The sequence below is a fragment of the Helicobacter pylori genome (assembly GCF_014496485.1).
Taxonomy (GTDB): Bacteria; Campylobacterota; Campylobacteria; order Campylobacterales; family Helicobacteraceae; genus Helicobacter; species Helicobacter pylori_DD.
In genome coordinates this window covers 1-57671 of the sequence record NZ_JACTAX010000008.1, presented here as the reverse complement: position 1 = coordinate 57671, position 57671 = coordinate 1, and the positions used below count along the sequence as shown (strand labels likewise).

The 57671-nt window shown below is 36.3% G+C and carries 46 protein-coding genes and 4 pseudogenes (1 of these 50 running past the window's edge); 36 read left to right on the top strand and 14 right to left on the bottom strand.

The genetic code is table 11. From position 1 onward, the window contains the following. The 3 genes in view from IC572_RS05465 to IC572_RS05455 are tightly spaced (at most 54 nt apart) and all read left to right on the top strand, a layout consistent with a single transcriptional unit that may run on beyond the window. Nucleotides 1–1622: the 3' portion of a type IA DNA topoisomerase gene (locus IC572_RS05465; protein WP_187855316.1), read on the top strand. It extends 439 nt beyond the left edge of the window; 1622 of the gene's 2061 nt are visible here — the last part of the coding sequence; the start codon falls outside the window, past its left edge; its stop codon occupies nucleotides 1620–1622. Nucleotides 1623–1676: 54 nt separating this feature from the next. Further along, nucleotides 1677–2147 carry a hypothetical protein gene (locus IC572_RS05460; protein ID WP_000965788.1) on the top strand — a complete coding sequence of 157 codons (471 nt, stop codon included), beginning with the start codon at nucleotides 1677–1679 and terminating at the stop codon, nucleotides 2145–2147. Then, the gene (locus IC572_RS05455; RefSeq protein WP_000377488.1) at nucleotides 2117–2920 is read left to right on the top strand and encodes a nucleotidyl transferase AbiEii/AbiGii toxin family protein; all 804 of its coding nucleotides are present in this window, start codon (nucleotides 2117–2119) and stop codon (nucleotides 2918–2920) included. The genes IC572_RS05460 and IC572_RS05455 overlap by 31 nt, the downstream gene beginning before the upstream one ends. 73 nt (nucleotides 2921–2993) lie before the next feature. Here the strand turns inward: IC572_RS05455 and IC572_RS05450 are convergent, their stop codons facing one another. The 3 genes from IC572_RS05450 to IC572_RS05440 are packed head-to-tail and all read right to left on the bottom strand — an operon-like array spanning nucleotide 2994 to nucleotide 4729. Next, nucleotides 2994–3659, bottom strand: a complete 666-nt coding sequence (locus IC572_RS05450) for a hypothetical protein (RefSeq protein ID WP_000855664.1) — start codon at nucleotides 3657–3659, stop codon at nucleotides 2994–2996. Beyond that, nucleotides 3637–4014 (bottom strand): hypothetical protein, encoded by a 378-nt coding sequence (locus tag IC572_RS05445; protein WP_187855315.1) that lies wholly within the window; start codon nucleotides 4012–4014, stop codon nucleotides 3637–3639. Before IC572_RS05445 ends, IC572_RS05450 begins: the two co-directional genes overlap by 23 nt. Nucleotides 4015–4051: 37 nt before the next feature. Continuing rightward, the gene (locus tag IC572_RS05440; RefSeq protein ID WP_187855314.1) at nucleotides 4052–4729 is read right to left on the bottom strand and encodes a ParA family protein; all 678 of its coding nucleotides are present in this window, start codon (nucleotides 4727–4729) and stop codon (nucleotides 4052–4054) included. An 806-nt stretch (nucleotides 4730–5535) separates the two neighbouring features. On the opposite strand from IC572_RS05440, the gene IC572_RS05435 reads away from it, so the two are divergent. The 6 genes from IC572_RS05435 to IC572_RS05410 are packed head-to-tail and all read left to right on the top strand — an operon-like array spanning nucleotide 5536 to nucleotide 12536. After that, nucleotides 5536–5706, top strand: coding sequence for a hypothetical protein (locus IC572_RS05435; protein ID WP_180373245.1), 171 nt, complete (start codon nucleotides 5536–5538; stop codon nucleotides 5704–5706). Further along, nucleotides 5703–6746 carry an ArdC family protein gene (locus IC572_RS05430; protein WP_187855313.1) on the top strand — a complete coding sequence of 348 codons (1044 nt, stop codon included), beginning with the start codon at nucleotides 5703–5705 and terminating at the stop codon, nucleotides 6744–6746. The genes IC572_RS05435 and IC572_RS05430 overlap by 4 nt, the downstream gene beginning before the upstream one ends. Beyond that, nucleotides 6746–8572, top strand: a complete 1827-nt coding sequence (locus IC572_RS05425; protein ID WP_187855312.1) for a hypothetical protein — start codon at nucleotides 6746–6748, stop codon at nucleotides 8570–8572. Before IC572_RS05430 ends, IC572_RS05425 begins: the two co-directional genes overlap by 1 nt. Nucleotides 8573–8581: 9 nt before the next feature. Next, the gene (locus tag IC572_RS05420; RefSeq protein ID WP_187855311.1) at nucleotides 8582–10015 is read left to right on the top strand and encodes a hypothetical protein; all 1434 of its coding nucleotides are present in this window, start codon (nucleotides 8582–8584) and stop codon (nucleotides 10013–10015) included. Continuing rightward, the gene (locus tag IC572_RS05415) at nucleotides 10015–11271 is read left to right on the top strand and encodes a type IV secretion system protein (protein ID WP_187855310.1); all 1257 of its coding nucleotides are present in this window, start codon (nucleotides 10015–10017) and stop codon (nucleotides 11269–11271) included. The genes IC572_RS05420 and IC572_RS05415 overlap by 1 nt, the downstream gene beginning before the upstream one ends. Before the next feature lie 11 nt (nucleotides 11272–11282). Next, nucleotides 11283–12536, top strand: coding sequence for a hypothetical protein (locus tag IC572_RS05410; protein ID WP_187855309.1), 1254 nt, complete (start codon nucleotides 11283–11285; stop codon nucleotides 12534–12536). A gap of 3 nt (nucleotides 12537–12539) precedes the next feature. On the opposite strand, the gene IC572_RS05405 is transcribed toward IC572_RS05410, so the two are convergent. Beyond that, nucleotides 12540–13190 (bottom strand): hypothetical protein, encoded by a 651-nt coding sequence (locus IC572_RS05405; RefSeq protein ID WP_187855308.1) that lies wholly within the window; start codon nucleotides 13188–13190, stop codon nucleotides 12540–12542. Between the two features lie 221 nt (nucleotides 13191–13411). Here IC572_RS05405 and IC572_RS05400 point away from each other — a divergent pair. The 4 genes and pseudogenes from IC572_RS05400 to IC572_RS05385 form a co-directional block, all read left to right on the top strand. Continuing rightward, nucleotides 13412–13655, top strand: a pseudogene (locus IC572_RS05400) (CAAX protease); the annotation flags it as partial. A 262-nt stretch (nucleotides 13656–13917) separates the two neighbouring features. Next, nucleotides 13918–14360, top strand: a pseudogene (locus IC572_RS05395) (CAAX protease); the annotation flags it as partial. 131 nt (nucleotides 14361–14491) lie between these two features. Continuing rightward, on the top strand, nucleotides 14492–14743 hold the full coding sequence (locus IC572_RS05390) for a hypothetical protein (protein WP_000006537.1): 252 nt from the start codon (nucleotides 14492–14494) through the stop codon (nucleotides 14741–14743). After that, nucleotides 14715–15518, top strand: a complete 804-nt coding sequence (locus tag IC572_RS05385; RefSeq protein ID WP_187855307.1) for a nucleotidyl transferase AbiEii/AbiGii toxin family protein — start codon at nucleotides 14715–14717, stop codon at nucleotides 15516–15518. The genes IC572_RS05390 and IC572_RS05385 overlap by 29 nt, the downstream gene beginning before the upstream one ends. A 316-nt stretch (nucleotides 15519–15834) precedes the next feature. Here the strand turns inward: IC572_RS05385 and IC572_RS05380 are convergent, their stop codons facing one another. The 4 genes from IC572_RS05380 to IC572_RS05365 form a co-directional block, all read right to left on the bottom strand. Beyond that, nucleotides 15835–16710, bottom strand: coding sequence for a tyrosine-type recombinase/integrase (locus tag IC572_RS05380; protein ID WP_332246592.1), 876 nt, complete (start codon nucleotides 16708–16710; stop codon nucleotides 15835–15837). Nucleotides 16711–17779: 1069 nt separating this feature from the next. Next, entirely contained in the window at nucleotides 17780–19816 is a 2037-nt protein-coding gene (locus IC572_RS05375) for a relaxase/mobilization nuclease domain-containing protein (RefSeq protein ID WP_187855306.1), read from the bottom strand. Nucleotides 19817–21010: 1194 nt separating this feature from the next. After that, nucleotides 21011–21889, bottom strand: coding sequence for a YihY/virulence factor BrkB family protein (locus IC572_RS05370; RefSeq protein ID WP_187855305.1), 879 nt, complete (start codon nucleotides 21887–21889; stop codon nucleotides 21011–21013). Further along, nucleotides 21889–22737, bottom strand: a complete 849-nt coding sequence (locus IC572_RS05365; RefSeq protein ID WP_127972117.1) for a biotin synthase — start codon at nucleotides 22735–22737, stop codon at nucleotides 21889–21891. The genes IC572_RS05370 and IC572_RS05365 overlap by 1 nt, the downstream gene beginning before the upstream one ends. A 115-nt stretch (nucleotides 22738–22852) precedes the next feature. Here IC572_RS05365 and IC572_RS07795 point away from each other — a divergent pair, with 115 nt between their 5' ends. The 4 genes and pseudogenes from IC572_RS07795 to IC572_RS05350 all read left to right on the top strand — a co-directional run bounded on the left by IC572_RS07795 (nucleotide 22853) and on the right by IC572_RS05350 (nucleotide 28354). Then, nucleotides 22853–23005, top strand: coding sequence for a type III restriction endonuclease subunit R (locus IC572_RS07795; protein WP_232263347.1), 153 nt, complete (start codon nucleotides 22853–22855; stop codon nucleotides 23003–23005). Between the two features lie 85 nt (nucleotides 23006–23090). Then, nucleotides 23091–25485 (top strand): annotated as a pseudogene (locus IC572_RS05360) (DEAD/DEAH box helicase family protein). Continuing rightward, the gene (locus IC572_RS05355; RefSeq protein ID WP_187855304.1) at nucleotides 25479–27374 is read left to right on the top strand and encodes a site-specific DNA-methyltransferase; all 1896 of its coding nucleotides are present in this window, start codon (nucleotides 25479–25481) and stop codon (nucleotides 27372–27374) included. The pseudogene IC572_RS05360 and the gene IC572_RS05355 overlap by 7 nt, the downstream one beginning before the upstream one ends. Before the next feature lie 158 nt (nucleotides 27375–27532). Then, complete coding sequence (locus IC572_RS05350; RefSeq protein ID WP_232261147.1) at nucleotides 27533–28354, top strand: DNA/RNA non-specific endonuclease; 822 nt, start codon at nucleotides 27533–27535, stop codon at nucleotides 28352–28354. Between the two features lie 478 nt (nucleotides 28355–28832). Here IC572_RS05350 and IC572_RS05345 read toward each other — a convergent pair whose 3' ends face one another. From IC572_RS05345 to IC572_RS05335, 3 genes are read right to left on the bottom strand one after another with little or no spacing between them, the layout of a single operon-like run. Then, complete coding sequence (locus tag IC572_RS05345; RefSeq protein ID WP_187855302.1) at nucleotides 28833–29660, bottom strand: prephenate dehydrogenase; 828 nt, start codon at nucleotides 29658–29660, stop codon at nucleotides 28833–28835. A gap of 8 nt (nucleotides 29661–29668) precedes the next feature. Continuing rightward, nucleotides 29669–32146 (bottom strand): endopeptidase La, encoded by a 2478-nt coding sequence (lon, locus tag IC572_RS05340; protein ID WP_187855301.1) that lies wholly within the window; start codon nucleotides 32144–32146, stop codon nucleotides 29669–29671. 42 nt (nucleotides 32147–32188) lie between these two features. Then, complete coding sequence (locus tag IC572_RS05335; protein WP_001237316.1) at nucleotides 32189–32851, bottom strand: outer membrane protein assembly factor BamD; 663 nt, start codon at nucleotides 32849–32851, stop codon at nucleotides 32189–32191. A 403-nt stretch (nucleotides 32852–33254) separates the two neighbouring features. Here IC572_RS05335 and fliW point away from each other — a divergent pair, with 403 nt between their 5' ends. Beyond that, entirely contained in the window at nucleotides 33255–33644 is a 390-nt protein-coding gene (gene fliW, locus IC572_RS05325; protein ID WP_001861714.1) for a flagellar assembly protein FliW, read from the top strand. Here fliW and IC572_RS07935 read toward each other — a convergent pair. Further along, a complete protein-coding gene (locus IC572_RS07935) occupies nucleotides 33602–33778 on the bottom strand; it encodes a flavoprotein oxidoreductase (protein WP_310790661.1) in 177 nt (58 codons plus the stop codon). The two genes, fliW and IC572_RS07935, sit on opposite strands and share 43 nt — an antisense overlap. Nucleotides 33779–33825: 47 nt before the next feature. On the opposite strand from IC572_RS07935, the gene fabZ reads away from it, so the two are divergent. From fabZ to mreC, 5 genes are read left to right on the top strand one after another with little or no spacing between them, the layout of a single operon-like run. Beyond that, nucleotides 33826–34305, top strand: coding sequence for a 3-hydroxyacyl-ACP dehydratase FabZ (gene fabZ, locus IC572_RS05320; protein WP_000438070.1), 480 nt, complete (start codon nucleotides 33826–33828; stop codon nucleotides 34303–34305). A gap of 3 nt (nucleotides 34306–34308) precedes the next feature. After that, nucleotides 34309–35121 (top strand): acyl-ACP--UDP-N-acetylglucosamine O-acyltransferase, encoded by an 813-nt coding sequence (gene lpxA, locus IC572_RS05315; protein WP_187855300.1) that lies wholly within the window; start codon nucleotides 34309–34311, stop codon nucleotides 35119–35121. A 1-nt stretch (nucleotide 35122) separates the two neighbouring features. Further along, on the top strand, nucleotides 35123–36463 hold the full coding sequence (gene clpX, locus IC572_RS05310; protein ID WP_003017290.1) for an ATP-dependent protease ATP-binding subunit ClpX: 1341 nt from the start codon (nucleotides 35123–35125) through the stop codon (nucleotides 36461–36463). Nucleotides 36464–36505: 42 nt separating this feature from the next. After that, nucleotides 36506–37549, top strand: coding sequence for a rod shape-determining protein (locus IC572_RS05305; protein ID WP_187855299.1), 1044 nt, complete (start codon nucleotides 36506–36508; stop codon nucleotides 37547–37549). 3 nt (nucleotides 37550–37552) lie between these two features. Next, the gene (gene mreC, locus IC572_RS05300; protein ID WP_187855298.1) at nucleotides 37553–38299 is read left to right on the top strand and encodes a rod shape-determining protein MreC; all 747 of its coding nucleotides are present in this window, start codon (nucleotides 37553–37555) and stop codon (nucleotides 38297–38299) included. A 55-nt stretch (nucleotides 38300–38354) separates the two neighbouring features. On the opposite strand, the gene IC572_RS05295 is transcribed toward mreC, so the two are convergent. Further along, nucleotides 38355–41240, bottom strand: coding sequence for a DEAD/DEAH box helicase family protein (locus IC572_RS05295; protein ID WP_187855297.1), 2886 nt, complete (start codon nucleotides 41238–41240; stop codon nucleotides 38355–38357). Nucleotides 41241–41250: 10 nt separating this feature from the next. After that, the gene (locus tag IC572_RS05290; protein WP_187855327.1) at nucleotides 41251–43722 is read right to left on the bottom strand and encodes a site-specific DNA-methyltransferase; all 2472 of its coding nucleotides are present in this window, start codon (nucleotides 43720–43722) and stop codon (nucleotides 41251–41253) included. Between the two features lie 68 nt (nucleotides 43723–43790). Here IC572_RS05290 and crdR point away from each other — a divergent pair, with 68 nt between their 5' ends. The 13 genes and pseudogenes from crdR to IC572_RS07790 form a co-directional block, all read left to right on the top strand. Then, nucleotides 43791–44432 carry a copper response regulator transcription factor CrdR gene (crdR, locus tag IC572_RS05285; RefSeq protein WP_163563331.1) on the top strand — a complete coding sequence of 214 codons (642 nt, stop codon included), beginning with the start codon at nucleotides 43791–43793 and terminating at the stop codon, nucleotides 44430–44432. Then, a complete protein-coding gene (gene crdS, locus IC572_RS05280) occupies nucleotides 44413–45600 on the top strand; it encodes a copper-sensing histidine kinase CrdS (RefSeq protein ID WP_187855326.1) in 1188 nt (395 codons plus the stop codon). Before crdR ends, crdS begins: the two co-directional genes overlap by 20 nt. A gap of 2 nt (nucleotides 45601–45602) precedes the next feature. Next, nucleotides 45603–46997 carry an NAD(P)H-hydrate dehydratase gene (locus tag IC572_RS05275; RefSeq protein WP_187855296.1) on the top strand — a complete coding sequence of 465 codons (1395 nt, stop codon included), beginning with the start codon at nucleotides 45603–45605 and terminating at the stop codon, nucleotides 46995–46997. Nucleotides 46998–47007: 10 nt separating this feature from the next. Next, nucleotides 47008–48468 carry a replicative DNA helicase gene (locus IC572_RS05270; protein WP_000349728.1) on the top strand — a complete coding sequence of 487 codons (1461 nt, stop codon included), beginning with the start codon at nucleotides 47008–47010 and terminating at the stop codon, nucleotides 48466–48468. Further along, nucleotides 48465–49778, top strand: a complete 1314-nt coding sequence (locus IC572_RS05265) for a ComEC/Rec2 family competence protein (RefSeq protein WP_187855295.1) — start codon at nucleotides 48465–48467, stop codon at nucleotides 49776–49778. Before IC572_RS05270 ends, IC572_RS05265 begins: the two co-directional genes overlap by 4 nt. Before the next feature lie 26 nt (nucleotides 49779–49804). Continuing rightward, nucleotides 49805–50689: a menaquinone biosynthesis prenyltransferase MqnP gene (gene mqnP / locus IC572_RS05260; protein ID WP_187855294.1), complete on the top strand. Its 885-nt coding sequence runs from the start codon at nucleotides 49805–49807 to the stop codon at nucleotides 50687–50689. Beyond that, the gene (locus IC572_RS05255) at nucleotides 50682–51176 is read left to right on the top strand and encodes a hypothetical protein (RefSeq protein ID WP_162973234.1); all 495 of its coding nucleotides are present in this window, start codon (nucleotides 50682–50684) and stop codon (nucleotides 51174–51176) included. Before mqnP ends, IC572_RS05255 begins: the two co-directional genes overlap by 8 nt. Before the next feature lie 12 nt (nucleotides 51177–51188). Further along, nucleotides 51189–51695, top strand: a complete 507-nt coding sequence (locus IC572_RS05250; RefSeq protein WP_000953090.1) for a DUF6115 domain-containing protein — start codon at nucleotides 51189–51191, stop codon at nucleotides 51693–51695. Beyond that, on the top strand, nucleotides 51689–52492 hold the full coding sequence (locus IC572_RS05245) for a phosphatidylserine decarboxylase (RefSeq protein ID WP_039088269.1): 804 nt from the start codon (nucleotides 51689–51691) through the stop codon (nucleotides 52490–52492). The genes IC572_RS05250 and IC572_RS05245 overlap by 7 nt, the downstream gene beginning before the upstream one ends. After that, nucleotides 52482–53492 (top strand): quinolinate synthase NadA, encoded by a 1011-nt coding sequence (gene nadA / locus IC572_RS05240; protein WP_187855293.1) that lies wholly within the window; start codon nucleotides 52482–52484, stop codon nucleotides 53490–53492. Before IC572_RS05245 ends, nadA begins: the two co-directional genes overlap by 11 nt. Continuing rightward, nucleotides 53492–54313 carry a carboxylating nicotinate-nucleotide diphosphorylase gene (gene nadC / locus IC572_RS05235; protein ID WP_187855292.1) on the top strand — a complete coding sequence of 274 codons (822 nt, stop codon included), beginning with the start codon at nucleotides 53492–53494 and terminating at the stop codon, nucleotides 54311–54313. Before nadA ends, nadC begins: the two co-directional genes overlap by 1 nt. Before the next feature lie 24 nt (nucleotides 54314–54337). Next, complete coding sequence (locus tag IC572_RS05230; protein WP_232263346.1) at nucleotides 54338–56776, top strand: N-6 DNA methylase; 2439 nt, start codon at nucleotides 54338–54340, stop codon at nucleotides 56774–56776. Beyond that, a pseudogene (locus IC572_RS07790) lies at nucleotides 56776–57671 on the top strand (type ISP restriction/modification enzyme); the annotation flags it as partial. The gene IC572_RS05230 and the pseudogene IC572_RS07790, both read left to right, overlap by 1 nt.

Here is a 57671-nt window from a genome sequence, read left to right as displayed (position 1 = left end):
CCCCTTATTTAGGCAAAGCTTTAGGGCAAATGAAAGGCTCTAGTGCTGGAAGAGTGCAAACCCCTTGTTTAAAGCTTATTGTGGATAGAGACAGAGAAATTGAAAAATTTAAGGCTTTACCTGAAAATGAGAAAGTAAGCTATCAAATTCAAGCTAAGATTAACGATAGTGCTAACAGAGAAGTAACTATCAAGCATTGTGATGAAAAGGGCGAAGAGATTAAATTCAATGATAAAGAAGAGGCTTTAAAACTCTTTGAAAGTTTGAAAGACAATAGAGCTTGTCTTTTAAAGGATTTAAAAAATTCTGTTGCAGAGACTAAACCTAAAAAGCCCTTTATCACTTCTACTCTTTTAGAGAAAGCGAGTTCTGAGTTAGGTTTAGGTATTAGCGAAGTGCAATCTTTAGCTCAAAGTCTTTTTGAAGCTGGGCTTATTACTTACATTAGAACGGACGCTGAAAGTTTGAGTGTGGAGTTTTTAAATGAGACAGAGAGCTTTTATACACCCATTTATAAAGAAGTGTATCTAAAAAGAGAATATAAAGCTGGTAAGCAAAGCCAAGCAGAAGCACACGAGGCGATTAGGATTACGCACCCCCATACTTATGAAGACTTAGAAAGTGTGGTCTATAATGCTGGCATTACTAATCAAGACGCTTTAAAACTCTATCAACTTATTTTTGAAAGAACTATTGAAAGTCAAGGCAAGAATGCTATTTATGACAAACAAGACTTGCTCTTTAAAATCAAAAATGAGTATTTTAAGTGTAGCGTTAAGAGTTTAAAAAGCGCTGGGTTTTTAGCAATGTTTTCTAAAAAAGAATTAGAGAGCGATGAAAGTAATGATGACAAAGATGATAAAGAAAAAGACCAAAACGCACAATTTAATCTAAAAATTGATGATGTGTTAAGTCTAAATGACTTAGTTTTAGCCACCATTAAAAGAAATGCCCCAAGCCCTTATAAAGAGGCAGGTTTTGTCAAGCTTTTAGAAAATAAAGGTATAGGCAGACCTAGCACCTATGCGAGTTACTTGCCTACGCTTGTAAAAAGAGAATATATCAGCATTAGCCAAGATAAAAAACACATTATTACGCCTACACATAAGGGTAAAAGAGTGGTAGAAGTGTTTGAAAATGCTTATCAATTCATTATTGATTTGACCTATACTAAACAAATGGAAGAAATGCTAGATGAGATTGTAGAAAATAAAAGCTCTTATGTGGATTTTATCAGCAATTTAAATTCTAAATGCCCTAAGATTGAAAAACTAGAAAGAAATGATGATGAGATAAAACCTAGCAGTGAAGGACAAATCACTTATATAGAAAATATTTTAAGAGATTTGCGATTAAATTTAAGCGAAGAGTTTAAAAACTACAAAGAAGACAACAGAGTGGCTAAGGCGTTTTTAGACCGATACATTAAAGAGCATGAGTTTTTTAAGAAAAACAACAAAAAGGCTAGTAGCTCTAATAATGATGAAAATAGACCCGCTACGCCTAAACAAATTAGCTTTGCTGAGATGTTAGCTAAAAAGCATAATGTCAAGCTCCCCAAAGGATTTAAATATAGTATGAAAGTGTGTGGGGATTTTATCAATGAGTATCATAAGAAGTAGTAAGTGAAATTTTGCTAAACTAGAACCTAATTAAAACTAATGAGGGAGTTTAGCATGCTTTATATTCCACCCACTTCAAAAGAAGTCTATGTTAGCTCTATTGTGGCTTTAAATATCCATAGCCCACAAGGCACAGGAGATTGGCATAGTAGCTATGCTTTAATGGAGAATGCGTTTGATGATATAGGGGTTTATATCTATGGTGAAAAACAAGCTCATAATACTAATAAACTACTAGGCAATCTAGGCATTATAGATGGCACAGCAAGGCTCAATAAAATGGGCTATTACCCTAAACATACTCCCACTTATATTGCAGAGCATCCAAGAGCTTGTGTAGATTGTCTCTATGTTTCTGTATTGCAAACTGGAAAGCTAGGGGTTGTTATGCTAGATGAATGGTTTCCTAGTATTGAAGATAAAGAGAGTGTCTATGCTCTTATAGAAGTGATGAAGCCCAAATTAAACAAGCAAGAAAGAGAGAATTTGGATAAATGGATAGCAAGAAACCCCATTATAGAGTGAATTTAAGCGAACAAGCTCTTAATCATGAAAAACTGATGAGAGCCATTGTTAAAAATCTAGCCGACACCCCTATGGTATTAAAAGGCGGAACAGCTTTGTATCTAGGCTATGGCTTAAATCGTTTTTCAGAAGATTTAGACTTTGATTGTCATAAAAAAATCAATCTCTTAGGCAGAGTAAAGAGTGCTATTCCTAATGGCATTATCTTAAATGATATTCATATTAAAAAAGACACTGATAGTGTGGGGCGTTATATGGTGCGTTATGCTACTAAAGACAATAAAGAAGAACAAACTTTAAAATTAGAAATATCTTATAGAGATGCACCAAAAGAGAGCGAAGTCAATGTGATTGAGGGAATGCGAATTGCTAAAATAGAGCGTATTATTGATAACAAACTCTGTGCTTGCTTTGATGGGGAGCATATAAGAACTAAAGCTAGAGATTTATTTGATTTGCATTTTTTAGCCAAGCATTATGAAGAACATTTTAACTTAGATTTAGCAAGTCGCTTAAAAGATTTTAGCAAAGACCCTGATAAATTAGTGAGCGATTATTTAGTAGATGTAAAACTAGATGCTTTATTAAATCAAATTATGGACTTAGAAGAAACAGCCCTAGAATTAGGGGTAATGGCTCAACTAATACATAAAAAACTTGAAAAACAATCTCATTCCCTTAATGCCTTGCAAGAGCAACAAGGCTATAGCAATAATGATAATAGCCTAGACAATTCTAATGAAAACACCTACACACCTAAGCGTAGGCGATAAGTAACCTTATTGAGTGGGTATTTGATAGTTTTTAGTTGTTTTGTCTTGTTAATTTAATTCTATTTAAAACTACTTAAATACCCTTGCTCTCTAAAATCTCTTTAAAACATTGTTGCAATTTTTTAGAAAATGACTCTTTTTCTTTGTCATAGTCTTTTCCTAAGCTGATATAAAGTGCGGTGTCTTTGTCTTTAAAGTCTTTGATTTCTTTTGTAGGTTTATAACTCAAAAATTCTCTAATCTCTTTAGCATAACCTTTTACTAAAACTTGCAATAAGTCAATGTCATAAGAAAATTTATCTTTAAGGACATTTTGAGCGATTTCTATTAAGCACTCATCATAGATTTCTACACTTTCATTAAACACTTCTTCTACATCACTTTCTTTAATACCATTTAAAAATAGATAGTAATTAAAGAGCCTATCTTCTTTTTCTTCATTTAGCCATTCTAAATCATCTTCATATTCTTCTTCATCTATAGGCTTAAAATCACTAGGAATAGTGCTTTCATAATCAATAGGACTAAACTTACACATCAAGCGTGAAATAAGAATTTTAGGGGCATTCTCATTGCTTATCTTAGCAAACACCATATTGGCTAAGATATTAGCTAAGATTAACTTCTCTACTAAACTAGCTTGGCTGATTTCTTGTTCTAGTGTATCCTTAAACTTTAAAGGGGTGTCTTTATAGATTATCTTATGCGTAAAAAATTCATTCAAGTTCATTGTTTTCATTATTGCCCTTTTCTTTGTTTTGTAATCTTTCTAGTTGCTTTAAAAGCTTTTGCTCTTGGGTGTTTTTTCTGTATTTTAAATGCCTAATAAGCGCTTCTTCAATAAAAGTGCTTCGTGTCTCTTTAAATGAGCCAAATTCTAGCAAAAATTCATCAAGTTCTTTTATCACACAAGGACTAAAGGCAATGTTAAAGCTCTTTTTCTTATCTTCATCTAACAAGCTTTTTTTACGCCCCCTTTTTTTAGGGATTTTTACTTCCTTTGTGCTAGGCTCTTGTTTTAGGGGGGTATCTTGGGCTTGTTCTTCTTGTTCTTCAAACTTCTTTTCTAGCTCATCAATTTGTTGTAAATCCATACTTGTATGCTCCTTATTGTGTTTATTTTTGTGCTTTTTAACTCTTCTGAACCGCATGTCTTTTCTCTTTTTCTAAATGGCTTTTTAATTCGTTATAAAAATTAACCCACTCATTGATAGCCTTTTTATCGCTGTATTCTATGACCCCTAAGCCTTCGCTTACACTGCGCTTATAAACAATGCGCTCACTCAAAGAGCTTTCTAAAAGTGTAATCCTATCGCTAGGGTTATTTTCTTTAATAAACTCTATTAAGGCTTGTCTTTCTTTAAGGGTAGGAATAGTAGGCATTCTATTGATGACAATTAAGGCTCTTAGATTTTCATTAAGCTCTTGGAGTTGCTCAATTCTTTCTAGCATATTAGCTAAGACTTCAGTGTCTAATTGGCTAGGAGTTGTTGGCACTAGCACAATATCACTTAAAAGCATAGCTTTTTGGGTTTCTTTGCTGTATTCCCCCTTAGTATCAATAAGGATATTTTCATACTTAGATACCATTTGCTTTAAAGTATCGCTAAAGCCACTACTACGATTAAATAAGCTAAAAGTGGGGCGTTCTTTTTCAGCACGAATTGTAGCAAAAGTTTCCATAGACTTTTGGCTATCTGTATCTAAAACAACCACTTCTTTATTGTCTTTGAGTAATTGCACCGCTAAATTTAAACAAAGCGTGCTTTTACCACTTCCCCCTTTTTCATTAGCAATACAAATGGTCATGCTATTTTCCTTAATTTAGTTATTTTATAAGTATAGCATAATTATATGGATTTTGAATTAACTTTAAAGATTTTAATTATTAAGATTTTCTATAGTAGATGTAATTATCAATTAAATTTAGTAAGGGATAATAAAATTATTTCTATTTGATAAGTATTTAATCTTTAATTTAATATTACAATGTTAAAAGAATTTATACTTATTTAGCTTATATTATAAAACTATTAAGAAATTAAGTTATTAATTAAATTTAAAGCATTTTAAGTGGGTTTTTAGTTTGGTGTTGTTATGTGATAACTAGCACCCCTTTTTTATTTACTTGCACCTTCTATACCGCCAAATAGATCTTACATTAGAGATAATGCGAGAAAATAAGGGCTTTTTAGAATAAAAGCGAATGCTTTTAATAGGCTTAATCAGTAAAATACAAATGAGCATCTAGGTTGTCTAATATTTTTATGTGAAATTTATAGATATGGTTATAAAATTTCTTAAAAAATTTTTTAAAATAGTAAAAAACTATCATTTTATCTTAAAATTAGCTTAAATTTTAACTTTTTTTCATTAAATTTTTAGGCTTATTTACTTTTCATTTACTTTGAGATTAAGTTACGCATTTTAGGGGGTTGTAGAGTTTGAGCCTTAAAAATGTGTGCGCACACATTTGGGTTTTTTGCTTAATTTTAGCTTAAAAAGTGGCATATGTGTACGCACACACTTTGAAATAGTAAATAAGTCAAGACCTTGATTTTTTTGTAATTTTAATGGCATTCTAAAAAGATTTTTTAAAAACAAGGACAGAAAAAATGACACAAGATTTTTTAGAACTTAAAGAGGGAAAATACCCTATGAATGAATGGCAAATGATAGAGTTTATGCAAATGGGAGTAGAGCCTAAAAGCGAACAAGAAGTGAAAATGGAGCTAGAAAATTCATTGGAAAATACCAATAATAGTGGAGAGGAAGATTCAAAATGAAAGCGTGGAATGAAATGGATATTAAAGAGCAAAAAGAAATTTTTGCTCAATTTTTAGCGAGTGAAATTGCACAAAGTCTTAATGCAGGACTAGAGTTTAAAGCCAATAATAGAGCTTATAATGGCAATGTGGGTAATGCTTATAATGGCTTAAACGCTCTTATTTTAGATGCCAAGCAACATGAAAATGGCTATGAGAGTAATGTGTGGGTAGGTTTAGATGATGCCTTAAAACTTGGGGCAAACCCTAAAGAAGTGGAGCATATTAAAAACAACACTAAGAGTAAAAATAATAAGGAGGGCATTTATGATAAGGCAAGTATCGCTTATATTAGAGATTATGAAATACGCTATATTAAAGCAAGAGACAAAGAAGGCAATTTAATCCCCCTTAAAGACAAAGAGGGCAATGCTAGGCGTAATGCTAAGGGCGAAATTATCTATGAATATGAAAAAGTCCCCCAAAGAGACAAGCTTGGCAACATCAAGTATATGCAAGATGGCGTTACACCCTTTTATGAGTTTAAAAAAGAAAAAATAGATATAGAGCCGACTTTAGAAATTAAAAATCTCTACAATGTCAATATTTTTCAAACGCTAGACAAAACTAAGCTTAAAGAATTAGACCCTAAAACTTTAAGAACGCAATACATTAGCCATACTTTCTCTATGGATAATCAAAACTTAGTGATTTATGATTTATCCAAGCATTTAAATGAAAAAGAATATAAGAAAGTGCTAGATTATGTGGAGCAATATGGCGCAACCCATTCTGAAAAAAGCAAGCAATACAACATTTCTCAAAGCTACCAACAAGAACCTAAGGTTGAAATCGCTCCTAGCACAGAAAATAATGTCAAAGAAAACAACGAAATGAATATGGATCAGTTTAACAAAATGCTTGAAATGGCTCAGAATAATCCGCAAATGTTAGCTATGTTACAACAAACTCTTAATAAGGGAGCAGAGCAACAAAAGCATGACAACTATTTTGCTAATGATGAAGCAGTACCCACTCAATCTAAGGGTAGGGGCAGATAATGCAAGATTTTATCAATGGATTTCTTAAAGCTTGGAAAGCGTGGAGTGATGATGGTAAGGACGCTTTTTTAGAGAGTTTTTTAGATGAAGTTAAAAGCTCTCAAAATGACCCCTCTAACTTCTTAGGCATTTTAGAACAAGAAATCAAATCTTTAAGCCAAGAGGGCTTACAAGATGACATGTCTTCTATGCTAGAAGTGATTGAGAGTATGAAAAATGAAATCTCTAATTCAAAAGACAACGAAAATGTGAGCGATTTTATGAATGTCTTGCAAAATGAAATCTCACAAGGACAAAACAACTCTAATGATAATCCAAATGAGTTCGTAGAAAGTTTAGCCCAAGCCATTACTGAGATACAAGAAAATAAAAACGAGTTAGAGCAACAAGAACCAGAAAGAAAAGAGTCTGAGCTTGAAAGTAAGGCATTACAAGATTATGAAGAAAACCAAATCAAAAGAGCCGAAGAAATTAATCTTACAGAGCATGAAAATGAGTTAGCCAAACAAGAGCTAGAAAAATACGCCATAGAGGGCGAAAATAAATCATTAGAACAATATGATGAAAATTTAGAGCTTTTAGAGAGCTTACAAATCATAAGAGATGAAACAAACGAAGTTGCCAACTCTCTAAGAGCTAATGAGACCATTGAATTGCTAAGACCTACAGGTGAGAATACTACCAGCAAAATTGCCTCTCTTGCCTTAGAAGAAAATAACAAGCTTAATGAAAAAGAAACTAACACACAAGAACAAAATACAGAAAAAGAGCAAGAAAAACCTAAGATTGGTAATGACATAGACTTTAAAGACAAATACGCTAATTTACATAGCTTTTTCAAACAAACCGAGCTTGATATTAAACAAAAGCGTATTAAGACTAAGCTTGATTTTAAAGAGAGCTTTTTGAATTACGCTAAAAACCACATGAATGAAGATGAATTGAAAGTCTTATTAGTGGTGAGCCAAAAAGAACCCACCAAGCTCACTAAAGAGCATATTAATTTGATTAAAGATTGCTTAGAACAAGCACATGGCAATAAACATATGCAAGATAAGGGCTTACAATTAAGCGTTAAATCAATCTTGGGACACGAATTAGAAAAAGAACACCACGAAGCGTTAAAAGATTATATGCAAAAAAGTAAAAACAGCTTAGAACCTATGGATAACAGAGTGTATGAAGTGATGCAAAAACACTTAGACAAGCAACAAGAAAAAGCGCTCAAAAATTTAGATAGCACCACTCAAAGTGTGGGAGTGAATGCTATTAAAGAGCAAAATAAGGCTAATGAAAACGCTCAACAAGAAACAAAAAACTCACAAGCACAAGAGACTACTAGCTCACAAGCTTATGAAAGCGTGTCTCAAGCAAACACACAAGATACTATTCAAGCTAATGAGAGTATTAAGCCACAAACTAATAACACAGCTACACAACAAGAAAACACAAAAGAAAGCCAAGTTACACAGCAAAATAGCACTATTCAAGCTCAAAAAGAGCCACACGCTAAAGAAGAACCTAAGAAAGTCTCACACCATGATGAACCATGGCTAGATTATGACCCTAAAAATCATGTGGGATTAAAGGAATTACAAGAGAACCAAGAAAAAACACCAAGTAAGGGGAATGATGAGCCTTGGATAGAGCATGGCAAACGCATGCAAGAAAAAGCTAAAGCCCACTATCAAGCTTGTTTAGAAAAAGAGCGAGCCAAGCAAAATCAACAAAATACCCAAAACACCATAGAGAACCAAAACAAAGAAGTTCCAACCATAGACTATGGCTATACACAAAATACGCCAGCTAAGAGCAGAAGGCGCTAGGAAAGCATTATGGCTTACATTCCTAATCTCACTGCCTTGCCCTTACATGAGATTTTGCTAGACAATGGCTACACTTATAATAAAAACAAGACAAGCAAGAATAACCCTTGCTTAAAACATGAAAACGAAGAGGGAAGTTTAGTCATCTTTAAAAATCAAAATAAAGATGGCTCTATTAGTTACACCTACAAAGAAACCCACACAGATAAAGTCGGTAATATCATCACTTTTTGTAAGGATAGAAACATTAGTGTGGAAGATTTAATCGCTGGAAAGTTAGAAGATTATCTTAACAAGCAAGACAATCTCAAAGCAAGGAATAACACACAAGAGAATAACGAAGAAATTCAAAAAATCATCAATGAGTTTAAAAACCTTAAACCCTATGATTTACAAAACGCTACACTCATTAAAAAGTGTGGCATTGATACAAAGCTATTAGAGCCTTATAAAGAGCATTTAAAAACGGACAATTTTAATAATCTTATCCTTGCTACCTATTTAGCTTTTGAGAATAAAAATCTTAATGTCATACCCATTCATCAGTGTGGGATTAACAAACGCCTAAATACTCCCTTAAGCACAGACAAAGAGGGCAACATAAGAGACAAGCCATTAAAATCTATCGCACAAGGAAGTAAAGGCATAGAAGTCTTGTTCCCTAATAATTTAAGCTTAGTTAAAAATGTCATTGTTACTGAAAATATCTTTGATAGTCTCGCTTATTTAGAATTACAAGATTTAGATCCCAAAGAAAGCGTTTTAATTAGCACTGCAGGGCAATTTAACGCACAAAAATTAGAACTCTTTTTAAAAAGTTTTTTTAAGCAATTAAAAGGGCGACAACAAGGATCGTATAACAATTATCTAAGACAAGAAGAACAATGGCAAGAGCTAGTGAGACAAGGCAAGGCTAATGATGATTTTAAGAGTGTGGTCGTAGAGACCTACACTGACATTATTAAAAACTATCAGAGAGAAAAGAACACTCCCATTTATAATAAAAGAGTGGAAAAAACTAGAGAGTTTAGAAAGCCACAACCTGTCAATCAACCACAAGAGAGCTTTAATGTGGTGTTAGCCTTTGATAATGATGTTAAAGGCAAAAGTTATAGAGAAAAATGCGAGGGTATTCTATATGCTCTCTTACAGCAATTCCCCACTATCTATACGCCTTTTTCAAAGGATTGTAACGATGATTTGAAACTAGCTCACATTATAGAAAATGAGGCGATTAACATTGACATTATGGCGGAGTTTTTAGAAAGTTCTTTAGAGAAATTAAATAACAACGACACACCTATACAAGAAAAGGAAAATATTATGGATAAATTAGAACAAATTGATAGCCTTAAACCTTTTAGTAAAGAGTTTAAGGACATTTTAGAAAATATTAAAGAAAATTTACAGACACAGAGTTATGTTAAAGGGAGGGGGAGATAATGCAAGGTAATAGTATAAGTATTTATGAAACGATTTTATCGCTATTTAGCGACCCAACAAAAAAAATATTTTACAACATAGCAACTCAAACAGCAGAAGTTTTAAAAGCTCAAATGATAATTAATGCTGTTTTGGTAATTTTATTTATGATATGGGCTTATAAGCGAGTGAAAGAGGGCGATATATTTCAGTTTAAAACCGCTATGGGCGTGGTTGTATTCATAGTGTTTATGGGAGTTTTAAATTGGGCAATGGATAATCCAACAACTTACATGAATATGCTTAAAGACACCATTTTCTACCCTTCTAATAAGCTCACTGAGATTATCACAAACAGCATGACATCATTGCAAACATTGACAGGAAAAAATGATTTAACCTTAGGCTCATTGATAGATAAGTCCTACTATTCCATAACACAATTATACAGAGAAGTATTTAGTGATTTAGGCTGGAAGACATTTTTTACTATGTTTCCTATGTTAATCATTTTTCTTTTGTTAGTCCTAGCTCAAATTCTTTTAATTGGACTAATTTTAATCATTGTTCTAATCACTCTTGTTGAAACTCTTACATGGCTATCATTGGGCTTTGCAGTTTTACCATTAGCACTATTCCCACAGACTAAGGGCATGCTCTTTAGTTATCTCAAAAAACTCATTTCCCTTACTTTTTATCAGCCTTGCATTATGGTAGTATCTTTTTTAAATTTTTCAATGATAGAAAGTATTACTTTAAAAATTCCTACCCAAGCAGAAATAATCAATGGGTTCTATAACAAAGGACACATAGTTGACCAAATGATAGAAAATGGTTCAAATCAAGCAATCAATAATTTTCAAAATACTATGGGAGCTTATACTAGCGTATTAGGATTTTTTATTATCTTAATTTTAGGCTCTGTAATTTGTTTCTTTCTAGTCAAACGAGTGCCTGATTTTATCAACAATATCTTTGGCACAAGTGGAGGCGTTGGGGCAGTAACAGAAATGATGCAAAAAATTGGTATGACAATAGGCGGAGCAGTCGTAGGAGGCTCTATGGTTATGGTAGCTAATCAAGCTAAACAAGCTTATCAGAGTGCTGGGGGCGGATTAGCAGGACTTCAAGCTGGAGCAAGAGCGATGTTTGGGGCTGGACTAAGCGGAGGGATTACCACTATCGCAAATACAAAAGGAGCAAAAGCTGGTGTGAGACACTTTGTAGCGAGTGTGAAAAGTGGCTTTGGACTTGATAATGATAGAAACAACAAATGAAAAGTTTTATAATGAAAAAATTAGTTTTTAATATAGGTTTTAGTGTGCTTTTATATTGCAATAGCGTGTTTGCAGAGGGGGAAACTCCTTTGATTGTCAATGACCCAGAGCTTCATGCTGGTCAAGCCACTGTGATAGGTAAAATGGTAGATAGCATTAAAAAATATGAAGAGATTATCTCTAAAGCTCAAGCTCAAATCAATCAGTTGCAAAAAGTCAATAACATGATAAATACGACTAACTCTTTGATTAGTAGCAGTGCTATCACTTTAGCAAACCCTATGCAAGTGATACAAAACGCTCAGTATCAAATAGAGAGTATTAAATATAACTATGAGAATTTAAAGCAAAGCATAGAAAATTGGAACGCAAGAGATTTATTAAGGAATAAATACTTACAGCAACAATGCCCTTTTTTTGATTTTAACAAATTGACTAACAATAAGATTGCCAATTTAAGCAATCTTAACAATGCTATTACAAAAACAGGCAAGCAAACCGCACAAGTGAAAGATATGCAAAATTTAATCCAAGCTCTAAGTAATAATGGCTATGAAAATTTGCAGTCTTTTGCTGGACAATTAAGCGGTAGAGATATGGGATTGATTTTATGCGAAGAGCTAATCAAAGATGAAAATCAAGCAAGGTATAACCAACTATCAGCAGAAGCTAGTTTGGATATTCTCAATGGTAACTATCAAGCATATAAAATGAAAATATTTCAACAAGATGCGATGAAATTAACAGAAAGGATTAAAAAACAAAAAGAAATTAATGCAAAAGCAGATTATCTAAAACACAGACTAGCTGATATTCAACAACAATTAGGCGTAACAGACCCCACAGCCAACCATAATAATCAAGGGATACAATATTGTAAAGAAAACAAAGAAAATGGCACTTGCACGCCATTAGCCCTAGAAAAAACTCGCCTAGACAACGAGCTAGAGCAAGAAATCCAAACTCTCACACTTGATTTATCTAAAGCTCCTAATAAAGATGCTCAGAGCCAAGCCTATGCGAATTTTAATCAAAGCATTAGGTTACTCACGATAAAGTATTTAAAAGAGATCACCAATCAAATGCTCTTTTTAAATCAAACTATGGCAGTGCAAAGTGAGATTATAGCAGACATATACAAAACAGACTATGGGTTTAACACAAATTTAAAGGGCACAAAATCAACCCAATACCAAACAAGAGAGCAAATCTTAGGCAAGGTAAAAACAAACCAATTTGGCTTTCCAGAAATTGCTCCCGATTGAAAATCAAGGCTGTCTAACAGCTCTTTTTATTTCTAATTTTGGGTGCATTATGGCTAGACTTGCAGCTTTTGAAAGGCATTCATGGTCAGCTTGATTTTGTTCGTTTTCAAATTTTTCTTCAAAGTGTGAGCCACTATAAGTCCACCATTTGGGTTTTGTGTCTCCATAGGCACTATAAAAAGCATTGCTATAACACGATATTTTACCTTCTTCACTTTTGCTACAACGATTTTTTTTAAGAAAGTTACTTTCCGCTTTTTTACGGCTTTCTCTAACATAGTTTCTACAAGCAACTAGCCACTCTTCATCTTTTTTAATTTGCTCATTTCTTTCATCTACTATTTTCTGTAATTCTTGTTCTTTTTTAGATAGCTGTTTTTTATTAACACAAGAAAGAAAAGCGGTTTTCCATTCTTGTGGAAGATTTTTTGATAAATTCCAACCATCATTCAAATATTTAGAACCATCAATTTGAGAATTACAATCAATGGCGTATTCTTTCTTAATATTGCTTTTAGATTTGCTGAGATAGTCAATTAAGTTAGCATCTGTAAATAAAGGTTTCGCCATTACATTAAGCGGGGAGCACACCACCAACGCTCCAGCTAATAACCCTGTCCTTAAAATTTTATTCAAACCTTTTAGCTTAATCATTTTTATTCCTTTAATTGAAACTTAATATCTCACTCATCATTATAACATAAAGTTTTAAAAATATATAAATAACAATCAAGTATTTAGTTATTTTATAAGTATTGAGTTAGTTTTGATTATTTGAATTACTGATTAAATATGTTATTAACAAGTAATAACAATGTCTTATAGCTAATTTTATTTGTGTTATAATCAGTTTAACAAACCATTTAAGAGACACTATACAAGATTTACAAGATTTTAAAAACGATATTACGCTCATTCTATCCAAAGCATAGATTAGACACTTATGACAACCTAGAGCAATATAAAGAAAACCTAAAACTAATTAGTTCAATCATGCCTAAAATCTCTAATCTAGAGATTTACTTACGCAACGCATTAGATTATTGTCTCACTCAGAATGAGGGGAGTGAATGGGCGTTTGATGAAAATTCTTTAATCCCCTTAATAGAAGAAGTGAAGTGCCCAACCGCTAAAGACGATTGGGCTTCCTAGGCTGATGTTGCCCGTAGGGAGAGTTTGGTTCTCACTCTGTGTCCCTATAGTAGGGATTTTACAGAGTTTGAGCTCCAACGCATTCCCTACAGGTCTCACACATCATATCTCCAAAGGCGTAACTTTGCACACTTCCTGCGCTAGATACGAATGTACGGGGATATTATACCACGAATTGGTAGCATTCATCCCAAACGCTAAAGACGATTGGGATTTCTGCTAAGGAGTATTAAAAAACAAGAAAAAAGAAATCTCGCATTCTTTAATCTTGTCTAAAATGTCTTTGGGAGCAGTGATTAAGCTTATCTTTTTTATAAATTAGAAAGCTCGGTTTTAAATCTAAGGCATTTTAATTTTAAAAAATACTACCAAGACAACAAAAACACTTTGCTTGTTAATGACAGAAAACAAAGTCTTTATGATTATATTAAGGCTCATATTGCCCTAAATTTGCTATGGACAATTAGAAATCGTGCGTATCATTGGGAAAACCTACTAAAAATCAAGCCAAACAACCGCCCACGCATTACAACACGCTTTATCAGAGAATTAGAAAAGCCTACAAGTAAAAGTTTCAACTTTAGTATCATGCCTAACAAAATTGTTTCATTTTTAGATGATTTAATCAAAAATATTGGAAATAAAGACTTGGAAAAACTAAGTAGTCTATAAGCTATAAGAAAGTGGGCTTCGGTCAGCCCTACGAATGTAGGCGTATTATAGCTAAACAATCATTATAAGTCAAACCAAAACCAACACAAAATTTGCTAAACTACAATCAAATCAATTTAGGGAGGATAAAAATGTCATTTGCCCCTATGTTATTAGCTACAATCAATAACTCTATTGGCAATAAAGATAAGCATGTGAGCTTAGAGTATCTTATAGGGCTTTTTATGGATAAAAAAACAACTAATCTAAGCAATACTGACAAGTATATTATAGGCACAATTCAAACAGAGGCACTAGAGCAAGAAATAGAATGGTTTTCACAAGACTATCACATTCCTATGGAGAATATTTTACATGTCCTTTCTATCAATCCCTATCAATGAAAAGAGCCTTAGTTTTATCAAAAACAACTTTCAAGCTCAAATTCAAGCCCTAGAACAATTTTATCCCATTATTAAAAATGCTTTGAATTTAGGGCTTAATCCTAGTAGTATTAAGTTTGGAGGAGGCACAGCTTTGAGCATGTATTACTTCCAGCATAGATTAAGCTTTGATATTGATTTGTTTGTCAATGATGCTCAATGTTTGGGATTTTTTAGCCCTAAATTATGGATAGATAATTGCAGTCATTTTGATAGCACAAGATACATAGACCAACATAATCATATAGGCGTAACGAATAAAGACAACATTAAAATAGATGTTTTAGTGGATTATGCTAGTAATGAGGGATATGTAGATAATTCTAAAAAGATTTTTGCTTTTGATATTTATATAGAAGGTTTAGAAAATATTATCGCTAAAAAGATTACTTTTAGAAAAACTGATAATAAAACAAGAGATATTTTTGATATAGCAGTGGCTTTGCATAATGACAATAATTTATTTGACAAGCTTTTAAGTTCTCAAAAAATAACTAAGCAAGACTTACTAACTCTTCAAAATTCTTTGCAAGAGTTAGATAAAAAGCGTTATAGCATAGAAATAGATATGGTAGAACCCATTTCACACTATAAAGACCTTTCTTTAAGTGCTTATGATTTTTTAATAGACAAAATAGACCAAATTAAAACAGCGACTTACTCAAATTCCCATGACAACGCAGATGATTTAGACAATTCCAATGAATACACCCCCACACCTAAGCGTAGACGATAAACAATCTTGTTAAGTAGGTATTTAATAGCTTTAGTTAATCTATCAGTATTTAATAGAATTTAGTTATTTGTATTGTTAATCAAATATATTCTTAATGAGTAACAATAATCTATAATTACATTGTTTTTAGAATATTTTGTAATTTAAGCTAACTCTATAAAATCTCAATGATTTTAACAACCCTTATAAAACTAATCATTTTTAATTAGCAATAAAACATTAAATAGTTAATTAAAACTATCTAATGCTAGATTATTTATCTTAATAAGATTATTTAAACTAATTACACTAAACTACCTAATCAATTTTAACCACCTTACTTCTTGTTCTCTATCAAACTATCAAACACAAGAGCCACTTTCTTGTTATGCTCTTGTGTGGTATGAATATAAATCTTAGTAGAGAGTAAGGAGCTATGCCCTAACGCCCTTGAAGTTAAAACTAAGTCTTGGGTTTCTTGATAAATGAGTGTTGCAAAACTATGCCTAAATAGATGTAAGCCTGTGCCATATTGCTTATAGTGTTTGATTTGAGCTAGTTTAAAAATTAAGGGGATAAAGTTATAAAGCGTTAAAGAATTTTGTGCTTTTTGTTTGTCTTTTTTAAAAAGATATGCCCCATTAAAATATTTTAGTCTATATTCATCACTAAGCCAAGCATTCAAGCTTGGTTCTAACAAACTCTTTTTAATATAAGCTTTTCTCTCTTTTCTACCTTTGCCTTGAATTAAAATAGAGTAGTTTTGCTCTTCTACTTGAATGTGTTTTAATTCTATGTTTAACACTTCGCATTTTCTAAGTCCCCCAAGTATTACAATAAGTAGAATACACTTATTGCGTTTTTCAAAGCTTGTAACTGGCTTATAGTCTAAGAGTGTTTTTAAAAAACTCTTTAAGTCTTTATCGTTTAAATGTCTGGGTAAGCTTTCTTTGGTCTTAGCAAAGGCTAGGTTTTTAAGCGTAAAATCAAAACTATAACGCCTTTTTCTATCCAAATAATCAAAGAATTGTCTTAAATACATCACATACTTAGCCATAGAGCTGGGTTTTCTATTTTGAGCGAGTTCAAAGAGAAAGTTAATCACTTGCTCTTCGCTAAGCATTCTAAAACTTCTTAATTTGAGATTATCTTTAAAATAGTTAAAGAATGAGAGTTTTATGTTTTTTAGTTTGTTAGGTTCTAAAAGCGGTATTTTTAAAAATTTTGCATGGCTCCTTAGAGATTTGAAATTCCGCCTTTAAATCTAAATCTCTAAAAAGTTCCGCTTTTAACTAAGGCATAAAAGCAAAATTTCGCCCCCTTAAAAGTAAATAATCAAATACATAGTTATTTGCATTACTCACTAAATACAAAAATTGAATTTATCAACGATTAAATAGTTTTTGAAAGTAAGCTTTAAGCGCTTTTTAAGGTTAAGAAGTGCGTGTTTATGGATATTAGATATGAAAGCGGAACTTAAGTTCCGTATAGTTATAAAAATATTAAGGGAAAGAAAGGTTTACCTTTCTTTCCTAACCTATTGAGTAAACATGTTATTAGTAAATATCATGTCATGAGGGGGATTTCTTTTTTTTTAAAAAACTTGATTAAATTAGATAACTAGGAACTTGCTAAAGGAAAAAAGAAAAATCAAAAAAAAGAACTTTTGATTAAAAGAGACAAACTGACTGAAAGAGCCATAAGGTTAGTTGTGGCTAGGTTTAGTTTAAGGAAAGTTTTTAATTTCTTTTATTAGTAAAAATAAGAACAAAATCAAAATAAAAGAAAAATAGGAATTATCTATCAATGACATGTTAGTTGTGGGAGGAATGATTAGTCAAGGCTTGTGTTATTTAAGTTAGGTTGTAAGCGGTTTGTCTCATTAGCATTTAGGATTAGAAAGGTTTTTGTTTAGAGTGTGTAGGGTTAAGGTTTGTTTCTAGCTCTTAGTATTAAAAGAGTTAAGTTTGATTTGATAGTAGGTTCAAGGGTTAGGTTTAAACTTGCTTTATGATTATGTTTAAGAAAACTTTAAGGTTTTAAATTTTTGCGTGCTACTTAAGAAAAATTTAAGCTCTACAAGGCGTTTTAAAGCGTTTTTGTTTTTAGGTTAATAGTTTGTCTTATCTTATGGCTTTATTTTGATTGTGGGGCATTTTATAGTAATCTATTTGAGTGTTTGTTAGAGTTAGCTATTTTACAAAAAGAACAAGCAAAGAAACCCACTTAATCAAGGGGCATACTATCTTTTTAAGGGCATTAAATTAAATTACTTTAGAGTATTACCTATTACGCCCTTTAGAATTTGTATTGCTATCATTTTCTTTCAATCCAGCATGAGCTTTGGGGTCATAATCAAGCTCATTAGAGTGCAAGGTGTTAGCTTGTTGTTTAGCTAATTCTTTAGCTTTTTCTTTTTCTAGCATAGCTTGATAGTGTGCTTTAGCTCTAGCTTGTTCTTTTTTACCAAACTCAATCCAAGGCTCATCGTTATTAGGTTCTTTGGTGATAGCTTGAATTTCTTTTTGCTCTAGCTTAGTATCTTTAGCGTGTTCTAGGACTTTTTCAAGGTTTAGGTTGTCATAGTGGGTTAAAAACCTATTAGCTCCTATGATTTCATTACAAGTATAGAGAATATCCTTAGAAATTTTAGAAAATTGCTTAGTTTGTTTGAGAAAGTCTTGTTTTTCTTTTAAGGGTAATGAAAAAGTCTCTTTATAGCTTTCTAGGGCTTTGAAATAGCTCTCTTTGGCTCTTTTAAACTCTTCTTCTTTTTGCTTTAAATCTTGTTCTAAAAAGAGTAGTCTTTCTTTGGTGAGTAAGAGCATAGTCTTTTGATAGTCTTGTAATTGCTTACTCACTAACTCACAAGTATTATCATTAAGCTTATAGGTAGGGTCATCTTGTTTAGATTTAAAGCTTTCTAGCATAAATTGATATTTTCTAGCACTAAAATAAGCGTTTTTAAAGGTTTTGAGAGTGGGGTGCTTGTCCTTAGGAAGTTCTAAGGCTTTGGCTAAAAAAATAGGATTAGTTAAATTATTGTATTGTGTGTTGTTTTTAGTTCTCACTTCATTTCTTAATTGAGCTAATAGTAGGTGTGAGTTTTTATCCAAAGGGCGTTTGTCTAGGCGTTCTAGCTTACTTAGTAGCATTTCTTTTTTCTTTAACACAGAAAAGCCCTTAGTCTCTCTTTCAAAGTTTTTGTCTAAATCATTGAGAATATGAAAATTCTTAAAGGTGCAATGTTTTTGTTTTTTATCTAATTCTTTTTGATAAAAGCCTAAGAGTTCGTATAGCTCGTGTTTGCCCGTGTTTTTTAAGTGTTCGCTCACTGGCTTTCTTTTGTCTATTCTGTCAATATCTAGGCTTTCTTTTTCATCATCGCTTGTGTCTTTGTGGTTAAAAAGAGCGATTTTAAATGCAGAAATCTTTTGTTTTAAAGGAGTGCTTTGGTTGTTTTGAATGTCTAGGACTTTTGCTTTGTTTTTGTCTTTGAGAGTTTGTAGGTATTCTTTTTGTAAAGCCTTGTTTAAATCCCACTCATCTTGTGGGGTTTTAATTTGTTCTAAGGCTTTTTCTTCTTTTTCCAAGTCTTGTAATTGCTGTTTGATATTGTCTAATTCTTTGAGCTTAGGCTCATTGACATACAGGTATTCTTCGCTTAATAAATGGTTATTCAGTCGGTAAGCAAACTCATTTCTTAATTCGTTAAAAAATTCTTTGCAATCCTCACGCCCTTTAAAACGCAGTCTTCTTCGTGTTAGTTGATTAGTCTTGTTGATGAAACAATGGATATGGGCGTGGTCTTGGTGTGTATGGGGGACTAGAGCAAATTTATATTCAGGTAACCTTACTTTTAAACTTTCCCAAGTGGAGTATAAAAGCCCTTGCATTATCTCCTCATCTGGCTTGTCTTTGATAGAAAAAACTAAGTGCATAGCTTCGCTGTAGTCATTAGTCAAATCAAAGTCATTGAGCCAAGTCTCTAAGATGAATTGCTTGTCGCACTCCATAAACATTTCATTATAGGCTGTTTCGCTGTTTTCTAAAGCATAGCTTAGGGCATTTTCTAAATGGGAGCGTTTCATTTGCCCTATGTTTTTAATCAGCACGGGACTAGTGCTCTTTGCGCCAACTAAATTAGATTTAATAGACTTTGGACTAGAACTAAATTGATTGAATTTAATGAGCAATCTTTTATCCACTTTATCGCTATCGCTGGGTCTAGGCCTTCGCATATGCTCTAAAATATCATCTAAAAAAGATAAATCCATAGGGCGACTATCTAGCTTAGTATCTATAGCCCTATCCAGCACACAAACCCTTTAAGACTTAACAACATTGCTAAATTTTTATCTAATTCACACGCTTTCAAATTGACTTCATTTCCCTTACTAAGAATAGCGTTAAAAACGCCCAATGCTTATCTTTGTAGCATAGCACAAAGAATTGAAAAAAGACCTAAATCAAAAATAGGTGCAGGATAACACCATGCGTGCGTACACATTAGGTTAAAACTTCGTATTCAAGGGGCTTGGAGCTAGATTTTTAAAAAATAAGGGTTTTTGCTAACTTTTTTCAAAAAGTTTTAAAGAGAGTGCTCTGATAGATGAGATATTTTTTAATCTAGTCAAGGGATAAAAATTTCATTCAAGAACTTACTTCCCTTACTACAAAATTTAAGAGCAAGAACTTGTTAGTAATGCTATAAAAACTTAGAGGCTTTTATTGAAAGAACTTGTAGCCAAATATTAAGAACTAAATAGCTAAATGATAAGAACTTAGTTGCTAACAAAAAAGAACTTACAGCCCACTGATACGAACTTGTAAGCAAAAATTAGAGAACTAGGTAGCTACACGATAAGAACTAAGAGCCACAAGTTAGAACTTAATAGCTCACACCCATAAAGAAACTCAGGGAAATAGATTAAGAACTTGTTTGCTCTAATGGTATGAACTAGGTTGCCTACACGATTAAGAACTAGAATGACACCACTTTAGAACTTACTAGAAACTCGCTTGATAACTTACAGCTAGAACCAAAGAACTTTCAGTTCATTTCATAAGAACTTGTAGCTAATGCTAAAGGAATGAAATTATTCTTTAAGCTTTTGTTTAAAAAGTTTGTGTTATATTTCCAAATGATTTTTAATTGAATTTAACTTGAAGCTTAGAGAACGCTTAAAACTTACATTCTTTTAGAATTCTTATCTAAGCTTCTTTTTAAAGGAAGTTTATGAAGTTTTTAAAATCCCTAAACTGCACTTCAATTCCAAAGAGTGATAAGAAATGTTTTTAGAAAGTTTTATTCTTTAAAAAGTTATCGCTTTACAACCAAGATCTTTAGTTTGATTGTAAAAAACGCTTCTAGCTTTTTAGATTTTTATTCTTTATTCTTTATTCTTCCGCTGGTGTTGTTTTTTATTTCTTTTGTTTTTAAGTTGTTTAGTTGGGGTTTTGTGGGGTTTGTTTTTAGATTTTTAGAACCGATCTAAAAGAAAACTTTTTCATCAAGTTTCTTTTTTAAAAAAGCCTAAAAATTTCTTAAACACTCCTTTAGGATCGTATGTGTCGCACATTTTACACCCATACATGCCAATTAAAATCACAAGCCAGCTCACATACACCCAACTCATCAAAAACCACAAAATAGAAACGCTCCCATACAGCTCATGGTAAGTGCGGTTGTATAACACATAATAGGTGAAGGCCCATTTTAACACATGCCAAGAAACGCTCGTAAAAAACACCCATAAAAACACCCAAAAATAATGTTTAAACACCTTGTTCGTGGGAATGGTAAAAAGGATCAAAAAAAACGCGTAAGTGCCTATCCATCTTAAAACATGCAACAAATTTGAATCTTTATCTTCAAAAAACACTTGGATCTTAATATCAAAAAACACCACCAAAGGCAGAGCGAATAAAAACACTAAAGTCGTGCCAAACCCCCAAAATAAAAAGATTTCTTTACCCTTAAAATGCGCATAATCTCTAGGCTTTGCTTGAAAAATTTTTGATGCGATGGAGCGGTAGTTTTCACAAAAAAGCACCAACGCCACCACAATGGACACCTCTTCAAGCGTGCCTAAAGTCATGTCTGTTTTTTTAAAATTTTCTAAAAAATCCTTAATCGCGCCAATGAGTTTAGGGGCGTTAGGGAAGATCAAGGCTTCCATTTCACCGCTGTGCGCTTGCATGTAATGAGACACAAAAAGACTAAACACAAACAACAAAATAGGCGATAAAGACAAAATCGTATAAAAACTCAAGCTGGAAGCGTAGTAAAACAATTCGCTCAAGCCCAAAAAGGCGTTTTTCAGACGCTCGGGGAAAATCATTCTAAGAAGGCGCAAAAACCCTCTAACGCTTTTAAAAAGTTCTCTCATTAATGACAGCTTGTCGCCATTGTCAAGCCATAAGAGAGCAGTTTTTCTATATCTTTTTTAGGGGCTTTGCCTTTGGTGGTTAAATAATCCCCCAACACCACCGCATTGATGCCGTATTCAAAAAGCTTGGCTTCCTGTTTGTCATTATCTTTAAACACCACTTCACGCCCCCCAGCCACCATAAGCCTAGCGTTAGGCAAAAACTCTTTAGCCAAAAGCACGCATTCTAGGGCTTCATCCGCACTTAAAGTTTCTGCATCAATGGGCAATACCGGGTTTTTAATGAAAAAATTAATCGGCGTGGTGTGCGGGGAGAGTGAAGCTAGCGCCCTGAGCATTTCAATCCGATCTTCCCAGCTCTCATTAAGCCCAAAAATCCCCCCACTGCACAAGCCTAACCCCGCCCTTAAAGCGTTTTCGCATGTGATAAACCTTTCTTCCCATGTGTGCGTGGAACAAATTTTAGGGAAGAAATTTTGCGAAGTTTCTAAATTGTGGTTATAGCTGTGAATGCCCGCATCTCTTAAAAACTCTAGTTGATCCAAATCCGCGCGCCCGCAGCATGCAATTAAATGCAAGCCCAATTCTTCTTTGTTGATGGCTTTAGCTAATCTGGCGATGTATTCGCATTTTTCATCGTCTAATTCGCGCCCTGAAGTAACCAGACAAAACCCTAAAGCCCCTAATTCCCTTAACGCTCTAGCCTCTTGTAAAACCACTTTTTCATCTTTGAATTTATAGCGCTTGATCGCTCCTTGGTGGTGTGAGCTTTGCGTGCAATAAGCGCAATCTTCCTTGCAATCCCCACTGCGCACATTGGAAATGGAACATAAAAAAATCTCTTGCATAATCATTCCTTTGTTTTAAAAAAGTTGGTTTTTTGAGATTGATTATAGCAAAGAAAAAGAAGCGCTTTTGATTTTAAGGGCTTTATTCCATTAAATATTAAAACTAAAACTTTATTTGATTTTAATTCAAGCTCGCATCTCTAAAGTCAATCTCAAAACTTTACGCTATAATTTTCTCACTTTTTCATTAAGGGATTTCATGCAAGATTCATTCATTCAAAGTTACCCCCCCCCCCCAATCAGCGATAAAAGATCGCACGCCAAATAACGCGCCCAATGATAAAGAAATAGATCTACCCACCCACATCACCAGTAATTTAAAAAAAGAGCTTAGAGATTACCAAAAGCAAGCGATATATAATTATTTAGAAAAACGCCAATTTAACCCAACTCAAAAGCATTTCATGTTTGAAATGGCCACCGGTAGCGGTAAAACCTTGGTGATGGCGGGTTTGATTTTAGAATGCTGCAAGCAAGGCTATCAAAATTTTATTTTTTTTGTGAATAGCACCAGTATTTTAGAAAAAACCAAGCTTAATTTTACAGACAGCGTTTCATCAAAATACCTTTTTAGCGAGAATATCAATATCAATGATGAAAACATAGAAATTAAAAGCATCAATAATTTAAACGAGAGTCATAACAACGCTATCAACATTTATTTTAGCACCATTCAAGGCTTGTTTTCATTATTCACTAAAGCTAAAGAAAACGCTATCACCCTAGAGGATTTAAAAGATCAAAAATTAGTTTTTTTAGCGGATGAAGCGCACCACTTAAACACAGAAACTAAAAAGAAATTAAATGATAGTGAGGCTAGTGAAAAACGCAACTGGGAAAGCGTGGTGAAATTAGCCCTAGAACAAAATAAAGACAATTTATTGCTGGAATTTAGCGCCACTATTCCTAAAGAAAAAAGCGTTAAAGACAAATACGAAAACTTAAAGGTGGCAACTTACACCTTAAAAGAATTTAGCGAAGATAAATTTTGCAAAAACATCTACTCCCTTTCTTATGAAAATAAAGAATTAGAAACGCGCTTTTTAGGGGCATGCGTTTCCAGTTTGTATAAAGAATTACTAGCCCAACACCACAATATTGAAAACTTTAAACCCTGTATTTTGTTTAAAAGCGAAAGGATTGAAGAGAGTAAAAAAAAATCAAGAGCGCTTCAATACTTTTTTAGAAAATTTAAGCCCTTTAGATTTAGAAAATTTTTTCCATTACAGCCGCAACGATTTTTTTAAAGCCGCTAAAAGCTTTTTTGATGAGCGAAATTACACCCCTAACCTTGTGGCATTCTTGCAAACGAAATTCAAAAAAAGCGCCCAGATTAACACCAATAACGAAAAAGAATTAGAAAAGGGCATGCTTTTATTGAACTCCCTAGAAGACAGAGACAACCCTAAAAGAGTGATTTTTAGCGTGGATAAGCTCAATGAAGGCTGGGATGTGTTGAATTTGTTTGACATTGTCAGGCTTAAAAATAAAGCGAATCAAAAAGACACCATTAAAGACGCCCAGCTCATAGGGCGAGGGGCGAGATACTACCCCTTTAGCTATAACGATTTCAAGCCAAGCCGCATAGAATTTTACCAACGCAAATTCGATCTTTTTAACCCCTTAAGCGCACTAGAGAGATTAGACTACCATGCCATTTATGACAGCGAGTTTATCGCTAAATTAAACGAAAAGTTACAAATTTCAGGGTTAGGATTTGTAAATGAAAAACAGACTATCCCTTTAACACCCACCAAGCGTTTCAAATGCTACTATGCGAGCAACACAAAAGATAAAAACAAAAACTTATTTAATATGGACTATACAGACCCTGTTGAAGCCACACTCAAAAGCTTGCATGTCCCCTTATTTGGCTTTAATGTGCGTGAAAAGAAAGTGGATTTTAAAGAAGAAAATAAAGGCGATAAAACTTATTATAAACCCTATATCTTAGATAAAATCCCTATAAACTATTTTTTAAAAGCCCTTAATTTAAAAAACCTGGATTTCAAAACGCTTAAAAAAGCCTTTAAAAAACATGCCTTTAACAATAAAGTGGGATTTATAGAGCAATACATCTCTCCATTGAAAACAAACTTCCATAAAAACCAAAAGTTTGATGACAACGAAATCCTTTTAAAACTCGCTGTTTATATCATTGGAAACTTAAAAGACACGCTTTTAAAAGAGCAAGATAAATACGATGTGAGCGCGTTAGAATTAAAAGAATTTGAAACGCATAATAAAAGCCTTAGCGCTAGCGAATGGGAAAAAGACATTCCCTCCTATGAATGGCTGCTTTTTAAGGACATGAGGAAACTGGACAGCGATTTAGAAAGGGAGTTTTTAGGTTTTATCAACGACCATAAAGAGATTTTAGACAAGAAATTCAAAGAATGGTGCGTTTTAAGGAACGATCATTTCGCTGAATTAAAAGTTTTTTGCAATATAGAAGGCCCTTTTTACGCGCAAGGTTTTGAGCCGGATTTTATCCTTTTTGCCCAAACGCATGAGAATGAATTTTTAGGCTTCACTTGTTACATGGAAGCTAAAGGCGAACATTTAGAGCCTTCTAACGCTTGGAAAAAAGAATTTTTAGAAACGCTAGAAAACGCCACGCTTAAAAGCCATAACAAAAAACTCCATTTAAAAGGCTTGCCTTTTTTCACGCTCACAAACAACAACAGAACGCTAAACGCAGAATTTGTTGAAGCTTTCAATCAAACTTTTAAGGACTCCAAATGTTAAAAACCCCACTCAAAACCCTACTAGATGCTTTAATTAATCATTTCACTAAAGAGCGCTTAGTCACTTTAATCATAGGACATGATGAAAAGCTTTTAACTTTCATGCTTGAGCATGAAAACGCTAACGACTATAAAAAACACTTTTTTAAAACGATCGCTAATTCGCTCGTATTCAATGAAAAGGCGTTATTGGAATGTTTAGAAATAAAAGAATTGGATCGCTCTTTCACGCGATTTAAAAATAAAATAGGCTTATTTTCACAAGGGGGCTTTATCAAATCCAGCGGATCCGTCGTTTTGAATTTCCCTTTTAAAGACAATGTTTTACTCGGTAACGCTAAAGATAGCAGCACCAAATCTAAAGAGTGTTTTTACCATGAAATACTGCATAAAAAAGAAATTGACACGCTTTTAAAGAAAAAAGCACTGTGTAATTTTGAAATGCATGGAGAAGGCGATTTAGAAAGCGCTTTAAAAGACAAGAACACAAACTACCTTATCAAAGGCAATAACTTGATCGCTCTCCATTCTTTAAAAAAGAAATTCGCTAAAAAAGTGAAATGCATCTACATTGACCCCCCTTATAATACGGGTAATGACAGCTTTAATTACAACGATAATTTTAACCACAGCTCTTGGCTAGTGTTTATGAAAAACAGGCTTGAAGCGGCTAGGGAATTTTTAAGCGATGATGGCGTGATTTTTGTGCAATGCGACGATAACGAACAGGCTTATTTAAAAGTTTTAATGGATGAGATTTTTCTTAGGGAGAATTTTGTGGCGAGTATTATTTGGGCTAACAAGGAAGGGGGTGGGAAAAGCGATAGCAAGCATTTTAGACAAAAACACGAATATATCCATTGTTTCGCTAAAAATAAAGAGCAGACTATTATTTACGGACAAGCCGTTGAAGACATTGATCGTTATAAATGTAGCGATAAACATGAAAATACAAGAGGAAAATATCAGTTAATCAAATTAGACTCAGGAAGTTTAGGGTGGGTTAAATCGCTAGATTATCCCATAGAATTAGAGGGAAAAACATTTTATGCGGGCGGAGATTATGATCAATGGTTAGACAGACAGAACGGCAAGGCAAGGATTAAGGATTGGGGATGGAGATGGAGTAAGGAAAAATTAGAGTGGGGTTTAAAAAATGATTTTATAGAAATAAAAGAAAATTCTAATGGCGAATGGAATATTTACACCAAGCAATATTTGAATTGTGATAATGACGGAAATATTAAACCACGCACTTTACAGCCTATGGCACTTATTGAAAAACACTCAAATACGCAATCCAACAGACACATAAAAGAAATGCAATTAAATTTTACTTATTCAAAACCAGAAGCATTAATTATGGATATTTTAAATTTTTCTACCAACGAAAACGATTTAGTGCTTGATTTTTTCGCTGGGAGCGGGACGACTTGCGCGGTGGCGCACAAAATGAAACGCCGCTACATTGGCATCGAGCAAATGGACTATATAGAAACTATCACTAAAGAAAGGTTAAAAAAAGTCATAGAGGGCGAGCAAGGGGGCATTTCTAAAAAATGCGGTTTTAAAGGGGGCGGGAGTTTTGTCTATGCTGAATTAAAAGAAGTGAATTCAGGAATTAAAAAACAAATCCTTAACGCTAAAAGCGCGAGCGAATGCCTAAAAATCTTTAACGATCTTAACGAGCGTTTTTTAAAACGCGCCGATAATAAGATGGATGAAATCCATAGCGAAGAGTTCCAAAATTTAGATTTAAACGAGCAAAAAAGAAAATGTTGCGCTTCTTTAGACGCTAACGAAGACTATTTGAACTTGGGCGATATTGACGAAGACGCATGGGGGATAGATGGGATCACTAAAAAATACAATGAAATTTTTTATTCTTAAATTTGATCATTCAATGCGCGATTTAACGCATCAAAACGCTACGCCTATTTAGTGGGTAAAAATAAACGATTAAAAATATTGTTGTAGTATTCAAGCCAACCAACAAGGAGCAAAACATGAAAACCTTTAAAAACCTACTCTGTTTTAGCCTGATCGCTATGAGTTGGCTCCAAGCGGACATGTTGGATAATTTCACTAAGGCTATTAACAGCTACACCGCTAAAAAACTTAATGAAATCAAGGATCAAGTCAATAGCGCTAATCCTACTAAAAACCACAATCCCACTCACAACGCTAATGGCATGCTCACTAACATTGATTGCAAGGTCTTAAAAAATAACTTCTATTCGGTGTGTTATTCTAGCGAGTTAAAAAACCCTATTTATGGCGTGAGCGTGTTGTTTGGGGATTTAGTGGATAAAAATAATATTGAAAAACGCTATGAGTTTAAAACGGACACACGATTAGCCAAATACCAACAAGCCACGACACAAGATTACACAAGAAGCGGTTTTGATAGGGGGCATTTTGTGGCGAATGACGCTTCTTTTGATTTTGCCTCTAATCCTTTAAGAGAGACTTACAGAATGACTAATATCACCCCTGAAGCCAAAAACACCAACAGGCATTCTGTTTTATTGGTGGAAAAAGAGGGCCGTAATTTAGCCAGGAAATACCATCAAGTCTTAGTAGAAGAACTCACCATCATCAAACAAGGTTATAGGACTTTTAGCTCTAAAAATATCGCTATCCCTAGCGGATTTTGGTACCACTATGATATAAGCCTAACGGATAGCTATGAAAACGCTAAAAGCGAATGCTTTTATATCCCTAATGACAACCAAAAATATCCCTTACAAGAAATGAGAAAAGATTGTAAAGAATACGAGCGAGTTGAAAAACAAGTGGTTTTTAAGAACAATAAAAACGCTGAATTGAATGAATTACCCAAATACATGAATAATTCTAAGAAATATTAAAAACTGCCCTTAAAATACCAATATAAAATACCCGTAAAAACACCGGTATTTTGGATAAAGGTTTTGAGAAATCAAATTTCTAAATGGCTTAAAACTGGTTTTTTGTTGGAAGCGATAAGGGTTTTATAGGCGTTGGAGAAATGAGATGAATTATTATTACAATTATGGCAAACACAACAATAGATCCGGGTTTAAGATAATCTCTTATAGTTGTTTGCTGATTTGCTGGGTAAATCCATACTATCCATATGAAACAGCCTATAATCCATAAAAACAATCCAAAAATACCCCTTTCTACAAATACTTTTTACAATCTCTGCTATAACATCTGTTAGGTTAAGAATACCAGCAAACAATTCGGTGTTTAAGATCAATAACTATAAGAGTTTATTCCTCATGTTTTACTTCTCATTACGGAATTTATATTATTTTTTCCGTATTGCCCTAAAAACAACAATATACAAAATTTTAAATTATTTTACATGAACTCCTGGAGTTTGTTCGCTTGCGCCATCCATTCTGCAAGGCTTTCATAATCGTTATTTTCTATCCAAGCCTTAGCTTGCGCGATTTCTTTTTCGCATTTTTCAATCGCTTCTAAGACATTGTCTCGGTTTTGTTTGAAAATATCTTTCCACATTAAAGGCGAGCTTTTAGACAAACGGCTCATATCCCTAAAACCCCCACCCGCTAAAGATAAAATCATCTCTGGGTCGTTTTGCTTTAAAACGCTATTGGCTAGAGCGTAGCTCAAAACATGGGGTAAATGGCTGATATAAGCCACATGGGTGTCATGCTCGCTAGATTTCATCTTAATCAAGCGCGCTTTAATGCCTAGAAAGATTTCTTTAGCGATTTCCACTTGTTCAGTCCCTGAATCTTCCAAATCGCACAATATCACCAAAGCGTTTTCATACAGCCCCTTAACGCTCGCTTTAGGGCCATAAAACTCTGTCCCGCACATGGGGTGCGCGGCGATGAAATTTTGACGGATGCTTTTAGGGACATTGTGAAGGATTTGCACTTTTGCCCCCCCTAAATCAATAATGGTTGCGCTTTTTTTAATGGGAGTCATTTTTTTCAAACATTCAATGATGCCCTCAACCGGAATGGCCAGAAAAATCACATCGCATTCTAAAATCTTTTCAAATCCCACGCACTCATCTACAAGCCCCAAAGTCAAAGCCAATTTGGCATGCAAGGCGTTGTGATCATAGCCTATAACGCTTTTAAAACGCCCCCATTCTTGCAGGGCTAGCCCTAAACTGCCCCCCATAAGCCCTAAACCAATAATGCCTGCTTTCATGCCAACTTCTAAAGTAAGGTTTTTTCTAACACTTCAGCGATGTTTTTCACCGCAACGATGTTTAAATTCTCTCGCACTTCAGCAGGGATCTCGTCCAAATCCCTTTCGTAATTTTTGACAGGAATGAGAGCGGTTTTAATGCCGGCTTTAAAAGCGGCGATCAACTTTTCTTTCAACCCTCCTATGGGTAAAACTTCCCCACTCAAAGTCAATTCGCCCGTCATTGCCACTTCGCTTCTTGTAGCCCTATCGCACAAAATGCTCGCCATCACGCTCGCCATAGCGATCCCAGCGCTCGGGCCGTCTTTAGGCGTAGCCCCCTCAGGGACATGCAAGTGCAAATCGTAAGCGTTATAAACTTTCAGCACTTTTTTCTTTTTCTTATTTTCTGCATCGGTCTCGCTAGGGATTTTAGGCGCTTTTAAGGTTTCGTTATCCAATAAGGCTTTGACAACAGAAAAAGCGATGAGAGCGGATTCTTTCATCACATCGCCTAAACTCCCGGTGAGTTTTAATTCCCCCTTGCCTCTAATCTTAAGCGCTTCAATTTTAAGCACATCACCGCCCACTGGAGTCCATGCCAAACCATTGACGATACCGATTTTATTTTCTCCATCTATGGGGTCAATTTCAAACACCATGCGTTCTAAATACTCTTTAAGGTTGTTAGGCGTGATAGAGACGCAGAAATCTTTGTTCTCGCCTTTTTGATTTTCGCTTTTTTGATCTTCGCTTTTTTTGGTTCGCCCTTTTTTGTGCGGGTTATCTTCTAGGTATTTTAAAGCCGCTTTGCGCATAATCGTTGCGATCTGTCTTCGTAAATCCCTAACGCCAGCTTCTCTGGTGTATTTTTCAATAATGAGTTTCAAACACTCATGGCTAATATCCACTTCGCTAGGCTTTAAGGCGTGCTTTTCTAATTCTTGGGGGATGAGGTAGTTTTTAGCGATCTCTTCTTTTTCGCTAGGCGTGTAGCTGGACACGCTGATAAATTCCATTCTGTCTCTTAAAGGAGCTGGGATCCTGTCAATATTATTAGCGGTAGCGATAAAAATCACTTGCGATAAATCAATGCTAAAATTCGCATAATGATCCCTAAAAGCGATATTTTGCTCAGGGTCTAAGATCTCTAATAAAGCACTCGCTGGATCGCCCCTAACGCTTCTATCCACCTTATCAATTTCATCTAAAACCATGACTGGATTCATCTTTTTGGCTTCAATGAGCCCTTGGACAATACGCCCAGGCATGGAGCCTATGTAAGTGCGTCTGTGCCCTCTTAATTCATTCACATCTTCTAATCCCCCTAAAGCGATCCGAACTAAAGGGCGCTCTATCGCTTTAGCAATGGAATTAGCCAAACTCGTTTTACCCACGCCAGGAGGCCCATAAAAGCATAAAATCGTGCCTTTAGTTTTGTCTTTTTTTTCTGGCTTTTTCTTGCGGCGCATTTCTAAAAGCTGCATGGTGGCAAAGTATTCTACAATACGCTCTTTAGGCCTTTTTAAGGAATAATGATCCTTGTCTAGTTGTTCTCTCACATGCTTAATGTCAAGCGCTTTTTTCCCATATTGCCCAAAAGGCACATCTAACATGGTTTCAATATAATTTTGTAAAGTCGCGCTATCAGAGCTGTCCGCATGGGTTCGGCTCAGTCGGTCAATTTGCTTTTTGATTTCCTTAAACGCTTCTTCTTTCAAAAAAGGCTTGATGCTTTCTAGTTTTTGGTAGTATTGGTTTAAATCTTCATCTCGCTGTTTGTCTGTGCCAAGCTCTTTTTGGATTTGTTTGAGCTGCTCTTTTAAGAAATATTCCTTATTGGTTTGCTCCATTTTTTGATGGACTTTGGATTTGATTTCTTTTTGGAGCTTTTGGGTTTTAGTTTCTTCTATCACAATATCAATCAAATCCAACAAGCGCTGCTCGGTGTTGTTGTTGGCAAAAAGAGAATACGCTTGATCTTTTTTTAAATGCAAGGCCGCTGCGATTAAATCAGCGATGCGGTTAGGATCGTCATTGTCTTCTAAGGCTTTGATCAGATCTGGGGGGAAGAGCGAGCTGACATTCGCTAGAGTGATCACTTTTTCTTTTAACACTTCCACGATAGCCTGAATGTTTTCTTTATCGTATTCTAAATATTCAATAGGGCTTATTTGAGCTTCCAAAAAGCCTTGCTCGTTTTCTTTAGCAGGCTCTAAAATACGCCCCTTAGCGATGCCATTAAAGAGCAATTTCACGCGCCCATTAGGCATGTTGGCTTCACGCATCACCGATCCAATCACCCCCACATCATAATAAGGGGCTTCATTGTCGTTCAATTTGTCTTTTTGGCATGCAATAAAGACTAACGATTTATTGTTTTTAGCGTAAGCTGCTGCCTTGATGCTCGCGTTATTTTGTAAGAAAATAGGGGCTATCATAAAGGGGTATAAAAAAGTGTCTTCTTCTACCAATAAAGGCAGAATTTTAGGAAAATCTTCAGTCATTTTTCATCTCTCTGTTATAAATTTGTATGGTTTTGAAATATCCTACCAATCAAAAATTAACACATACCAAGGCATGTGCGATGGTTTGGGTTTAGTCTCTTTTTCTAAAGTCTCATCTATCCTTTCTAAATAGCGTTTCACGCCCTCAGGCTTGTGGCGTTTTTTATAGACATTCGCGATCGCGCGATTGAGCTCATTTTGCCCTAAAATGAATTTGATTTGCATGTATTCCACATAGGGGCGGTAACGGCTGTTAGGGTATTTTTCTATAAATTCGCCCAAACTCACAATAGAATTAGAGATAAATTCCTGGTCTTTAGAATGGTTTTTGAAAGCGTAATAATGCGATTGCAATTTCAAAAAAGTCAAATAATCCACATTGTCCTTAGTCCCAAAGCGCTTGATGTATTCATCAAAGTAAAAAGACGCTAAAACATACTCTTTCTTTTTCATGTGCGCTTGCCCTAAAGCCAGCATCGCTTCTGGGACAAGGGGGGAATTGATGTGTTCGCTCTGTAAGGAAGAATAGTAATTGTCTGCTGTTTCTAAATTAGCAAAAAGGATTTCTCTCAAAATCCCTTGATACCAAAAGATCGCTGGTTTGTTGTATTCGTCTTTTTTTTTCTTTTTGTTCGCACAACCGGTGCCTATCACAATAATCGCCATTGTGATAAAAAGGAAAGTTTTAAAATGTTTTAAACGCATGCCACCTGTCTTAATTAAATTTTTGAATAACTCATGGTTATTTTTCTTATCTTTCTTGTTCCCACCAAATAATGTCAGCACCATTTCTCCAAATCAAGCCCAGCCACACCAAAAACGTTCCACCCAGTGCTAAAATGAGATTTACTGGAATTATTTTTCTTGATTTGTGGTTTTATTTTGATCATTTCTTACTCCTTATTATATTTTATAATTGTTCAGTTAAACTTCCATCATGGTTAAGTTATTGGGATTATACCCAAAACTAGCAAAAATTGATTTTACCAAAATTGTTTGATATAATACAGAGTTTTTAGTTTAGAAATCATTGAGCGCTGGTTTTAAGGCGGTCTTTTATTCTTTAAGGAGAAGATTTTGTGCTTTTTTAAAGGGAATGCAATCGCCTATGATTTTTGATGTGAAAGCGCCTATCTTAGGGTTTGAAACCATTCATAAAATGCACTTGCAAAAGGTTGATGAAATCTTTTTGCGTTTGAATAGTGCAGAAGACAATTCTGTCGTGTCTTTCACGCTGGTCAATCCCTTTGCTTTAAGAAAATACGAATTTGAAGTGCCTACCCCCTTAAAAATCCTTTTAGAATTAGAGGGGGCCAAGAGCGTTCTAGTCGCTAATATCATGGTCGTTCAAACCCCCATTGAGCTTTCCACCGTGAATTATTTAGCCCCTTTAATTTTCAATTTGGACAAGCAGCTCATGGGGCAAGTGGTTTTGGATTCTAACAAATACCCACACTACCATTTAAGAGAGAATATTCTAAGCCACACGCATGAATGATGCATGAGCGGTGCATGAGTGGTTTTTGAATAAAGCGTTTCTTTAAGCTTATGGCGCAATGCATCGGTGTTTTTGCAAATGCAAGCGAGCGGTTTTCTTATGGTATAATAGCGGTTATTTTTTAGAATAACCAACGCTAAAAATAGCGCTTTAATTGAATCCAAAACAAGGAGTTTATTTTATGGAACAAAGCCATCAAAACTTACAATCTCAATTTTTTATAGAGCATATCTTACAGATTTTACCTCACCGCTATCCCATGCTATTAGTGGATAGAATTATAGAGTTACAAGCCAATCAAAAAATTGTCGCTTATAAGAATATCACTTTTAATGAAGACGTGTTTAACGGGCATTTTCCCAATAAGCCCATTTTCCCGGGCGTTTTGATCGTAGAGGGCATGGCGCAAAGCGGAGGGTTTTTAGCCTTCACTAGCTTGTGGGGGTTTGACCCTGAAATAGCCAAAACAAAAATCGTGTATTTCATGACGATTGATAAGGTTAAATTCCGCATTCCTGTAACCCCAGGCGACAGATTAGAATACCATTTAGAAGTCTTAAAGCATAAGGGCATGATCTGGCAAGTGGGCGGCACGGCTCAAGTGGATGGCAAAGTGGTCGCTGAAGCCGAATTAAAAGCCATGATCGCAGAGAGAGATTAGAAAATGAGTAAAATTGCAAAAACAGCCATTATCTCTCCTAAAGCAGAGATTAATAAGGGCGTAGAGATTGGGGAATTTTGCGTGATTGGGGATGGCGTCAAACTAGATGATGGCGTGAAACTCCATAACAATGTAACCTTACAAGGGCATACTTTCATTGGGAAAAACACCGAAATTTTCCCTTTTGCCGTGCTAGGCACACAGCCTCAAGATTTAAAATACAAGGGCGAATACAGCGAGCTGATTGTTGGAGAAGACAACCTTATTCGTGAATTTTGCATGATAAATCCCGGCACTGAAGGGGGGATTAAAAAAACCCTTATTGGGGATAAAAACCTGCTCATGGCTTACGTGCATGTCGCCCATGATTGCGTGATTGGCAGTCATTGTATTTTGGCTAATGGCGTAACTTTAGCAGGGCATATTGAAATAGGCGATTATGTCAATATTGGCGGTCTCACCGCAATCCATCAGTTTGTGCGTATCGCTAAAGGGTGCATGATAGCCGGTAAGAGCGCTTTAGGCAAAGATGTGCCGCCTTATTGCACCGTAGAGGGAAATCGCGCTTTTATTAGGGGGTTAAACCGCCACCGGATGCGCCAATTGCTAGAGAGTAAGGATATTGATTTCATCTATGCGCTTTATAAGAGGTTATTCCGCCCTGTCCCCTCTTTAAGAGAGAACGCTAAATTAGAATTAGAAGAGCATGCCAATAACCCTTTTGTGAAAGAGATTTGCTCTTTTATTTTAGAGAGTTCTAGGGGCGTGGCGTATAAGTCAAGCGAATATTCTAGCGAAGAAAAACAAGAGGAATAACATGAACGAAACGCTTTATTGCAGTTTTTGCAAAAAACCAGAATCCAGAGATCCCAAAAAACGCCGCATTATTTTTGCGAGCAATCTCAATAAAGATGTGTGCGTGTGCGAATATTGTATAGATGTGATGCATGGGGAATTGCACAAATACGACAATTCTTTATTAGCGCTCAAAAGAGACCGATTGAGAAGAATGGAATCTAGTGCTTATGAAGAAGAGTTTTTACTCTCTCACATTCCAGCCCCTAAAGAGCTTAAGGCGGTTTTAGACAATTATGTGATAGGCCAAGAGCAGGCTAAAAAGGTTTTTTCCGTAGCCGTGTATAACCATTACAAACGCTTATCTTTTAAAGAAAAACTCAAAAAACAAGACAACCAAGACAGCAATGTGGAGTTGGAACATTTAGAAGAAGTGGAGTTGAGCAAGTCTAATATTTTATTGATCGGCCCTACAGGATCAGGCAAAACTTTAATGGCGCAAACTCTAGCCAAGCATTTGGATATTCCTATCGCCATTAGCGATGCGACTAGCTTGACTGAGGCGGGTTATGTGGGCGAAGATGTGGAAAATATCCTTACAAGATTGTTGCAAGCGAGCGATTGGAATGTCCAAAAAGCCCAAAAAGGCATTGTGTTTATTGATGAGATTGATAAAATCAGCCGTTTGTCAGAAAACCGCTCCATCACTAGAGACGTTTCTGGCGAGGGCGTTCAGCAAGCGTTGTTAAAAATCGTTGAAGGTTCTTTAGTGAATATCCCCCCCAAAGGCGGCAGAAAGCACCCTGAGGGCAATTTCATTCAAATTGACACGAGCGATATTTTATTCATTTGCGCCGGAGCGTTTGACGGACTAGCTGAAATCATTAAAAAACGCACCACGCAGAATGTGTTGGGTTTCACTCAAGAAAAGATGAGCAAAAAAGAGCAAGAAGCGATCTTGCATTTAGTCCAAACCCATGACTTGGTAACTTACGGGCTTATCCCTGAGCTTATCGGCCGTTTGCCGGTTTTAAGCACGCTAGATAGCATCAGTTTGGAAGCGATGGTGGATATTTTACAAAAACCTAAAAACGCTCTCATCAAGCAATACCAGCAACTTTTCAAAATGGATGAAGTGGATTTGATTTTTGAAGAAGAAGCCATTAAAGAAATCGCTCAACTCGCATTAGAAAGAAAAACCGGGGCTAGGGGCTTAAGGGCGATCATTGAAGATTTTTGTTTGGATATTATGTTTGATTTACCCAAGCTTAAGGGATCGGAAGTGCGTATCACCAAAGATTGTGTTTTAAAACAGGCTGAACCTTTGATCATTGCTAAAACGCATTCTAAAATTCTTCCTTAAGGAACACGCTTATAAATTTAACGATAAAGGATTAGAAAGGGCATGATTTTTAGCAAATTGATCGGTTTGTTTTCGCATGATATTGCCATAGATTTAGGCACGGCTAACACGATCGTGTTAGTCAAAGGGCAGGGCATTATTATCAATGAGCCTTCTATTGTGGCGGTGCGCATGGGATTGTTTGATTCTAAAGCTTATGATATTTTGGCAGTGGGGAGCGAGGCTAAAGAAATGCTAGGCAAAACCCCTAACAGCATCAGAGCGATTCGCCCCATGAAAGATGGCGTGATCGCCGATTATGACATTACCGCTAAAATGATCCGCTACTTTATTGAAAAAGCGCACAAACGAAAGACATGGATTCGCCCGCGCATCATGGTGTGCGTGCCTTATGGGCTGACAAGCGTGGAAAGGAATGCGGTTAAAGAGAGCGCTTTAAGCGCGGGGGCTAGAGAAGTCTTTTTGATTGAAGAGCCTATGGCAGCTGCGATCGGGGCAGGCTTACCCGTGAAAGAGCCGCAAGGGAGTTTGATTGTGGATATTGGCGGCGGCACGACTGAAATTGGCGTGATCAGCCTTGGGGGGTTAGTCATTTCTAAAAGCATTAGAGTGGCTGGGGATAAATTGGATCAAAGCATCGTGGAATACATCCGTAAGAAATTCAACCTGTTGATAGGGGAGCGCACCGGCGAAGAGATCAAGATTGAAATCGGGTGCGCGATCAAATTGGATCCGCCTCTCACGATGGAAGTGTCAGGGAGGGATCAAGTGAGCGGGCTGTTGCACACGATTGAATTGGGCTCTGATGATGTGTTTGAAGCCATTAAAGATCAGGTGAGGGAAATCTCTAGCGCTTTAAGGAGCGTGCTTGAAGAAGTGAAGCCGGATTTAGCGAAAGACATTGTGCAAAATGGCGTGGTGCTTACCGGCGGTGGGGCTTTGATTAAAGGCTTAGACAAGTATTTAAGCGATATGGTTAAACTCCCTGTGTATGTGGGCGATGAGCCTTTATTGGCGGTAGCCAAAGGCACAGGGGAAGCCATACAAGATTTGGATTTACTCAGCCGTGTGGGTTTTAGCGAATAATGCATGCGTTTTTATTTTAAATTCCTTTGGCTTTTAGGGATTTTTCTTATTTTTTATTTTTTAGACATTAAAGGCAGTTCTTCTTATATCAGCGACCGGATTAAAAACGCCTTGATGAGCACTAAAAACAGCTTATTAGACAACGTTCAAGCGTATTTTTTTCAAGCCCAAAACATTAAGGAATTTCAAAAAGAACGCTTGATTTTAGAAGCTTTAAAACTAGAAAACGCTGATTTGAAAGAGCGTTTGAACAGCGTTTATCTTTTAGAAAATCCAAAAATGACTTATACCCCTACTTTTATGACTTCATTCATCAGTTTAGAAGACACGCGCAGTGTTTCTCTCAACCCTATTGTAAATTTAGAAGAAAATAAGATTTATGGCCTTGTCTCTCACAATCAAGCCATAGGCATTGCCGTGCTAGAAAAAGGGCGCTTGAACGGGTTTTTGAACGCCCATAAGCGGTGCGCTTATAGCGTGATGATAGGCAAAAATCAAGTGCTAGGTTTCATAGGATCTAATTTTAGGCAAGAATTAATCGTGGATTTCATTGTCCCAAGCGCTGAAATCAACATAGGCGATCAAGTGCTAACGAGCGGGCTGGATGGGATTTTTGGAGCGGGGGTGTTTGTGGGCGAAGTTTCAAGCATTGAAGATCATTACACTTATAAAAGCGCGGTGTTGAAAAACGCTTTTTTAAGCGAAGCCAAACTTTTAAGGCATGTGTTTTTGAGCGATGTGAAAAACTAGCCTTATATTCAAGGCTAATTCAAGCGGATTTTTAACCCCTTTCAATGAAATCAGGCTAATCCTTTAAATCCAGAAAAAAATATTCTAGTTTCCCTTTTTCAATCCAAAGATCCCTATAACGCTCCCCCACACCATCCTTATCCCCATAAAATTTTAAAACCACTTTGATTTTGAGATTGGGATTGTCTTTGGGGTTAAAAATTTTATCTTTAAAAAGTTGATACGCATCTGCCTTATGTTCGTAATCAGTGTGTTTGCTCTCTTTAGGGTCAATGAAACAAATGATCTGCGTGCCGCCTTTTTCTAGCCAAAAGATAAAATCAGGGAAAAAGTGCCTTTCTGTAGCGTTGTCTATATAGGGAATAAACAAATTGTCTAAATGCTCATCAATCTTGCTGAACGCCCAAAAATCATAGTTTTCTTGAAGCGTTTCTGTAATCTTTAACAACTCTTCTAAAAAATCGCTCTCGCTCTTTACTTTAACCACATGCTTAAGCCAATCGCAATTTTTGGCTTTAATTAAAGGGGTGTAGTAATGCTCTTTGAGTTTTAACAGCTCTGCTTCATCAACTTTGAATGTTCTGTCTTGTTTGTGTTTATCTATATTATCAATGTCGATCTCGCCTTGCGCGATTTTCATTCTTAGAGTTTCTTTATCCAAAGGCGCATACTCTTTCACTTCTTGGATGGTTTGAATCAATTTTTCTTTTTTATCTGCCTTAACTTTAACCCTTTTAAAATGCACGATTTTCTCATTATCTAGGGCGTTAAACTCGTCTTTAGGCACTTTTTGATTGGGGTATAGCCTCTTTTTAAGGATAGAAATCAAGTTATCTAAATCTTTATAATGCCAGTTTAATTCTATTTCAAAACGCTTTGTTTGTATCAAGTCTTTTAACAGCTCGTAATCTTTAGGGTTATAAATTTCATGCTTTAAAATAAAATGCTTTTCACTCATTAAATGAAAATACTCTTTTAAATCCTTAAAATTTTTTTCACTCATTTTAAACGAACCGCTTTGTAAATCAGTGGCTTTAATGGATTTTTCTTGGTAGCAAGGCACAAACAAGGCATGCTCTATGGGCGTTTTCTCTAATTCTACTTCGCACCATGAAGGATCAGAGCTTTCTTCTTTGAGATCAAGGATCGCCTTAACGCTTTCGCTTTTAGTCGCTATCACAAAAAGCGTTTCCAGCATTGCAGCGTTTGGTTTCAAATCTTTTTTAATAGCTTCATCTATTTCTAAATACGCTAACCTTTGGCGTTGGTTTTTGACGCTTTCAATCCTTACGCCCCTGCCAAAAGATTGTTTCACCAGCTTTTTAGCGTCATCATCAAGCCCTATATTTAAAAATAAAATCACGCTAGGCCTTGTGCTATCCCACCCGGTTTCAAAAGTGCGAGACCCCACTAAGATATTGATACTGCTCTTATCAATCTGGCTGAAATAGCTCTCTTCTTTAAAGCTCAAATTCTTACTCACCACCTTCACGCTCTTTAATTTTTCACGGATCCATTCTGTAATATCGCCTATTCTAATCAGGCAAAAGACTTTATCGCTCGTGTTGAGCTTGAAAGCGATTTCTTGGTTGTTTTTAGGGTTAATGATGACTTCAATATGCCCGTTGCTGGCATAAAAAACTGCTTCTTTTAAGCCTTTAAAATCCATATCGTTTAAACTTTCTTTAAAAACCTTAATCTTATAGTCTTTATCTCTATCATCGCTAAAAAGGAATTCCGGATCCTTTAATTCCTCCAATAAATCGTCTTTAGCCTTTAAAAAATCGCTTCCATCGTCATTTTCAATCACGCGCGCTAAAGTTTTAAAAAAGATTTCCGCATCGCTGTTTTCCACGTTCACAGAATGCGTGAACACGAGCATTAAAGGGTCGTAAAAATAGCCTTCTATTTTATAGCGTTTTTGCATGCCTAAAAGCAATAACGCCTTTAAAAGAGCGATCTCTTTTTCCCTGTCGTTTAAATCTTTTAATTCCTTAAAAGCGTTTAAATTGTTTTTCTTCAATAAAACAGACTCTTTGCCATAGCCAAGCTTCACCCACTCGCCCACGCTCAAATTATACACCGCAGTGATGAGATCGCTCTCTTCGGTGAAAGTGGCGCTGAAATTGAATAAAAACCCTTTTTGAGATAACAGGCTAAAAATAGCCTGTCTTTTGCTCTCAGTCTTATTCCCCTTATGCGCTTCATCTAAAATCACATAATTTTCCCCATTATCCCAACAATCCTTATAATTTAAAAGGTTTTCCTTGCTTTCTTCATCGCTCATTAAATCCGCGCGATAATAAAAAAGAATGATTTTTTGAAAAAAATCTTTTGGAGAGTGGTAAAAATCCTTATTCTTAACGCTTTTAAGGTTTTTGAAATCAATTTGTTTAAAATAGTCCTTACCCCGGTTGTATTTTTCAATTTCTTTTTCAAATTGCTTGATTAAATGCTCGTTCGCGCTAAAAAACATGATATTTTTCTTAGGGATCAAACCCATTCTTATAGCCACGCTTAAAAGCTCTACCAGTTTGATAATGACAATCGTTTTACCGCTCCCTGTGGCCATGTAAAAGGCTAATCGGTTGATGAAATTTTCAAAACGCACGCAATGATTTTCCACCTTAAAATGGCTCTTTAACAAAGGATTGAGTTTCTTTTTAGCGAAATCGCAATGAGCGAATGAATAATGCTTTTGATAAAATGCGTAAAATTCTTTTTTACTTTCTTTGAAATCCCTAAAATAAGCAATAAGCATTCTAAAAGCGTTAATCAAAGCTTGCTGTTGGTAATCTAAAAGCTCCTTATTATTATCAAAGCTTTTAAAGCCTAGCATTTCTAACGGCTCGTTAATCTCGTTAATGTCCAATTCGTCTTCAGCGAGTTTTTGAGCGACAAAAATTTCGTTATCGGTGGTTAAATCTTTTTTCTTTGCCATGATTTTCTCCTTACCAAATGAGCGCTTCTTTTAAGGCTTTTAAAATCTCTACTTCTTTATCATTCCCTTTAAATTTCACCATTTTTTCATTGAAAAACTCCACTCCAACGCCGTGTAAATTTTCCAAAGTCTCTTTAATATCCACGCCCATGCTTTCTAGCGCTTCTACATTGAGCGTGTAAGATTCGTTTTTGCATTCCACCAAATCGCTGTATTGTTCATCATACGCTAAGGGTTTGTCGTTGTCTTCATACTTGATTTTTCTTAAAATCTCTTCATAGCTTTCTAATGCATAAACTTTCACCACCCCACCTTTATTAAATTCTTTAAGCGCACCGCTTTTAAAACCACCTATAACCTTTTTAAGGCGAGGCAAAATCACGCGCTCAAAATGCTCCCCCATTTCAATACCGATATACTTCCTTTTCATTTTGTGTGCCACCGCACAAGTCGTCCCGCTCCCGGCAAAAAAGTCCAACACGAGATCGTTTTCTTTTGTGGAAATTTCTAAAATGCGTTGGAGTAGGGCTTCGGGTTTGGGGGTGTCAAAAAGTTTTACATTATTAAAGAGAGCTAGCAATTGTTTTGTGGCGTCTTGATTATGTCCTACTTCTGTATATTTCCATATTGTTAAAGGTGTTGTGCCTTGCTTGACTTCACTTAAAAAGCGTTTCAAACTAGGAACATTGTCTCCATTTCTTCCAAAATAAATACGATTATCATCTACAAGTTTTTGAAAATTTTCTTTTGAAGTCATCCAACACCGCCCTTTTGGTGGCGTTACAACTTTTCCACTTGGTGTAGTGATAGGATAATCATAACTCGCCATATAAGTTTTTACCAAACAATCACTAGGTTTCCACGCACCCCTTTCATCGTTATCTAAATTTTTATAGCGCGCATTCATCTCGCTTGTGCGTGGTAATAAATTAGGTCGCCAAATTCCTTTATCTTTGGCGTATAGTAAAATAAAATCGTGATTATCAGAGAACCATTTCGCATCATTTTGTGGAGAATACTTTTTTTCCCAAATAATCGTATTTACAAAGTTATCACCCCCCCCCCCCCCATTAAAGACTTCGTCCATGAGCGCTTTACAATAAGCCTGTTCGTTGTCATCAATGCTCACAAACATCGCGCCTTTATCATTTAATAAGGCATGCGCAAGCTCCAGGCGGTTTTCCATCATAGAAAGCCAACTGGAGCGTTTGAAATTATCCGCATAAACAAATTCGTTGTTTTGCGTGTTGTAGGGCGGATCAATATAAATGCAATCAATGGCTTCTTTATAGCGGTTTTTAAGAGAGTTTAGGGCTTGGTAGTTTTCGCTTTTAATGAGCGTGCCGTTGATTTCATCTTCATTGAATTGGCTTTTAATCTCTTCTTCTAAATCTTTAAAATAAAGGGTGTCTAGGGGCAAGAACTCGTTTTCTAAAAGATTGTCTGTGGTTTTTAAATTCAAGTCTTGCCATTCTTTAACTTGTTTAGGGTAGTTTGGGTGGGTTGTGATTTTATTCAAATCGTAGTTTTTAGCTTTGAGTTTGTCTAGGCTCACGATGAAATGCGAGTTCAACACAAAGCGGGGTTTGTTCCAAATCTTACAAAGTTCGTTTTCAAATTCGCTCACTAATACAATCACTTGCAACGCCACTTCTTTAATGGTGTTGATCTCATTAAGGCGTTTAGCATCAAATGCAGTCATTTCTTTAAAAAGGTATTCAAACAGATACAAATCCAACTGCTCTTTTAAAAACCCTAGCGCGTTTTTATGGATAAAATAATCCATGCTGCCTTGCTTTTTGAATTTCACCAACGCTTTTTTTAACGCTTCTTCATCAAGTTTGACGCCTTGATTGGAGCATTCTTTTAGGATTTCATTCGTTTTTGTTTGAGTCCCCTTACTGCTAAGAGTAACGCTAAAATTCAGGGTGTTAGTTTTTGTGTCTGTATCTTTTACTATACTTTTTAAATCAAAGACTAAATCCACTTTTTCATTATACTTTTTGCTTTCTAGTAAAGAAGCGTCAAAATTAAAAATAATGCCCTCTAATTCAAAGCAAAAATCCTTATAAATCGTTTCGCTTTTCATGTAATAGAGATCTTTAGTTTTATAAAATAAAGCGGTGTCTTTTTTAAGGGAGCATTTTTCATAACCGCTTTTAGTATAAAGGCTGTCATAAAGGGGCGTGTCGTTGAAATAAATCCCTCCATTAGCGCTGAAATAACGCTTGAAAAAGCTATAGAGTTTGTCAAACAATTCTTCTTTGAGATCGTTGTTGTCTTGGCATTTTGAATCAATGAGTTTTTTTAATTCTTGTTTTTTATGGTGGTAATACTGGCTTTTAGCTTTCATGAGGTTGATCATGCCATTTTTCACCGCTTTAGGGCTAGGATCTAAAAGGCTTTCTTGCTGGTCTTCAATCTTAACGCCTATAAAAAGGTTTTCTAAAACTTCATAAAATTGCACTTCGTTCGTTTTCATCATCACACTCCTTAAAAACATGAAAAGTATTATAACAAAGCCCACCCATTAAGCGCTACAATACTTTCATGCAAAAAAAGATTTTTTTATTAGAAGACGATTACCTTTTAAGCGAGAGTATCAAGGAATTTTTGGAGCATTTAGGCTATGAAGTGTTTTGCGCTTTTAACGGGAAAGAGGCTTATGAAAGGCTCTCGGTTGAACGCTTCAACCTCTTGCTTTTAGACGTGCAAGTGCCTGAAATGAATAGCTTGGAATTGTTTAAGCGCATCAAAAACGATTTTTTAATCTCTACGCCTGTGATTTTTATCACCGCCTTACAGGATAACGCTATCTTAAAAAACGCTTTTAATTTAGGAGCGAGCGATTATTTGAAAAAGCCCTTTGATTTAGACGAATTGGAAGCGCGTATTAAAAGGTTTTTCAATGATGATCCCATAGAAATTATGCCTAACATTTTTTATCACCAAAATTGCTTGAGTGTCAGGGGTAAAAAAGAGATCTTGCCTCCCAAAACCGCCCAACTTTTAGAATACTTTTTAGAGCATAAAGGGCAAATCATCAGCTCTCAAGCGTTAGAAAACAACTTATGGGAGCAAGCGATTGATGATTCCACCTTACGCACTTACATTAAAGTACTGCGCAAGCTTTTAGGTAAAAATTGCATAGAAACGCACAAGGGGGTGGGCTATCGCTTTAACCCACTATGAAAAAAAATCCCTCAAGCTCTTTTTAGGGACTTATTTAGGCTCTTCGTTTGTGTTGATGCTAGTGATTAGCGTTTTAGCGTTTAACTATGAAAAAAACGAAAAAATCAAAATGATACGCATGGACATGAACAAAATGGCTTCTAAGATCGCTAGTGAAGTGGTTACCTTACACATGCAAACGCATGCGGATTATCACAACGCTTTAAACGCCCTGATTTCACGCTATAAAGACGCTTCCATAGCGCTTTTTGATAGTAAAAAGCGTGTTTTATACTCTAATATCCCTGAAAGCACGGATCTGATTAAAACCCATAAAGAGACGGGCTTTTTTAGTTTTAAGGGGGAATATTACCTATTCAGCGATGAAACTTTCGCTCATTTAGGCGTGGCTAAAATGCTTTTTAAAAATTCTAAACCCCTTCATTTTTATTCTTTGTATCGTAATATTGTTTTAGTGTTTGTCATAGCGTTTTTATGCGTGATAGGGGTTTCTGTGTTTTTGGGGCGTTTGTTTTTAAAGCCCATTAGGAATGAAATCATTCGCATCGATCATTTCTTAAAAAACACCACGCATGAATTAAACACCCCCATGAGCGCTTTAGTCTTGTCTTTAAAAACTTTAGAAGACAACCAACAACACCGCCGCATTAAAATCGCTATCCAGCGCATGAGTTTTTTATACCGCTCGCTCTCTTATTTAGTGATGCAAGACATTGAGCGCGAATCCTTTGCGCTTTTAGACTTAAAAGCTTTAATTATTAAAGAAAACACGCTTTTTAGCGAGATGATAGACTACCACAAGCTGGAATTGAAAAGCGATTTAGTGGGAGTGGGATTGAAGGCTAAAGAGCAGGATTTCCTTTCGCTTTATAGCAATTTGCTCATGAATGCGATCAAATACAGCGTCATGCATGGGTATATCCACATAGAGCTAACGCCTGAGTTTTTGAAAGTGAAAAATTTAGGGTATGAAATCCCTAAAGACAAGATCACCGAATTAAGCGTTCGTTACGCGCGTTTCAATTCTAGCGTGTTGGGTTATGGTATAGGGTTAGATTTAGTGAAAAAAGTGTGCGAAAAGTATAAAATGCGTTTAGAAATTCACAGCGAACCCTCTTTAAAAGGAACGTTTTACGAAAATTCGTTCTGTATTCATTTTCAAGGATAAAGATGCTTTCAGTGTATGAAAAAGTGGATGCCCTAGACAAAAGGGCGATTGAAGAATTGTTTTTAAGCGAAGACATTTTAATGGAAAACGCCGCTATGGCTTTAGAAAGGGCGGTTTTACAAAACGCTTCTTTAGGCGCTAAGGTCATTATCCTTTGTGGGAGTGGGGATAATGGGGGCGATGGCTATGCTCTAGCTAGGCGTTTAGCGGGGCGTTTTAAAACGCTAGTCTTTGAAATGAAACTAGCCAAAAGCCCCATGTGCCAATTGCAAAAAGAAAGGGCCAAAAAAGTGGGAGTAGTCATCAAAACATGGGAAGAAAAGAATGAAGATTTAGAATGCGATGTGTTAATAGATTGCGTGGTAGGGAGCGCTTTTAAGGGCGAATTAGAGCCGTTTTTAAACTTTGAAAGCCTTTCTCAAAAAGCACGCTTTAAAATCGCTTGCGATATTCCTAGCGGGATCGATTCTAAAGGCAGGGTGGATAAGAGGGCGTTTAGAGCGGATACGACTATCAGCATGGGCGCTATCAAGTCATGCTTATTAAGCGATAGGGCTAAAGACTATGTAGGGGAATTGAAAGTAGGGCATTTGGGGGTTTTTAATCCAATTTATGAGATCCCAACAGAGACTTTTTTATTAGAAAAAAGCGATCTCAAACTGCCCTTAAGGGATAGAAAAAACGCTCATAAGGGCGATTACGGGCATGCGCATGTTCTTTTAGGCAAGCATAGTGGGGCGGGGTTATTGAGCGCTTTAAGCGCGTTAAGTTTTGGATCTGGAGTGGTGAGCGTTCAAGCGTTAGAATGCGAGATAACTTCTAATAACAAGCCTTTAGAATTGGTCTTTTGTGAAAATTTCCCTAAAAAGCTCAGCGCGTTCGCTCTTGGCATGGGTTTAGAGGGTTTGCCAAAGGATTTTAAGAAGTGGCTTGGATTAGCCCCATGCGTTTTAGATGCGGGCGTTTTTTACCATAAAGAAGTGTTACAAGCTTTAGAAAAAGAAGTGATCTTAACCCCTCACCCTAAAGAGTTTTTATCGTTATTGAAATTAGTGGGGATCAATATAAGCATGCTAGAATTGTTAGACAATAAACTAGAAATCGCAAGGGATTTTTCTCAAAAATACCCTAAGGTGGTTTTGCTTTTAAAGGGGGCTAATACCCTAATCGCTCATCAAGGGCGAACTTTTATCAACACTTTAGGGAGCGTGGCTTTGGCTAAAGCAGGGAGTGGCGATGTGTTAGCGGGGCTGATTTTAAGCCTACTTTCTCAAAATTATACGCCTTTAGACGCCGCTATTAACGCAAGCTTAGCGCACGCCCTAGCGGGTTTGGAATTTAAGAATCATTACGCTTTAACGCCCTTAGATTTGATAGAAAAGATCAAACGATTATAAAAGGATAAAAATGGATCATTTAAAGCATTTGCAGCAATTGCAAAACATTGAAAGGATCGTGCTTTCAGGCATTGTGTTGGCCAATCACAAGATTGAAGAGGTCCATAGCGTTTTAGAGCCTAGCGACTTTTACTACCCGCCTAACGGCTTGTTTTTTGAAATCGCTTTAAAACTGCATGAAGAAGATTGCCCCATTGATGAGAATTTTATCCGCCAAAAAATGCCTAAAGACAAGCAAATCAAAGAAGAAGATCTGGTCGCTATTTTTGCGGCAAGCCCCATAGATAATATTGAAGCCTATGTGGAAGAGATCAAAAACGCTTCCATTAAACGAAAACTTTTTGGCTTGGCTAACACCATTAGAGAGCAAGCCCTAGAAAGCGCGCAAAAATCCAGCGATATTTTAGGCGCTGTGGAGCGAGAAGTCTATGCGTTATTGAATGGCAGCACCATAGAGGGCTTTAGGAGCATTAAAGAAGTGCTTGAAAGTGCAATGGATCTTATTACAGAAAACCAAAGAAAAGGGAGTTTGGAAGTTACTGGCATACCGACTGGCTTTGTCCAATTGGATAATTATACGAGCGGTTTCAATAAGGGGAGTTTAGTCATTATAGGGGCAAGGCCGTCTATGGGTAAAACCAGTTTGATGATGAACATGGTCTTAGCTGCACTCAATGACGATAGGGGGGTAGCGGTTTTTAGTTTGGAAATGTCCGCAGAGCAACTCGCTTTAAGGGCGTTATCGGATCTCACTTCTATTAACATGCATGATTTAGAGAGCGGGAGGCTTGATGATGATCAATGGGAGAATTTAGCCAAATGCTACGATCACCTTTCTTGCAAAAAACTCTTTTTCTACGATAAAAGTTATGTGAGGATAGAGCAAATCCGCTTGCAACTGCGAAAGCTTAAATCCCAACACAAGGAATTGGGTATCGCTTTTATTGACTATTTGCAACTCATGTCAGGGAGTAAAGCCACTAAAGAACGCCATGAACAGATCGCTGAAATTTCAAGGGAGCTTAAAACCTTAGCCAGAGAATTAGAAATCCCTATCATAGCGTTAGTCCAACTCAACCGCAGCTTAGAAAACCGAGACGATAAACGGCCCATTCTTTCTGATATTAAAGACAGCGGAGGGATTGAACAGGACGCTGATATTGTTTTATTTTTATATAGAGGCTATATCTATCAAATGAGGGCTGAAGACAACAAAATAGACAAACTCAAAAAAGAAGGCAAGATTGAAGAGGCGCAAGAGTTGCACCTAAAAGTTAATGAAGAAAGGCGTATCCACAAACAAAATGGCAGTATTGAAGAGGCTGAAATCATTGTGGCTAAAAACAGGAATGGGGCTACAGGAACGGTTTATACGCGCTTTAACGCTCCTTTCACGCGCTATGAAGACATGCCCATAGATTCTCATTTAGAAGAGGGACAAGAAACTAAATTTGAAATACCCACAACTTGAAAGACAAAACTTTTCAGGGGGCGTTTGAACTTCTTTCAACCCCCAAAGAATACTTATGGTGTGGGGTGTTTTTAAGCCTTTTGTTGGCAATCAATCTTTATTTGGAATACTTGAATTACCAAAAGCTTGATTTTTCAAAACCTACAAGCTTGAGTGCTCAAATCTTATTGCAATACCCCAAAACTAAAGATCAAAAAACCTATTTTGTTTTAAAGCTCCAATCAAAAAACATGATCTTTTACACCACCATTAAAGAGCCTTTAAAAAACCTCCAATACCGCCACGCACAATTTTTTGGCAAGATCAAGCCTTGCTCGTTCTTAGAGTCTCTAAAATCATGCTTTTTTCAAACTTATTCTTTTTCTTTAACGCGAAAACACAATTTCAAATCGCATTTGCGCCATTTCATTGATAGCGCTCATGAAAACGCTTTGGTGGGTAATTTGTATCGTGCGTTATTTATAGGGGATAGCTTGAATAAAGACTTAAGAGATAGGGCTAACGCGCTAGGGATCAACCACTTACTAGCCATTAGCGGGTTTCATTTAGGGATTTTGAGTGCGAGCGTGTATTTTCTTTTTTCTCTTTTTTATACCCCCTTACAAAAACGCTATTTCCCTTATAGGAACGCTTTTTATGATATAGGGGTTTTGGTGTGGGTTTTTTTGCTGGGGTATTTATTGCTATTAGATTTTTTACCCTCTTTTTTCAGGGCGTTTTTAATGGGCTTATTAGGGTTTTTGGCATGCTTTTTTGGGGTAAGGATCTTAAGTTTTAAACTTTTGGTTTTAGCGTGCTGTATCGCAATAGCGTTACTCCCTAAATTGCTTTTTAGCGTGGGGTTTTTGCTTTCTGTCTGTGGGGTGTGGTATATCTTTTTGTTTTTAAAACACACTCAAATTTTTTTTAAAGATTCTTCTTTTTTCAAGCGATCGTTTCAAGCGATCGCTTTAAGCGTGTTAGTGTTTTTGAACATGCTCATTGTCGCGCATGCCTTTTTCCCTATGTTTTCGCCCTACCAGCTTTTTAGCATTCCTTTAGGCTTGATTTTTATCGTGTTTTTCCCTTTGAGTTTGTTCTTGCATGCGGTGGGTTTGGGGTCTTTGTTGGATAATGTTCTAAGCATGCCTTTAACCATCCCTACGATTTCAATCCCTTCACCTTTATGGCTTTTAGGGGCGCATTTATTTTTAACGATTTTAAGCGCGCGTTTCTTTAAAGTTTATTTAAGCATGAATGTTTTGAGCATGGGCTTTTTCTTGTATTGTTGCTATCAATATATTATAATGCCTAGTTCAATTGTAGGTTAGAAAAGTCATTTTTAGGGATCAAATAATTGCTTAAAAAAATCACACACCAAATCAAAGCTTTAAGCGAATTGGTCGCTTTGGAGCATACGATATTTTCTAGCATGTTTTTACTCATGGCTATGGTCATAAGCTCCTATCAAAAAAATCAAACGCTCTTTTTTGGCTTAGAAACCTTAATCCTTTGTTTTTTAGCCTTATTAGGGGCGAGAAACTTCGCTATGGGGTTTAACCGCTTGGTGGATAGGGATATTGATAAGGATAACCCAAGGACCAAAAACCGCCCGAGCGTGGATGGCCGGATCAGCGTTAAAGGCATGGTCATTTTTAGCGCTTTAAACACCCTTTTATTCGTGGGGGTGAGCTATTTCATTAACCCTTTAGCGTTCAAGCTCTCGTTACCTTTTTTAATCATTTTAGGGGGGTATTCGTATTTCAAGCGCTTTTCTTCTTTGGCGCATTTTGTCGTGGGCTTGGCTTTGGGTTTGGCCCCCATTGCGGGAAGCGTGGCGGTTTTAGGAGCGATCCCTTTATGGAATGTCTTTTTGGCTTTAGGGGTGATGTTATGGGTGGCTGGGTTTGATTTGCTCTATTCTTTACAGGATATGGAGTTTGATAAAGAAAGGGGCTTGTTTTCCATTCCTAGCCAATTAGGGGAAAAATGGTGCTTGAATCTTTCAAGGCTCTCACACTTTGTGGCGCTGATCTGCTGGCTTTTTTTTATAAAGTGCTATCATGGGGGGCTTTTTGCGTATTTAGGCTTAGGGGTTTCAGCCTTGATTTTACTCTATGAGCAGATCTTAGTGGCCAGAGATTATAAAAACATCCCTAAAGCCTTTTTTGTGAGTAATGGCTATTTGGGGGTGGTGTTTTTTATTTTCATCGTCCTTGATGTGGGGTTTAAGCATGCATGAGTTGGTTTTAAGATCCCAAGCTTTAGGGTTTGAAACGCGATTAGTCCAGTGCGATTTGTCGTTCTCTTATGAAAGGTTTATCTCTAAAACCAAACGCTCTTTAGCGGTGTTAGAAGAATTTGATTGGTTAAATTCTGGCTTTGATTTTTCACGCTTGAACGTTGAAAATGACACTCTGGAATTGCTCAAAGCGTTGTATTTTAAATTAGAAAAACTAGAGAGCCTGCTTTTAAAAGAAAACCTGCTTGAATTGGAGCAAAACAATCGCATCATCGCTTTAGGGCATGGGCTTATTTGCCTAAAAAAACAAAGCCTGATAGCGCCTCAAACTTACTATGGGCGTTGCGTGTTAGAGGGGAAAATCCTAGCCTTTTTTGGCGTAGCTAGGGATAAAAATTTTTTAGAAATCACTCGCATGCACGCCCTAGACATCAAGCGTTATGATTCTTTCATTGTTGATAGCGAAAGAAAAGGCTTAAAATTATGAACGGGAGCAATCATGTTATCTTCTAATGATTTGTTTATGGTCGTTTTAGGGGCGATTTTATTGGTGTTGGTGTGCTTGGTGGGGTATTTGTATCTTAAAGAAAAAGAGTTTTACCATAAAATGAGGCGTTTAGAAAAAACCTTAGACGAATCCTATCAAGAAAATTATATCTATTCTAAGCGTTTGAAAGAATTAGAGGGGCGTTTGGAAGGCCTTTCTTTAGAAAAGAGCGCTAAAGAGGATAGCTCATTAAAAACGACCCTTTCACACCTTTATAACCAGTTGCAAGAAATCCAAAAATCCATGGACAAAGAGCGCGATTATTTAGAAGAAAAAATCATTACTTTAGAAAACAAATTCAAAGACATGGGGCATTATGCCGCTAGCGATGAGATCAATGAAAAACAGGTTTTAAAAATGTATCAAGAGGGTTATAGCGTGGATTCTATCTCTAAAGAATTTAAAGTGAGTAAGGGCGAGGTGGAATTTATACTGAACATGGCAGGGTTAAAATGGTAGCTTTAAGCAACGCTCTTTCAAGGGTTTTTGGCTCTGTGGCTGGTTATGAATTCCCTTCTTTTATCCAAAAAGGCATCAACGCCCTTTACGTTAAGATCTTTAAAATTGATTTGAGCGAGTTTGAGCCTTTGGAAAATTACAAGAGCTTGAACGCCCTTTTCACGCGCTCCTTAAAAAAAGAACGCCCCTTTGACAAAGCCCCTAATATTTGCATCGCGCCTTGCGACGCTTTGATCACCGAATGCGCTTTTTTAGACAACGATACCGCTTTACAGATTAAAGGCATGCCCTATAAGGCGCATGAATTAGTGGGCGAAATCAACCCCTTAAGCCCTTCTTTTTTCTATGTGAATTTTTACCTTTCGCCCAAAGATTACCACCACTACCACGCCCCTTGCGATTTAGAAATTTTAGAGGCTCGTTATTTTGCGGGGAAATTACTACCGGTCAATAAGCCCTCACTACACAAAAACAACAATCTGTTTGTGGGCAATGAAAGGGTAGCGCTTGTTGCAAAAGACATTCAAGGCAATCAATTGTATTTTGTAGCGGTGGGAGCGTTAAATGTGGGTAAAATGCGTTTTAATTTTGATAAGAATATCCAAACTAACGCTAAAGCCCGTTTCACGCAAACCTACTCTTACAACCCGCCGATTAAGGTTAAAAAAGGGGATAATTTAGGGAATTTTGAAATGGGCTCTACAATCGTTTTATTCATTCAAAACACTGCTTTTAAAGATTTGAAAGAAAAAAGCGTGAAGTTTGGGGAAAGTATAGGGGAATTTCATGCCAACTGACAACGATTTAAAAACTTCTATTGTGGAATTATTGAACGATTTAGACGCGCTTTTAGTGGCTCATTTTTATCAAAAAGATGAGATTGTAGAATTAGCCCACCATACAGGCGATAGCTTGGAATTAGCTAAAATCGCAAGCCAAAGCGATAAAAATCTCATCGTGTTTTGCGGGGTGCATTTCATGGGTGAAAGCGTGAAAGCCCTAGCCTTTGACAAGCAAGTGATCATGCCTAAACTCTCATGCTGTTCTATGGCGAGGATGATAGACAGCCATTACTACGATAGGAGCGTCCATTTATTAAAAGAATACGGCGTTAAAGAATTTTACCCTATCACCTATATCAATTCTAACGCTGAAGTGAAAGCCAAAGTCGCTAAAGATGATGGCGTGGTTTGCACGAGCAGGAACGCTTCTAAGATCTTTAATCACGCTTTAAAACAAAATAAAAAAATCTTTTTTCTACCGGATAAATGCTTGGGGGAAAATCTAGCCCTAGAAAACGGCTTAAAAAGCGCGATTTTAGGCGTAAATAGCCCAGAAGAAATCAAAAACGCTGATATGGTTTGTTATAACGGCTTTTGTTCGGTGCATCAGCTTTTCAAATTAGAAGACATTGAATTTTACCGCCAAAAATACCCGGATATTTTAATCGCTGTCCATCCAGAGTGCGAGCCTAGCGTGGTTTCTAACGCTGATTTTAGCGGATCAACGAGTCAAATCATAGAATTTGTAGAAAAGTTAAGCCCTAATCAAAAAGTCGCCATAGGCACTGAAAGCCATTTAGTCAACCGCTTGAAAGCCAAGCGAAATCATCAAAACACTTTCATTCTTTCTAGCACGCTCGCCCTTTGTCCTACCATGAATGAAACGACTTTAAAAGATTTGTTTGAAGTCTTAAAAGCCTATAAAAACCACAGGGCTTACAATACGATTGAATTAAAAGATGAGGTGGCGCGTTTAGCCAAACTCGCTTTAACTAAAATGATGGAGTTATCTTAATGGAGGTAAAAACCTTTTTAGAATGCGCTTTAAAAGAAGATTTAGGGCATGGGGATTTGTTTGAAAGGGTGTTAGAAAAAGATTTTAAAGCCACAGCGTTTGTTAGGGCTAAACAAGAGGGCGTGTTTTCAGGCGAAAAATACGCTTTAGAGTTGCTTCAAATGACCGGCATTGAATGCACTCAAACCATTAAAGATAAAGAACGCTTCAAGCCTAAAGACACCTTAATAGAGATTAGGGGGGATTTTAGCATGCTTTTAAAAGTTGAGCGCACCCTTTTAAACCTGTTGCAACACAGCAGCGGGATCGCCACTTTAACGAGCCGTTTTGTAGAAGCTCTAAATTCTCACAAGGTGCGTTTGTTGGATACGAGAAAAACCAGACCCCTTTTAAGGATCTTTGAAAAATATTCCGTGCTTAATGGGGGGGCGAGCAACCACCGATTAGGGCTAGATGACGCTTTAATGCTTAAAGACACGCATTTAAAGCATGTGAAAGATCTCAAAAGCTTTTTAACGCATGCCAGAAAAAACTTGCCTTTCACGGCTAAAATTGAAATTGAATGCGAGAGCTTTGAAGAGGCCAAAAACGCCATGAATGCAGGAGCGGATATTGTGATGTGCGATAACATGAGCGTTTTAGAGACTAAAGAAATTGCCGCTTATAGAGAGGCGCATTATCCCTTTGTTTTACTAGAAGCGAGCGGGAACATCTCGCTAGAGAGCATTAACGCTTACGCCAAAAGCGGCGTGGATGCCATTAGCGTAGGGGCTTTAATCCATCAAGCCACTTTTATTGACATGCACATGAAAATGGCTTAAAAACTTTAAAAAGGGGTTATTGGCATGCTAAAAGAATATTTAGAAAGCATTAAAGATCTGACGCTTGAAAGTAACGAACTCACGCACCGCGCCTTTTTACAAATCTTGCTTAAAAATTTAAAAGACAATTTCAATAAAGAATTTAAGATTGAACATGAGCCTAAAAAAGACAAACAAGGGGGTCAGCCTGATTTTCGCATCTCTTATCAAGGGCTTAACATTGGCTATATAGAAAATAAAAGAGTGGGGACCGATCTTAGAAAGATTGTAGAAAGCGAAAAAAGCAAACAAATCCTTAAATATTTAGAATTGAATCCTAACCTCATGCTCACCGATTACCTTAATTTCGTGTGGGTAGGGAAAGATGAAAATAATGAGCCTTTAATTAAAAGAAAAATCTCTGTCGCTAGCCTTGATGAACTCTCTAAACCCATAAAACCCAACCCGCAAACCGAGCGCGATCTGATTGGATTTTTTAAAGGCTTTTTCAATTACGAAGCAGCCCCTATCACTAACGCTAAAGATTTCGCAACGCATTTAAGCGCGCCCACCAAGTATCTAAAAGACGCTCTAATCCAATACCAAAAAGACACGCATGTTTCTAGCATTTTTAACAATTTTAAAGAATATCTTTATGAAGAATTGAGTTTTGAAGACTTTAGCGATGCGTTCGCTCAAACGCTCACTTACAGCCTTTTTATAGCCAAGCTCAACCACCCTTTTGAAAAAATTAATTTGGATAATGTGAGAAGTTCCATCCCTGAAAATTTCGCTGTGATCAGAGAAATGGCGGATTTTTTAAAGAAGCTTGATGCAATCAAAGAAATCCAATGGCTTTTAAATGAAATTTTAAGCTTAATCAATCATGTTGATATGGACTCTATTATCAAAGATTTGAATGACGATAAAGACCCTTATTTGCATTTTTATGAAACCTTTTTAAGCGCTTATGACCCTAAATTGCGAGAGAAGAAGGGCGTGTATTACACCCCAGATTCTGTGGTGAAATTCATCATTAACGCTTTGGATAGCCTGCTTAAAACGCGTTTCAAAGACGCTCCCTTAGGCTTAAAAAGCGCTTTGGATAACGAAAACATCAAGCTCTTAGATTTTGCTACCGGCACCGGCACTTTTTTATTGGAAGCGTTCAGAAAAGCCCTAGAAACGAGAAAAACAAGCGATGGAGGCACCTCCACTAAAGAGGACAAATACCAAAACCTTTTAAAGCAATTCTATGGGTTTGAATACTTGATCGCTCCTTATGCGATCGCTCATTTGAATCTCAGCCAAGCCTTTAAGGAGGAATTTAAAAAACCTCTCAAAGAAAACGACGCGCTTCAAATCATTTTAACCAACACCCTCATACAGCCTAGTGAGATTATCGCTTATCGTGGGCTGCAACCGATTTTTGAAAAAGAGCTTAAAAGCGCTCAAGAAATTAAAAAAAATGAAAATATCCTTATCATCACCGGTAACCCCCCTTATAGCGGGGCGAGCAGTAATGAGGGCTTGTTTGAATGGGAAGTGAAAGCCACTTACGGCATAGAACCTGAATTTCAAACCATAGAAACCAAGAAAAATATTAAACTTGCCGATGAAATCCAAACGCTTTTAAACAATATTCAAACCCAAAAAGAAAGCGGCAGCAAAAACGCCCTAAAGGAACTTAAAAATCTCCACTCTAAATACAAACTGCAAAAGGAGAAAAACCCTAAATGGCTCCTAGACGATTACATGAAATTCATGCGTTTCGCTCAAAACAAGATCGAATCGTTAGGGCATGGCCTCTTTGGCTTTATCTCTAACAACGCCTTTTTAGACAACCCTACTTTTAGGGGGTTAAGGCGCTCTCTTTTAGAATGCTACGATGAGCTTTATATCTTAAATTTGCATGGAAACGCTAGGAAAAAGGAGAAAACCCCACAAGGCGCAAAAGATGAAAACGTTTTCAATATCATGCAAGGTGTGTCCATTAACCTCTTTGTCAAAAAGGCGCAAACAACCAAGCCAAAAATCTGTTATTATGATGTGTATGGCGAAAGGGCTGAAAAATACGCCTTTTTAGCCCAAAACGATTTGGATAGTATTGAATGGCTTGAGCTTGCCCCAAGAGAGCCTTTTTACTCACTCATACCCCAAAAAACGCCCTTGTTAGAGGAATACGAGCAAGGCTTTAGCGTTCAGGATATGTTTCAAATCTCAAGTGTGGGGATTGTTACAGGAAGAGATAAAATCTTTATTGCTAACAATACTGAAAGCTTAAAAGAACAAGTCTTAAAATATTGTAATGAATTTAACGAACAATGCGTCAAGGACATTCACTATCGTCCTTTTGATATACGCAAAGTTTATTACGACACCAAAAAACTAGAAAGAGCAAGGGAAAATACATTTAAGCACATGTTACCCCCCCCCCAACAAACCCTAAAACACCCAATCAAACGCACCAAAATGTCGCGCTAATTACTTCTCGCAGATTTTGTCAATCACAAAAAAGCGGCGTAGGATTTGTTAGTAATAAAATTTCAGATTTGAGAACTTGGACATGTCCAGGAATGGAGGGAGGCGATTATGTGAATCCACTATACCATAACCCCAACTACACCGAAAATTTTACGCCAGAGTTTAGAAGTTTCATAGACAAGCATTATAACCACTCTTTTGAGCCGCTAGAGGTTTTAGGCTATATCTATGCGTTATTGTATTCCCCAAATTACCGCAAGCGTTATGAAGATTTTCTCAAAGCCGATTACCCTAAAATCCTTTTCACAAAAAATAAGGATTTGTTTAGGGCTTTAAGCCTTTTAGGGATTGAGTTAATCGGCTTGCATGTCTTAAATAAAGAAAGCCTGAATTACAGCTTTAACAAATTAAAAGACGCCACCATAGGCAAATCCTACTACAAAGAAGCGCATGATCGTAACCCCATCATCAAAAAACCCTCTCATAACGAACCAGAACAACGGCTTTATATCAACCATAGCACTTATTTTAGGGGGGTGAGTGAGGAAATTTATAACTACATGATAGGGGGGTATGGCGTTTTAGACAAGTATTTAAAAAGCCACAAAAACGAGCCTTGCGACTTTGATCATGTAAGCAACATCATTAAAGTCATCGCGTGCACGATTGAAATTCAAAAAACGCTTGGATTTTTGACGAGCGATTTGCCCCATTTAAAAGGGAATGACAGCAAAGCGTTAATGCAAGAAATCTTGCAAAATCCACCCCCCCCCATTTAATACCAATATCGCCCTTATCTTATCGCGCCAAGCCAAAGCCATCGGAGATTTTGACTTTAATGCCGCATTCATCAGCAAAGAAGCGAGCGATCTCAACATCTACCGCAGAAGCGGAG

What these genes read in the sequence shown, in the direction of transcription:
- IC572_RS05450 (WP_000855664.1), bottom strand. Translation starts at nt 3,659, where the DNA reads ATGAAAACAATGAACTTGAATGAATTTTTTACGCATAAGATAATCTAT.
- IC572_RS05435 (WP_180373245.1), top strand. Translation starts at nt 5,536, where the DNA reads ATGACACAAGATTTTTTAGAACTTAAAGAGGGAAAATACCCTATGAAT.
- IC572_RS05440 (WP_187855314.1), bottom strand. Translation starts at nt 4,729, where the DNA reads ATGACCATTTGTATTGCTAATGAAAAAGGGGGAAGTGGTAAAAGCACG.
- IC572_RS05290 (WP_187855327.1), bottom strand. Translation starts at nt 43,722, where the DNA reads ATGAAAACGAACGAAGTGCAATTTTATGAAGTTTTAGAAAACCTTTTT.
- lon (WP_187855301.1), bottom strand. Translation starts at nt 32,146, where the DNA reads ATGACTGAAGATTTTCCTAAAATTCTGCCTTTATTGGTAGAAGAAGAC.
- IC572_RS05255 (WP_162973234.1), top strand. Translation starts at nt 50,682, where the DNA reads ATGCATGAGTTGGTTTTAAGATCCCAAGCTTTAGGGTTTGAAACGCGA.
- IC572_RS05270 (WP_000349728.1), top strand. Translation starts at nt 47,008, where the DNA reads ATGGATCATTTAAAGCATTTGCAGCAATTGCAAAACATTGAAAGGATC.
- IC572_RS05230 (WP_232263346.1), top strand. Translation starts at nt 54,338, where the DNA reads ATGCTAAAAGAATATTTAGAAAGCATTAAAGATCTGACGCTTGAAAGT.
- IC572_RS05335 (WP_001237316.1), bottom strand. Translation starts at nt 32,851, where the DNA reads ATGCGTTTAAAACATTTTAAAACTTTCCTTTTTATCACAATGGCGATT.
- IC572_RS05370 (WP_187855305.1), bottom strand. Translation starts at nt 21,889, where the DNA reads ATGAGAGAACTTTTTAAAAGCGTTAGAGGGTTTTTGCGCCTTCTTAGA.
- fliW (WP_001861714.1), top strand. Translation starts at nt 33,255, where the DNA reads ATGATTTTTGATGTGAAAGCGCCTATCTTAGGGTTTGAAACCATTCAT.
- IC572_RS05390 (WP_000006537.1), top strand. Translation starts at nt 14,492, where the DNA reads ATGTCATTTGCCCCTATGTTATTAGCTACAATCAATAACTCTATTGGC.
- IC572_RS05410 (WP_187855309.1), top strand. Translation starts at nt 11,283, where the DNA reads ATGAAAAAATTAGTTTTTAATATAGGTTTTAGTGTGCTTTTATATTGC.
- IC572_RS05415 (WP_187855310.1), top strand. Translation starts at nt 10,015, where the DNA reads ATGCAAGGTAATAGTATAAGTATTTATGAAACGATTTTATCGCTATTT.
- nadA (WP_187855293.1), top strand. Translation starts at nt 52,482, where the DNA reads ATGCCAACTGACAACGATTTAAAAACTTCTATTGTGGAATTATTGAAC.
- IC572_RS05295 (WP_187855297.1), bottom strand. Translation starts at nt 41,240, where the DNA reads ATGGCAAAGAAAAAAGATTTAACCACCGATAACGAAATTTTTGTCGCT.
- IC572_RS05405 (WP_187855308.1), bottom strand. Translation starts at nt 13,190, where the DNA reads ATGATTAAGCTAAAAGGTTTGAATAAAATTTTAAGGACAGGGTTATTA.
- IC572_RS05345 (WP_187855302.1), bottom strand. Translation starts at nt 29,660, where the DNA reads ATGAAAGCAGGCATTATTGGTTTAGGGCTTATGGGGGGCAGTTTAGGG.
- IC572_RS05455 (WP_000377488.1), top strand. Translation starts at nt 2,117, where the DNA reads ATGGATAGCAAGAAACCCCATTATAGAGTGAATTTAAGCGAACAAGCT.
- IC572_RS05425 (WP_187855312.1), top strand. Translation starts at nt 6,746, where the DNA reads ATGCAAGATTTTATCAATGGATTTCTTAAAGCTTGGAAAGCGTGGAGT.
- lpxA (WP_187855300.1), top strand. Translation starts at nt 34,309, where the DNA reads ATGAGTAAAATTGCAAAAACAGCCATTATCTCTCCTAAAGCAGAGATT.
- IC572_RS05355 (WP_187855304.1), top strand. Translation starts at nt 25,479, where the DNA reads ATGTTAAAAACCCCACTCAAAACCCTACTAGATGCTTTAATTAATCAT.
- nadC (WP_187855292.1), top strand. Translation starts at nt 53,492, where the DNA reads ATGGAGGTAAAAACCTTTTTAGAATGCGCTTTAAAAGAAGATTTAGGG.
- IC572_RS05275 (WP_187855296.1), top strand. Translation starts at nt 45,603, where the DNA reads ATGCTTTCAGTGTATGAAAAAGTGGATGCCCTAGACAAAAGGGCGATT.
- crdR (WP_163563331.1), top strand. Translation starts at nt 43,791, where the DNA reads ATGCAAAAAAAGATTTTTTTATTAGAAGACGATTACCTTTTAAGCGAG.
- clpX (WP_003017290.1), top strand. Translation starts at nt 35,123, where the DNA reads ATGAACGAAACGCTTTATTGCAGTTTTTGCAAAAAACCAGAATCCAGA.
- IC572_RS05250 (WP_000953090.1), top strand. Translation starts at nt 51,189, where the DNA reads ATGTTATCTTCTAATGATTTGTTTATGGTCGTTTTAGGGGCGATTTTA.
- IC572_RS05350 (WP_232261147.1), top strand. Translation starts at nt 27,533, where the DNA reads ATGAGTTGGCTCCAAGCGGACATGTTGGATAATTTCACTAAGGCTATT.
- IC572_RS05305 (WP_187855299.1), top strand. Translation starts at nt 36,506, where the DNA reads ATGATTTTTAGCAAATTGATCGGTTTGTTTTCGCATGATATTGCCATA.
- IC572_RS05245 (WP_039088269.1), top strand. Translation starts at nt 51,689, where the DNA reads ATGGTAGCTTTAAGCAACGCTCTTTCAAGGGTTTTTGGCTCTGTGGCT.
- IC572_RS05460 (WP_000965788.1), top strand. Translation starts at nt 1,677, where the DNA reads ATGCTTTATATTCCACCCACTTCAAAAGAAGTCTATGTTAGCTCTATT.
- fabZ (WP_000438070.1), top strand. Translation starts at nt 33,826, where the DNA reads ATGGAACAAAGCCATCAAAACTTACAATCTCAATTTTTTATAGAGCAT.
- IC572_RS05445 (WP_187855315.1), bottom strand. Translation starts at nt 4,014, where the DNA reads ATGGATTTACAACAAATTGATGAGCTAGAAAAGAAGTTTGAAGAACAA.
- IC572_RS05420 (WP_187855311.1), top strand. Translation starts at nt 8,582, where the DNA reads ATGGCTTACATTCCTAATCTCACTGCCTTGCCCTTACATGAGATTTTG.
- IC572_RS05385 (WP_187855307.1), top strand. Translation starts at nt 14,715, where the DNA reads ATGTCCTTTCTATCAATCCCTATCAATGAAAAGAGCCTTAGTTTTATC.
- mreC (WP_187855298.1), top strand. Translation starts at nt 37,553, where the DNA reads ATGCGTTTTTATTTTAAATTCCTTTGGCTTTTAGGGATTTTTCTTATT.
- IC572_RS05365 (WP_127972117.1), bottom strand. Translation starts at nt 22,737, where the DNA reads ATGCAAGAGATTTTTTTATGTTCCATTTCCAATGTGCGCAGTGGGGAT.
- IC572_RS05430 (WP_187855313.1), top strand. Translation starts at nt 5,703, where the DNA reads ATGAAAGCGTGGAATGAAATGGATATTAAAGAGCAAAAAGAAATTTTT.